Here is a 50,314-nt window from a genome sequence, read left to right as displayed (position 1 = left end):
GCCGCTTGGCGTGCTTCTTGTGGACCGCCTGGCGGGTGACGCCGAGCGCCTCGGCCACCTGCGGCCAGCTCCAGCCCGCCCGCATCGCCTGCTCCACGGCGGCGTCCTCCAGCTGGTCGGCCAGGCGGCGCAGCGCGACCACGGCCGCGAGCGCGTCCGCGGGCTCCTTGACTGACATTCCAGCCACCCTAGGCGTCCGGCCCCGGAACAGGCAATTCAGGTTGCTTGGCGGGGAGCCGAGGCGTCATGCCGGGAGCCATCGGGTAGGGCCAGGGATGTCATGAGCACGATCGAGAACGCCGGGGCGGCCGCCTACCGCATCCCCACCGACCAGCCCGAAGGCGACGGCACGCTGGCCTGGCGGTCCACCACCATGGTCGTCGTCACCCTGACCGCCGCGGGCGTCACCGGCACCGGCTGGACCTACGCCCCGGCCGCCGCCGCCTCGGTCGTCACCGAGCTGCTGGCCGGCCTCCTGACCGGCGCGGACGCCGCCGACATCCCCGCCCTGCACGCCGCGATGCTCCGGCAGGTGCGCAACGCGGGCCGTCCCGGCGTCGCCGGCTACGCCGTCTCGGCCGCCGACGTGGCGCTGTGGGACCTCAAGGCGCGCCTGCTCGGCCTGCCGCTGACCCGCCTGTTCGGCGCCGCCCGGCCCGAGGTCCCCCTGTACGGCTCGGGCGGCTTCACCACCTACGACGACGAGGCCACCACCGCCCAGCTCGCCCGCTGGGTCCACGAGCAGGGCATCGGCCGCGTCAAGATCAAGATCGGCGAGTCGTCCGGCAGCCGCCCCGACCGCGACCTGCACCGCGTGGCCCTGGCCCGCCGCGTCATCGGCGACCGGGCCGAGCTGTACGTCGACGCCAACGGCGGCTACACCGCCAAGCAGGCCGTCCGCCTGGCCGCGCGCATGGGCGAGCACGACGTGACCTGGTTCGAGGAGCCCGTGTCCTCCGACGACCTGCCGGGCCTGCGGCTCGTCCGCGAGCGGGCCGCCCCCGACGTCACCGCCGGCGAGTACGGCTGCGACCCCGCCTACTTCACCCGCATGTGCCGGGCCCAGGCCGTCGACTGCCTCCAGGTCGACGCCACCCGCTGCGGCGGCTACACCGGCTGGTTCGCCGCCGCCGCGATCGCCACGGGCCACAACCTGCAGGTGTCCGCCCACTGCGCGCCCAACCTGCACCTCCCGGCCGCCGCGAGCACCGCCAACCTGCGCCACGTCGAGTGGTTCCACGACCACCAGCGCATCGAGGCCGAGCTGTTCGACGGCGCCGCCGACCCCTCCGGCGGCTCGGCCCGCCCCCGGCCCGACGCCCCCGGCCACGGGCTGGAGCTGCGCGCCGCCGCCGCCGAACCCCACCGCGTGGCCTGACGGAAGGAGCCGGCGCCGATGCGGATCGAGGACTACGCCCTGATCGGCGACATGCACACCGCCGCGCTCGTCGGCCGCGACGGCTCGATCGACTGGTTGTGCCTGCCCCGCTTCGACTCGCCCGCCTGCTTCGCCGCGCTGCTCGACGGCCCGTCCGCCGGACGCTGGCTGCTGGCCCCCGCGGGCGGCGGCCGGGCCACCTCCCGCCGCTACCGCCAGGGCACCCTCATCCTGGAGACCACCTGGGACGGCCCCGGCGGCAGCGTCCGGGTGGTGGACTTCATGCCGCCCCGCGGCGAGGCCCCCGACGTGGTGCGGATCGTCGAGGGCGTGCGCGGCCGGGTCGAGATGACCATGGAACTGGTGCTGCGCTTCGACTACGGCCACGACGTCCCCTGGCTGCGCTACGAGCCCGGCGTGCTGGCCGCGGTCGCCGGCGGCGACGCCACCTGGCTGCGCACCCCCGTCGAGCTGTGCCCGGACGCCGACCGGCACCGCACCACCGCCTCCTTCACGGTGGGGGAGGGGCAGCGGGTGCCGTTCGCGCTGACCTGGCAGCAGTCGTGGCTGCCGCGCCCGGAACCGGTCGACCCGCCCGAGGCCCTGGCCGACACCGAACGGCTGTGGCGCGAGTGGGCCGGCCGGTGCGGCTACCAGGGCGACTACGACGAAGCCGTCCGCACGAGCCTGCTCACCCTCAAGGCCCTCACCTACGCCCCCACCGGCGGGCTCGTCGCCGCCGCCACCACCTCGCTGCCCGAGCAGCTGGGCGGCTCGCGCAACTGGGACTACCGCTACTGCTGGCTGCGCGACGCCAGCTTCACCCTGCAGGCCATGATGACCGCCGGCTACGACGCCGAGGCGCGCGCCTGGCGCGAATGGCTGCTGCGGGCCGTCGCCGGGCACCCCGCCGACCTGCAGATCATGTACACCGTCGAGGGCGGCCGGCGCATCCCCGAATGGACCGCCGACTGGTTGTCGGGCTACGAGGCGTCCCAGCCCGTACGCGTCGGCAACGCCGCCTCCGGCCAGCTCCAGCTCGACGTCTACGGCGAGACCCTCGACTGCCTGCACCTGGCCCGCCGGTCCGGCCTGGCCGTCGACGACGAGGCCTGGGACCTGCAGAACGCCCTGATGAACTACCTCGAAGGCATCTGGGACCAGCCAGACAACGGGCTGTGGGAGACCCGGGGGCCGCGCCGCCCGTTCGTGCACTCCAAGGTGCTGGCCTGGGTCGCGGCCGACCGCATGATCCAGGCTGTCGAGACGTTCGGCCGCGACGGCCCGGCGGGCCGCTGGCGCGCCCTGCGCGAACGCATCCACCAGGACGTCTGCGCCCACGGCTACGACGCCGAACGCAACACCTTCACCCAGTACTACGGCTCGACCGGCCTGGACGCGGCCCTGCTGCTCATCCCGCGCCTCGGCTTCCTGCCGCCCGGCGATCCGCGCGTCGTCGGCACCGTGGACGCGATCGCCCGCGACCTCGTCCACGACGGTCTCGTCCTGCGCTACCAGGCCGAGGAGGAGAACATCGACGGCCTGCCCGGCGGCGAGGGCACCTTCCTGGCCTGCTCCTTCTGGCTGGCCGACGCCCTGGCCGCGACCGGCCGCCGGCGCCGGGCCACCGAGCTGTTCGAGCGGCTGCTCGGCCTGCGCAACGACGTCGGCCTGCTGGCGGAGGAGTACGACACCGTGCACCACCGGCAGGTCGGCAACTTCCCGCAGGCCTACAGCCACGTCTCGGTGATCAACAGCGCCACCGTCCTGTCGGGCAGGTTCAGGCCTGGGCGCCCTCGGCATCAAGACGGGTGAAGGTGGCCCCGTGCAGCACGGCGCGGGCGCCGAGCACGTGCCCGTCGCACATCCTGGTCACCGTCCCGGCCTGGTCGGTCACCTTCCACCGGACCAGCTCCTGGCAGGGCCGGCCGGCCCGGTCCTGCGGCCAGGTGCGGTGGCAGACCCGGCACTCGGTGATGTTCGCCCGGTAGGACAGGGTGTTGCCGTGCTCGGGGCAGACGCCCCACGGCATGCCGCAGACCTGCTCACGCTGCGCCCGCAGCCGGGCCAGGTCGCCGGCCGCCCGTTGCAGGTCCTCGCCGCCCCGGTCCAGCCAGTCGGCGGCGTGCCGCGCGGCCCGGAGCTGGTCGCCCTCGGGGGATCCGGCGGGCTCGCCGTCGCACAGCGAGCGCACCTCGGCGGCGAGGTCCTGAGCGCGGCGCGCGAGGTCGCGCAGCTGGGCGGGGGTGACAGTCATGAGGGCTCTCATCTCGTCAGGGCCGGGCGGCAACGGTGGGCGACGGTCACGCGACGGGAACGGCCGGGCGGCCGCTCCCGCCCTCCAGTCTCCTCAGCCCGGCGCGCTCGTGGCGCGCTCGCGGCCCACGAGTTCGCGCGCCCGACGGCCGAGGGGCGTCAGGACGTGGGGACGCCGCTGTAGGCGGGCCCGAAGAACACCAGCGTCACCAGGTCCTCGGTGACGTCGTGGAAGCGGTGCTCCTCGCGGGCCGGGACGAACAGGGTGGTGCCGGGGCCGACCTCGGTGGTGACGCCGCCCGCGGTGAAGGAGGCGCGTCCGCTGGTGACGACGTAGATCTCGTCCTCGGCGTGCGGCGACTGGCCGTCGACGGCGCCGGCCGGGATGGAGTACGTGCCGAAGCTGAGCGCGGGCACGCTCAGGTGCTCGGCGAAGTTGGCGGAACCGTCCGGGGCGGGCTCGAACCGGCCGCTGTCGATGATCTCCATGGCCGGTGATCCTCTCATGCCGCCGCGAGCCGCGCCGTCGGCGGGGAGATGCTTGCGGCATGCCCTAAATGTGAGTAAATGTCACGTCATGTGGAGTGGCTGGAGTGGCCGGATGTCCGCGGCCGTCAAGCGTGAGCTGGCGTACGTGCGCGGGCAGGCCGCCGGGCTGGCCAAGCCGGGGTCGTACCAGCGGTTGCAGGCGCTGCAGATCGCCAAGGCGACGCTGGCGGCGGTGCTGGCCTGGCTGACGGCCAGCCGGCTGCTGGCGCTCGGCGCCACCTGGATCGCCCCCGCCACCGCGGTGATCATGGTGCACGCCACCGTGTACCGCACCCTCACCAACGGCCTGCGCCGGGTCGCCGCGGTCGGCGCCGGGGTCATCCTGGCCGGCAGCATCGGGCACCTGCTCGGCCTGGGCGTGCTCAGCCTGGTCCTGGTCGTGCCGCCCGCGCTGATCGCCGCCCGCTGGCACCGCATGGGCAACCACGGCTCCGACGTCGCCACCACCGCCGTGCTGCTGCTCTCCTTCGCCGCCGCCTCCCAGGAGCGCTACCTGCTGGCGTACGTGCTGGCCACGGCCATCGGCGCGGTGAGCGGCGCGGTGGTCAACAGCGTGTTGTGGCCGCCGCTGTACCGCGACCGGCCCGACGCGGCCGTCCGCCGCCTGGCCCGCGAGACGGCCGCGCTGCTGACCTCCGTCGCCGAGGGCTTACGGGACGAGTGGAACCTCTCGGCGCTGCCCGACTGGGAACGCCAGGCCGTCCGGCTGGACGAGCACCTGGCCGACGCGGCCGCCGCCGTGGCCGACGGCGCCGAGAGCCGCCGCTACAACCTGCGCCACAGCCTCCACCCGGTCACGGCCGCGCAGGACCACGAGCAGGTGCTGCGCCGGCTGACCACGCTGGCCGCGCACGTGCACACGATCGTGCACGCCCTGGCGCACCTGGAACACCACGACGGGCCCTCGACCGACGTCAGCCCCGACTACGCCCGCGACTACGCCGACCTGCTGGACCTGCTGGGCGACGCCTTGACCGCCACCGTACGGCGCGACCCGGACGCCGGAAAGGCCCGCACCCTGCTCGGCCGGGCGGAGGCGCAGGCGAGCCGCATTCACGACCAGATGACGACGGAGATCCAGAAGGGCGAGGTCGCCCACCCGGCCGGCTGGGCGCTGAGCGGCAGCCTGCTCACCGACGCCGAACGCATCCTGGCGGTCCTGACCGACATCCTGGCGGCCACGCCCGCCGGCCAGGACGACGACAACCGCCCCTCATCACCCGCCGGCCAGGACGACGACAACCGCCCCTCCTCGCCCGCCACCCACCCCTGACCCGCCGACCGGCCCCCGTTTGCGCCGGGGGGCCGTCGCGCGGCACACTCGGGAGCCATGCTCATCAGGTCGTTCCCCGAGCCGGACGTGCCCACGGCCCTGCTGGCCCAGGTGCGCGACCTGCAACGGGAGGCCTGGCCGGGCCACGACTTCCCCGCGCCCGACGGCGGCGGCCCCGCGCACGACCCCACCCTCGCCCCCCGGACCATGATCCTCCTCGACGAGGGCACGGTCCTGGCCGCCCTGGACATCCTGTCCAAGACCCTCACCCACGCCGGCCACCGGTTCCGCGCCGCGGGCCTGAGCACCGTGGTGACCAGGAAGGCCGCCCGCGGCCGGGGGCACGGCCGCCGCCTGGTGGGCGCCGCGCGCGCGGCCGTCGCCGAGGCGGGCTTCGACGTCGCCCTGTTCACCTGCGACCGGCCGCTCCAGGGCTTCTACGAGAGCGCCGGCTGGTCGGCCGTCCCCGGCGCGGTGCTGGTCGGCGGCACGCCGCAGGCGCCCTTCCCCAGCGACCGGCCCGGGTTCGACAAGGTCACGATGGGCGACTTCCCCTCGGCCCACGGCCGGGCGCACCGGCTGTCGTTCCACCACGCGCGCGTCGAGCTCCACCCCGGGGAGATCGACCGGCTCTGGTGAGCCTGCCTCAGGCGTCCCGGCCTCGCCGGACCAGCGGCAGGAAGACCTCGTCCACGATCTCCACCAGGACGTCGTCCGGGGCGCTGGGCGCACCCCGCACCACGAACTCGTTGCGCAGCAGCACGATGGCCACCGTGGCGACCCTCGGGCGCAGCGACTCGGGGTCGGCCTCGCCGCGGGCCACCGCCCGTTCCAGGACGGCCAGCCAGGGCGCGGCCACCGCGTCGTCCGACTGCTCCTGGAGCTGGGCCAGCAGCTCGGCGGCGCCGCCGGCGGCGGCGATCAGGTCGCGCAGGATCGCGCCGAGGGGCGAGCTCCAGTAGCGGTTGGCCCGGCGCAGCAGCTCCAGGGCGTCGCCGCGCAGCTCGCCGGTGTCGGGCGGCGAGACCGTCGTGGCCAGCCGCTTGTAGGCGGCGACGCCGAGGGCCAGGCGGCCCGGCCAGCGGCGGTAGATGGCGTTCTTGTTGGTGCCGGCGCGGGCCGCGACCTTGTCCATCGTGAGCCCGGCGAACCCGGACTCGGTGAGCTCGTCGGCCGCCGCGCTCAGGATCGCCTCCTCCAGCGCGGCCCCGCGCCGCCGTGTCCGCCCGCCTGCCTCGGCCATCGCCACCCTCCTCGGTCTGAGGGTACCGACCGTACCTCACATAGGCTAAGGTACGGGCAGTACCGTAAATCTGAAGGGAACAGCCATGCGTGCCAAAGGCATCAGCTACGACACCGGTTTCGTCGTCAACGGGACGATCGGCCACCCCGGGTTCGACCCCGACGTGGTGGCGCGCGAGATGCGCGTCATCCGGGACGACCTGCACTGCACGGCCGTCCGCGTCATGGGCGGCGACCCCGAACGCCTGGAGATCGCCGCCCGCCACGCCGCCGACCTCGGGCTGGAGGTCTGGTTCTCGCCCTATCCGCTGGAGCTGACCGAGGAGGAGATGCTGGCGCTGTTCGCCGACTGCGCCGAGCGCGCCGAACGGCTCAGGCGGCGCGGCGCCGAGGTGGTCTTCGTCACCGGCGCCGAGCTGTGCCTGATGAGCAAGGGCTTCCTGCCCGGGGACGACATCGACGAGCGGGTCGCCCTGCTGAGCCGTCCGGAACGGGTGCGCGAGCTGGTCGGCGGCGTCCGCACGCGGGTCAACGACTTCCTCGGGCGGGCGGTGGCCGTCGTGCGCGAGCGGTTCGGCGGCCGGGTGACCTACGCCTCCGTGCCGCTCGAAGGCGTCGACTGGACGCCGTTCGACCTGGTCTCCGTGGACCTCTACCGGTCGGCCGAGATCGTGGACGTCTTCGAGCAGGGCGTGCGCGGCCTCGTCGCGGAGGGCAGGCCGGTCGCGATCACCGAGTTCGGCTCGGCGACCTACCGCGGCGCGGGCGACCGCGGCGCGCTCGGCCTGGAGATCGTCGAGTACGCCCCGGGCACCCGCGAGCCGCTCCGGCTGACCGGCGAGCACGTCCGCGACGAGGAGGGCCAGGCCGCGTACGTGCGCGAGCTGCTGGAGATCTTCGACGCCGCCGGCGTGGACAGCGCCTTCGTGTTCACCTTCGCGCTGCGCGACCACCCGCACCGCCCCGACGGCGACCCCCGCGACGACCTGGACCTGGCCAGCTACGGCGTCGTCAAGGTCTACGAGGACCGCTCCGGCACCGCCTACCCCGGCCTGCCCTGGGACCCCAAGGCCGCCTTCGCCGCCGTCGCCGGCCACTACGCGAAGCACTGACGTGACCCTGCCCACCGCCACCCTCGGCCGCATCGGCCTGCGCGTCAGCCGCCTCGGCTACGGCGCCATGGAACTGCGCGGCCCCCGCGCCTGGGGCCCGCCGGTGTCCGACGACGCGGCCCGCGCCGTGCTGAACGAGGCCCTCGACGCCGGGGTGAACCTCATCGACACCGCACCCGACTACGGCGACGCCGAGGAGCACATCGGCCGCTGGATCGCGCACCGCCGCGACGAGTTCGTCCTGGCGGGCAAGTGCGGCTGCTCCCTCACGGACGGCGACCCCGCGCACGACTACACGAGGGCGAACGTGCGCGCGGGCGTCGAGCGCAGCCTGCGCCGGATGCGCACCGGCCATCTCGACGTGCTGATGGTGCACCTCAGCCCGAGCGTCTCGGTGATGGCGGCCGAGGACACCGTCGCCGGGATGCGGGCACTCCAGGACGAGGGCCTGATCCGCTTCACCGGCATGTCGGGGGAGCTGCCGCACCTTCCCGACCACATCGCGACGGGCGCGTTCGACGTGTTCCTGCTGCCCTACTCGGCGCTCGACCGCTCCCACGAACGGCTCGCCGGGGCCGCAGCGGCGAGCGGGGCGGGCACGATCGCCCGCGGGGCGGTGGCCCGCTCGCTCGCGCCGCCGCCCGAGGCCGTGCCCGAGCCGGTGCGCCGGCCGCTGGCGCAGCGCCACGCCCGGCTCGCCGCCGCCCGCCTGGAGGAGCTGGCCGACGGCGCGCCGGTGACCGAACTGCTGCTCCGGTTCATCCTCGGCCATCCGGAGCTGCACTCGGTGATCGTCGGCTCGGCCCGGCCGGAACACCTGCGGGCCAACGTCGCCGCCGCCCGCAAGGGCCCGCTGCCGCCCGACGTGGACGCGGCCGTCCGCGCCCGCCTGGGCCCGGCGTAGGGCAGGCGGGTCACTGGTCGTCGAGGAAGGTGAGCACGGCCATGACCCGGCGGTGGCCGCCGTCCGAGACGGCCAGGCCGAGCTTGGCGAAGATGCTGCCGATGTGCTTGTGCACCGCGTTGTCGGTGATCGTCAGCCGCTCGCCGATCTCGGTGTTGCTCAGGCCCTGGGCCATCCAGGACAACACCTCCCGCTCCCGGCCGGTGAGGCTGTCCAGGCCGTGGCCCCGCCCGACCATGAGCTGGGCGATGACCTCGGGGTCCATGACCGTGCCGCCCGCGGCGACCCGGCGGACGTCCTCGACGAACTGGCTCACCCGGCTGACCCGGTCCTTCAGCAGGTAGCCGACGCCGCCCGAGCCGTGCGCCAGCAGTTCGCGGGCGTAGATGCGCTCGACGTACTGGGACAGGACCAGGATGGGCAGGGCCGGGTCGGCGCGCCGGAGGGCGACGGCGGCCCTGATGCCCTCGTCGCGGAACGACGGCGGCAGCCGCACGTCGGCGATCACCAGGTCGGGCCGGTGCTCGGTGACGGCGTCCAGCAGGGCGCCGGCGTCCGTCACGACCGCGGCCACCTCGATGTCCTTGCTGGTCAGGAGCAGTTCCAGCCCCGTGGACAGCAGGACGTTGTCCTCGGCGATCACGACGCGCACGGCAGCTCCACGACGAGACGGGTGGGCCCTCCGGGAGGGCTGTCGATGGACAAGGTACCGTCGAGCGCGGCGGCCCTCCTGCGGATGCCGGTGACGCCGGTGCCGCGGCTCTCGTCGACGCCGCCCCTGCCGTCGTCGCAGACCTCGATGCGCAGCACGCGGCCGGACGCCAGCCGTACGGTGACGTGGCCGGCGCCGCTGTGCTTGGTGGCGTTCGTGACCGCCTCGGCCACGATGAAGTAGGCCGCCGTCTCGACCGCGGCGGGCACCGCGCCGAGGCCGCTGACGTCCGTCTCGACGGGCAGGCCGGCCTTGGCCGTCACGGCGGCCACCGCGCCGGCCAGGCCCCTGTCGGCCAGGACGGGCGGGTACATCGTCCGGATCACCTGCCGCAACTCGGTCATCGCCTCCTCGGTGCCCTCGTGCGCGTCCTTCAGCAGCCGGCCGACGGGCCCGCCGTCGTCGTCGAGCGCCTCGCGGGCCATGGCCAGCCGCATCGCGATGGCGACCAGCCGGGCCTGGGTGCCGTCGTGCAGGTCGCGCTCGATGCGGCGCAGCTCGGCGGCGTGCGCGTCGAGGACGTTCGACCTGCTCTCGGTCAGCTCGCCGACCCGCTCGGCCAGCCGGTCGGCCTCGGAGGGGGCGAGCGCGGCCAGGCAGGCGCGGGCGTGCAGCCGGGCCAGCCGCGGCAGCGCCCACCAGGCCAGCGGCGCGGCCAGGACGACCTGCGCGACGCCCATGCCGATCGCCTGCTCCCATCCGGTGACCGGGAGGGCCACCAGCAGCCGCAGCGGTTCGTCCGCGGGGAACAGCCACCACAGCGGGGCCTCCAGCACGGGGTTCACCAGCAGCCCGGCCACCCCGAGGGCGGCCAGCGCGGCGGGCAGGCCCACGACGACGTGCAGCGCCGTCCAGCGCAGATCACGCCTGGCCCGCGTGCCCGTGAGGAGCTGCCGCCACTGGTCGCGCACCCCGGTCCTGGCCGGCGGCGCCGGGCGCGCCGGCACGTCGACCCCCAGCACCGCGCCGGCCTGCACGCGCTGCCACTCGGTCCACCGGTGGAGCACCGCCATCATGCGCGGCACCAGGACGAGCCCCACCCCGCCCACCGGGACGAGCGCGACGCCCACGGCCAGCACCGCCAGCGAGACCATCGCCGCCACGGCCGACGCGAACACCGTCAAGTGATACCGAACGAACCGCCACAGAGCTTTCACGTCACGTCATGATCTTCCGGGCGGGTAGCTCCATGGCGAGGGACACAATCGTCATCACTGCCAGGATAGAGGCCGGGACCAGCCACAACGGCCCGGCAGGCAGCGGGCGGGCCAGGAAGCCCACGCTCAGCAGCACCAGCGGCACCGCCGACAGCACCAGCCCCGACACCGACGCACCGGCGCCCACGAGCAGCGCCTCCCAGCGCACCACGCGCCTGAGCTGACGCGGGGTCAGGCCGATCGCGCGCAGCCCGGCGAACTCCTCCCGGCGCGCGGTCGTCGTCGCCACCAGCCGGTTGGCGACCGCCACCAGCACGTAGCCCAGCAGCACGGCCAGCACGGCCACGTTCACCAGCGTCTGGGCCGAGGCCATGGCGGCCTGCGGTCCGGCGGCCTGGTGGTCGAAGCGCAGCTCGGGGCGGCGCGCGAGGTCGCCGAAGTCGGCCGGACGGGCCAGCACCGCGCTGTCCAGGCCGGTCGTCGTGTGCGCGGCGGCCAGGTCGCGGGAGACCACGATCGGGCCGAACCCGAGGCCGCGCCGGTAGGTGGCGGCCACCCGCGCCCGCACCCGCGCGCCGTCGCCCATGATCAGGTCCATGCTCCCGCCGACCCGGCCCAGGCCCTCCTCCACCGCGACGGCCGCGCCCTTGAGGCCGGACAGGCCGCCGTCGGCGAGGTCCAGGTCGACCAGGCCCTCGGCGTCCGGGCCGAGCGCCATGGCGGGCGTGGCCATCAGGGCGGGGCTGTCGCCGGTCAGCATCGGCTCGGTCACCACGGTCGTCATCGCCATGCCCGCCGCCTTCGTTCGCGAGCGTACGTCGGCCAGCAGGCCGCGCGGGACGCCGCCGAGGTCAGGAGCGGTGATCGTGACGAGGCCGCGCAGGCCCACGGCGACCTCGTCGGCGCGCGCCTTGGCCATCGTGGTCTGGCTGAGCACCACGCTGAGGCCGAGCGTGACGACCATGCCGAGCGCGGCCACGGCCCCGGCGGTGCGCAGCGCGTACCCGTGGGAGTTGTGCACCGCCAGCCACAGCGGGCCGGGCAGCCGCGTCATGAGCCGCGACCCGGCCACCGCCCTGGCCGCCCCCTGCACCAGCCGCGGACCGGCCAGCGCCAGGCCGATCACCGCGACGATCGACGCGATGCCCGGACCGATCATGCCCGCCTCGCTCCGCATGAACAGCGGCGTCACGGACAGCGCCAGCGCGGCGAGCATGAGCAGCAGCCCCGCCCGGGTCCGCGCCGGCGACGGCATGCGCGGCTCGGGCAGCCCGGAGACCACCGGCATGCGCGACACCCGCAACGACCCCGCCCACGCGGCCACCCGCGTGACGCCGAGCAGCAGCAGCGTCGCGGCCAGGGCCGGCAGCGGCCCGTACACCAGCGGCTGGTCGGCGCGCACCAGCCCGATCCCGGCCAGCAGCTCGCCGAAGCGGGCGGCCAGGAAGTAGCCGAGCGCGGCCCCGAACGGCACGGCCGGCAGCGCCGCCGCCGCGGCCTGGACGGCCACCAGCCTGCGCACCTGACGCGGGGTCGCGCCGGCCGCGCGCAGCAGGGCGAGGTCGCGACGCTGCCGGTTGACCGACAGCGCCAGGCCGCCGCCCACCACGAACCCGACCACCAGCAGGCTGATCCCGCCGATCGAGGAGGGCAGGATCAGCAGCAGCCCGCGGCCGGCCGCCGCGCCAGGCGACTCCGCGTCGGCCCGGTCCCGGCCCGTGGCGTACGCGTAGCCGTCGCCCAGGCGGGCCTTCAGCCGGGCGGCCAGCGTCTCGGGGGAGACGCCGGGCGCCGCGCGGACCGCGACGAGGTCCACCGTCCGCGGCCGGCCCGCCGTCCGGGCGGCCAGGGCGGTGGCGACGGCGTCGGTGAAGTACACGCCGGGGGCGTCCACCACGGCGCTCACCCGGTAGGTGCCCGGCGTGCCGGCCGCCGTCAGCCGCAGCCGGTCGCCGACCCGCCCGCCGCTCACCGCGATCTCGTCGGCGGCGCGCGGCGCCCGTCCGGCGGTGATCCGGCCGCTCAGCGCGAGGGACGACCAGCCGTGCCCGGCGGTGGCCGGGTCGGCGGTCCGCCCGGCCGTCCCGGACCCGACGGCGGCGGGAAAGGCGAGGTCGCCGGCCGCGGCCGCCACGCCGGGCACCCGTGACGCCGCGGCGACCAGCGAGCCGGGGATCCTGGCGCGTTCGGGCAGCGCGAGGTCCGGCTCCTCCTTCAGCGGGATCGTCTGCCGGGCCGAGACCAGCACGTCCGCGCCCGACAGCCGCAGGGGCGGCTGCGCGCGGAAGGCCGAGTCCACCAGCACCCCGGTCCCGGTCACCAGCGCCATCCCGCCCAGCACCGCGGCGAACACCACGGCCAGCCCGCCCGCCTTGGCGAGCGCCAGCGCGAGCCTGATCATGCCACCCGCTCCTCGCTCAGCCGGGCCAGCCGCACGGCCAGGTCCTCGGCGGTCGGGGCGGGCAGGATGTCGAGGACCCGCCCGTCGGCCATGACGACGGTGTCGTGCGCGCGGGCCGCGGCGGCCGGGTCGTGGGTGACCATGACGACGGTCTGGCCCAGGTCGTCGACCAGCTCGCGCAGCAGGTCCAGCACGTGGGCGGCGCTGCGCAGGTCGAGGGCGCCGGTGGGCTCGTCGGCGAACACCACGTCCGGGCGCGCGGCCAGGGCGCGGACGATCGCCGCCCGCTGCTGCTGGCCGCCCGACAACTCCGTGGGCAGGTGCCGCATGCGGTCGCGCAGGCCCATCCGGTCGACCAGCTCGCCGAGCCAGGCCCGGTCCGGCCGCACCCCGGCCATCCGCAACGGCAACGTGACGTTGTCCTCGACGGTCACGGTGGGCAGCAGGTTGTAGGACTGGAACACGTAGCCCAGGTGCTTCCTGCGCCACTCCGTGCGCCGGGTCTCCGACATGCGGGTGACCTCGACGCCGCAGATGGTGATCTCGCCGGACGTCGGCGGCTCCAGGGCCGCGGCGGCCTGCAGGAGGGTGCTCTTCCCCGAGCCCGACGGCCCCATCACGGCCACGAACCGGCCGCGCGGGAAGGCCAGCGAGACGTCGTCGAGGGCGACCACGCCACCGTAGGTCTTGCTCACCCGCTCCAGCGTGACGACCGCCTCCATCGCGGGCCTCGCGACGGCGCTCACGACCGGCCTCCGGCGTAGCGCAGGATCAGCAGCCCGGCGATGCCCGCCACGCCCACCACGCCCGACGCCAGCCCGACGGGGTTCAGATCGCCCCGCGTGACGATGCCGGCCGCCACGTTCACCGAGACCCCGACCACCGCCGTGATCCACAGCAGGGCGCGCAACGCCGGTCGCCGCGGCTGGGTTCGCGGCCGGGTCCGCGGGCTGTGCGCCGCCCGCTCATATGTGTCAATTCTGTACGGATCGCTCATGGGGACAACGCTATGGACGCCGGTCTCCGCGCTGAATCCCGCCAGCATCCGAAGTGACGGTACAGACTGCTGTAGTACGTACGGGCACGGATCGGGAGGAAGACGTGGTGCAGCGGATCGGGGGCATCGGGGTGGGCGAGATCGGCCGGGCCTTGGTGACGGGCCTGTGCGAGGGCCCTGGCGAGCGTCCCGAGGTGTTCCTCTCCCCGCGGAGCGCCCGGGGCGGCGTGCTCGCGGCCGAGGACGAGGCGGCCTTCAACGTCTTCTCTGCGCTGACCGCCACGCTCACCACCCACCTGTCCTACCTGGCCACGCTCAGCACGTGGGCCGCCGGGCACGGCGTGCCGCCCGAGGTGGCCGAGGGCTACGTCCGCGGCCTGTTCCAGGGGCTCGGCCGGGCCCTGGGCGAGGAGAGCCGTTCGCTGGCGCGGCTCGCGGCCGACCACGAGACCCCGAACGGCAGCAACGAACGCGTCCGCACCACCTGGTTCACCCCGGCCAGCTCGCAGGCCCTGGCCGAGACGCTCGACGACCTGCTCGACCGCCTCACCTGACCGCGGCCTCCCGGCCGGGCGGTCACCGGCAGTCCTTCCTCCCCGGCGCGCAGAACCGCACCTCCGGGTAGCGCGCCGACGGCCCGTCCAGCAACGGTTGCGGCCTGCCGCGCAGGTGCAGGTCGAGGAAGGCCAGGACGTACGCGCGGACGATCTGCGTGGGCCGGGCCGCGCCCAGGGAGCCCGGCGCGCCCAGGCCGAGCGCCCCGGCCAGCAGCGGCACGTCGGTGAAGGACTGGTGGTCCGCGCCGGGCAGGGTCAGCCACCGCTTCCAGCCGGACAGCAGCCTCCAGTCGCGGTCCCAGGAGGTGTCGCGCCCGCCCGGCCGGTGGTCCGCCGACCCCAGGAACAGGAACGGCCGCGACAACCCGCCCTCGGGGATCCGGGCGTACGTGGTGCCGTCCATGTCGAGGCCGGCGCGGATCCGGCGGTCCTTCAGCATGGCCGCCACCGCCGCGGCCCCGCCGATCGAGTGGCCCGCCATCGCGATCCTGCTCCGGTCGATCAGCCGCGAGCCCGGCCACGCCGGGTCCGGGCCGGTCAGCCGGTCGAGCACGAAGGAGACGTCGGCCGCCCGCACATCGGTCACCCTCGGCCCGAACCCCGGGTCGGTGTCGCTGTCGCAGGCCACGCACGCGGCGACGCGCCCGCCGGGGAAGGTCGTGGCATAGTTCTCGTAGGCGTGGTCGACGCCGGCGACGACGTACCCGTGGGAGGCCAGGTCCTCGGCGAGGGCGGTCAGCGTGCCGCGCGGCAGGGTGAACCCGGGGGAGAGCACCACCAGGGGCAGGCCGCCCGTCCGCCCGTCCGGTTCCGCGCCGGTGCGGGCGTTGGTCCGCACCTTGCTCAGCACGTCGGAGGGCGCGCCGGTCACCCGCTTGCCCCGCAGCGTCAGCTCGGACTCCTTGGCCGACATGTAGGGCGCGGGCGTCCCGGTCCCCGTCCGCGCCGGGTACCACAGGGTGACCATCAGCTCCCTGGCCTTGGCCTCGGGCACCCACGGGTCGGCGCGGGAGGCGTCCTTCAGGTACAGGACGGTCGCGCCGACCGCCCGGCCGCCGGTCGGCGGGGGCAGCGCCGGGGGAGCGGCGGGCGCGGCGGGCGCGGTGGTCGCGGCCGACGGGCGGGCGGCGGCCCTCGGCGGCGCGGGCGAGGCGCACGCCGACAGCAGGCACGACACGGTCAGGGCGGTCAAGACGGTCGACACGGCGTGGGAGATCGGCTTCGGTACGACGGCATGGCTCATGGGATGGTCCGTCCTCGTCGGCGCGGGGGATCGTCAGGGGTGCAGCAGGTTCAGCGCCGCGACCGACTCGATGACGTCGCCGGGGCGCACCCCCGCGGCCTTGGCCGGTCCGCCCGGCACGGCGGTCACGAACAGCGGGGGCAGCAGGGCGGGCAGGAGTGGGGGCAGCGGTGGCGGCGGGGCCGTCGCGGGGTCGCCGGACGGGCCGGCGCCGATCCTGAGGCCCAGGCCGTACTGGTCGCCGTCGTAGGCGTCGGGCGGGCGGCGCGTCCCGTGCGTCCAGCGGGCGTGGTCGTCGCCGGTCAGCGCCGACATCGTGGCCTCGGGCAGGTCGTGGCCGGCGCGGTTGAGTTCCCGGACGAAGGCGGCGAACCCGGCGGTGAGCAGCGTCCGGCCGTCCAGCGCGGCGGCGCCGTAGTAGCGGGCGAGGAGGCACCGGTACGCCTGCGCCACCACGTCGATCGTCGTCGGCCGTTCCGCGCCGGGAGGAGCGCCGCCCTGCGGCGGCGCGCACACGGCCGGACCGGCCGCGGCCGCGTTGCCCGGCCGGGCGCGCGGCGGCGTCGGCGCGGCGCAGGCCGTCGCCAGGACCAGGACGAGCCCCGCGGCCAGCGTCGTGCCCCTCATGACAGCCTCCTTCCGAGCCGGTGGAAGCAGAACGCGGTCAGGCCGAGGGCGAGCAGGACGTAGAGCCCGGTCTCGATCCACTGGAACGGCCAGAAACGCTCGAAGGGCTGGTACACCGCCCGCTGCCGCGCCATCGCCGGCAGCGTGCGGCGGACCAGCATGCCCACGGTCACGCCCAGGACGAACGCGAAGGCCGCGTACCCCATCGGGACGACGCCGCGCGCCCCGAACACCAGCGGGTCCATCAGCCCGAACCCCGGCGCGGCCGACCTGTCCAGCGGGGCGGACCACCAGGTCACCGCGAGGCTGCACAGCCCGGCGGCGGCCACCGCGGCCAGCCCGACGATCCCGATCTTGACGGCCAGCCACCGGGTGCGGGTGATGCTCTGGTTCCACACCAGCAGGTGGGTGCCGCTCTCCAGCTCGCGGGTGATCAGCGGCGCCCCCCAGAAGAGCCCGACCAGGGCCGGCAGGACCAGCACGACGAGCGTGACGGCCAGGAAGGAGGTCTGGTGCTCGTCGAAGAACCGGTCGAAGAAGCGCCCGCAGTCGCCGTCCGCGGCGCAGCCGGCCGAGTAGTCGCCGGCCAGCCGCGGCCCGGTCACGGCAAGGACAGCGGCGAGCACGGCGAGCGCGGCCGCCGTCATCGCGGCGGCGGCGCGGAACTGGCGCCAGGTCAGCCAGATCATCGCTGGGCCTCCAGGGCGAGCGGACGGGCGGCGGCGGGCCGCTCCATGTAGGCCAGCACCAGGTCCTCCAGGCTGAGCGGGGTGACCGTCCAGGCGGGGTCGTGGATCGGCGCGTCCGTGCGGACGATCAGGGTGCTCTGCCGGTCGGTGTGGCGTGCGGAGATCACCTGCTGCTCGCCGGGGAGCCGGCCGGGGCCGCGGCGCGGCCCGGTGAGCCGGTGGTGGGTGGCCAGCAGCTCCTCGACCTCGCCGGCGACCTGCACCCGCGAGTCGACCAGCACGACCACGTGGTCGCAGGTGCGTTCGAGGTCAGCGACCAGGTGGGAGGAGAGCACCACGCTGAGCTCCTGCTCGGCGACGGCCTCCATCAGGCCCTGGAGGAACTCGCGGCGGGCCAGCGGGTCGAGCGCGGCGACCGGCTCGTCCAGGAGCAGCAGTTCGGGCCGTTTGGCCAGGCCCATGGTGAGCGCGAGCTGGGCGCGCTGGCCGCCGGACAGCCTGCCCGCCCGGTGCCGCGGGTCCAGGCCCAGCCGCCGGACGCGGTCGTGGGCGAGCGCGGCGTCCCAGCCGGGGTTGAGCCGCGCGCCGAGGCGTAAGTGGTCGGCCACGCTCAGCCCGGCGTAGACCGGGGCGTCCTGGGCGACGAACCCGATCCTGGCCCGCTGCCCCGGCGCGTCCGGCGGGTTCCCGCCGAGCACGGCGATGCTGCCCTCGGACGGGCTGAGCTGCCCGGCGGCCAGCTTCAGCAGCGTGGTCTTGCCGACCCCGTTGGGGCCGACCAGCCCGACGACGTGACCGGCCGGCACGTCGAGCGAGCAGTCGCGCAGGGCCCAGCGCCGGCCGTACCTTCTGCCCAGCCCCTGGGCGGTCAGGACGCCGTTCATGCCGTGTCCCGGCGCGCGGCGGCCCGGAAGGTGCTCATGAACAGCGCCTCGATGCTCTCGTCGTCGAGCCCGGCCAGGCGGGCCTTGGCCAGCCAGCGGCGCAGGTCCTGGCGGAGCGGTCCGTGCGCGGCCAGGGAGGCGTCGGCCAGCGTCCTGGTCACGAACGTGCCGACGCCCGGCCGGGCCGCCGCCAGCCCCTCGTGCTCCAGCTCGCGGTAGGCCTTCAGCACGGTGTTGGGGTTGATCGCCAGCGCGGCGACGACCTCCTTGACCGTGGGCAGCCGGTCGCCCTCGCGCAGCAGGCCCAGCCGCAGCGCGTGCCGTACCTGCTGCACCAGCTGCAGGTACGGCGACACGCCGGACCGGGCGTCCAGATAGAAGTCGATCAACCCTTCTTCCATTTATCTAGGCTCCTAGTACTATGAACCTTTGGAGATCAAGGGCGTGTAAGGAAACTCAGCCGGGCCGGTGGGCGACGGTCAGCAGGTGTCCGCTGGCGCCCAGGAGCGAGGGCTCCGACTCCATCGAGCGCTGGGCGTCCAGGAGCAGGGCCCGGCGGTGCGGGTCGTCGAGCCAGTCGTCGACGTCGCCGTGCAGCCAGAAGGTGCCCTCCAGGCCGTACCGGGCGGCGCCGGGCAGCCCGGCCTCGGCGAACTCGGCGGCCACCTCGTCCGGGTGGTGGAAGTAGGCGGTGAATCCGCGCCTGGGGGAGAGCATGACGCCGTCCGCCGCGGCGGCACGGGCCGCCTCCCGCTGCCGTTCCTCCAGGTAGGTGCCGAGGTTGACGGTGTCGAGCACGGCCGCGTACCGGTTGTTGGTGGCCGCGGCCACCACCCCGCCGGGCCGTACGGCGCGCCGGGCCTCGCCCAGGGCCCGCAGCCGGTCGGCCCGGTCGGCCAGGTGGTAGAGCGGGCCCAGCAGCAGGACGGCGTCCGCGCCGCCGTCCGGCACGGGAAGCCGCCGCGCGTCGCCGACCCGGGCGCGCAGCCCCGGGACCGTCGCCGCCCGCTCCACGTGCAGCGGCACGGGATCCAGCAGCTCCACCTCGTAGCCGTCGGCCAGCAGCCATTCGGCATGTACGCCGGTGCCGCCGCCCACGTCGAGGACCCGGGCGGGGGCCGGCGGCAGCGTGCGGCGCAGCACGTCCTGGGTGCGCCAGAACTCCAGGCGGCCGCGCCCCTCGCGCAGCCGGTCGTGCTCCAGATCCTGTGCGTAGTAGGCGAGCACCTCGCGTGTCACGGTCATGATCGATCGTGGCCGGGCCGCCGGGCGGGCGGCAACGGATTTTCCCTCGGCGGATCTCGCACACTTAGTTATCCGGGCGTATAAATTTATCCTCATGGATAACAATCAGGTCTGGCGGCTCGTCCGGATCCTCTTCGCCGCCGTGCTGCTGCTGTCGATCGCCACGCTCGGCGTGGCCGCCGTCGTCGGCGGCAACTGGGTGGTGTGGCTGCGCGCCGCCGCCGTGGCCGCCGCCTCCGCCTGGCTCGTCTCCCTCGCCGGGCAGGCCGCCCGCGGCAGACGGGCCGCCTACGTGCGCATCCGCTTCGTCTCCGTCGCCGCGCCCATCGGCGTCGTGCTCATCCTCCTCGCGCCGGACAGCGGCTACCCGCTGTGGATGAAGGCCGAGCAGGCCGTGGTCGGCGTCCTGGTCGCCGCCGTCGCGGTCGTCATCAACCGCCGGGCCGTGCGTGCGGCGTTCCCGAAGCGTGGCAAGCTGGGCTGACATGGAGAGCTCCGGAACCCGTCAGGCGGCCACCGAGGCCCGCAAGGCCCAGATCGCCTCGGCCGCGATCGCCGTGCTCGCCGAGCGGGGATACCCGGAGACCACGTTCGAGGCCATCTGCCACCATGCCGGGCTCAGCAGCAAGAGGCTGATCTCCTACCACTTCTCCACCAAGGAGCAGCTCTTCGAGGCCGTCGTCCGGCAGGTCGTCTCCGACGCGGCCGCCTTCATGCGGCCGGCGATCGAGGCCGCGTCCGGGGCGCGGGCCCAGCTGGAGGCGTTCATCAGGGCGAACATCGCCTTCATCGCCGCCCATCCGGCCCACGTGCGCGCGGTCCAGCAGATCGCGTTCAACCGCGCGCCCGTGGGCGGCGGCGAGCGGGACGCCGCCATCGCCAGGCTGGTCGCCCTGTTCGAGGACGGCCAGCGCAGCGGCGCGTTCCGGACGTTCGACAGCGTCCTGATGGCCACGTCCCTGCGCGCCGGCATCGACGCGGTGGCCGACCGGGTCGCCGGCGGCCTCGACCCCGACCACTGCGCCGACGAGCTCGCCGAACTCTTCGACCGCGCCACCGCGCCGACACCCCGCCCGTCCTGACCGGCCGTCGGGCATGATGGTCGGCATGCTGGCCCTCGTCGACCCCACGCCCGGGTTGCGCACGTCGTTCCTGGAGGCGGTGGCCGAGTTCCGGGCCGACCGTGACTTCCCGCTCCCGTGGTTCGTCCAGGACGCCGATCCCGCGGCGCTGACCGATCCGGCGGCCTTCGCGGCCTACGTCCGGCGGCTGCTGGCCGAACGCACCCAGGCGGGCGTGCGCGCGGGGTTCGTGCCGATGACCACGCTGTGGTGGGCCGACGGCGACCGGTTCCTCGGCCGGCTGGCCGTCCGCCACCGGCTCACCCCGGAGCTGGAGCGGCTCGGCGGCCACATCGGCTACGACGTGCGCCCGAGCGCCCGCCGGCAGGGCCACGCCACGGCGATGCTGGCCGCGGCGCTGCCGATCGCCCGGCGGCTGGGCGTCGATCCCGCCCTGGTCATGTGCGACCGCACGAACACCGCCTCCCGGCGGGTCATCGAGGCCAACGGCGGCCGGCTCCTCGACCTCACCGACCGCAAACGCCGCTACCTGGTGCCCACCGTTCCCGGGTAGCGGCCCGCGGTCACGGGCGTTCGCCGCGCTGCGCGGCCCGCAGGTCGAGCCAGCCGATCAGCTTGACGTCCTCGGCGTCCAGAACCTCCCGGACGTCGGGGTCGGTGAACAGGGCCAGCTCCCAGCCGCGCTTGGCCGCGCCCGGCATGATGGCGCGCAGCTCGTCGGTGTCCTCGAAGGGATGGATGTAGATCTCCGTCACGCCCGGCCGCAGCGAGCGCAGCAGCCCGATCATGTCCTTCTTGAGCGAGTCGTAGTCCTCGCCGTCGGCCTGCTGGAAGGGCAGCGACCACAGGTGGTCGAGGATGACCACCCCGGCCTCGTCGGCCATCTCGGCCAGGGCCCGCGCCACCGGCTCCAGCTCCTCCGGCGCGCCGGTGCCGGCCAGCGAGCGGGGCAGGCGGAACGGCAGGCCGAACTCCGCGCACACCGGCAGCACGACGTCCAGGAAGTGGCGGCCGGTGGCCAGGCCGTACAGGCTGCCCATGTGGTTGTCGGCGTGCGAGGGGTCCAGGCCGAGCGCGACGGCCCTGCGGATCTGGTTGACGATCTCGGCGCGGACCTCGTCGGGGTCGGCGGACCGTTCGAAGGATGCGCAGTCGCGGAAGAAGTAGCCGGTCTCGTCCACCAGCGTGGGGACGGGCCTGTCGCGGGTGACCGGACCCCAGCGGTACCCCTCCCACTCGCTGGTCAGCGTCAGGTGCACCCCGACGTCGAAGCCCGCGGCCTCGGCGGCGGCCTGCGGCGCCCACGGGCAGGGCGTCATCACCGTGGCCGAGCTGATCGCCCCGGCCCGCAGGAGGGCGGTGATGCCGAGGTTGGCCGACCGGCTCATGCCGTAGTCGTCGGCGTTGACGATGAGCAGCCGGTCGTCGGGGGCGTGGCCGAGCCGGGAGGCGAGCGTCATCAGGCAACCCTTCGTAGGCGGCGGCCGGCGGACGACCCCGCGCGACCGATCGTGCAGCACGCGACGACCTTCGTCAATCACCGCCCGGCGATCAGTGCTCCAGCGGCGTGAGGTCGAGCGCGGCCAGCCGGTCGGGGGACCGCGCCGATGGGCGAGCGGCGGAAGGCCGCGGCCTGCCCGGCCACCTTCGCCGCGCCTCGGACGACCTTCATGCCGCCGGTGAGCCGGCCGCCACCGGCGTGCGCTCCACGATGGGCGCGATCTGCTCGAACGGCATCCCGAACATGTCGTGCAGCACGAACGCCAGCCGCTCGGCCGGCGACAACGACTCCAGCACGACCAGCAGCGCCAGGCCCACCGAGTCGGCCAGCAGCACCTCCTGCTCGGGGCCCGCGGCCGGGTCGGCGGCCTCGGCCCGTCCGACCACCGGGTCAGGCAGCCGCGCCGCCAGCGGCTCCTCCCGCAGGGCCTTGCGGGCGCGCAGGACGTCCAGGCAGACCCGGCTCACCACGGTGGTCAGCCAGGCGCCCAGGTTGGCGATGTCACCCGCGTCCGAACGCGCCAGCCGCAGCCACGCCTCCTGGACCGCGTCCTCGGCCTCGGTCAGCGAGCCGAGCATGCGGTAGGCGACCGCCTACAGATGGGGACGATGCCCCTCGAACCGGTCGGCCAGCAGGTCATGGGGACTCATGTCGATATTTCCTCTCAAAGTGGCGTCCTCATTCTGCCGACGCGTCGGACGGGAGAAAGGTGACCGCGGCCGGTCCGGGGACTGCGCGACGTCCTCGAGGAGCTCGGCGACGCGCGGCACTTGCCGGGCAGGCGCGCACGCGAGACCGTGGCCGGATGCGTGACATCCCCGGCCCTCCTCCCGCGGCGGACGGCGGGCTGAGCGCCGTCGCGGCCGCCGGCGGCCTGCACACCTACCAGCTGCGGCTGCACGAGCGGTACGGCCCGCTGGTGCGCTTCCAGCTCCCCGGCGCGCCGGTCGCGATCTCGGTGGCCGACCCCGTGCTGCTGGAGGCCACGGCTGCCATCGACGAACGCCCCGACGAGCTCTTCGCGTTCCTGGCCCCCCTGTGCGAGGCCGGCAACCTGCAGACGCTCCCCGCCGACGAGCACGGCCCCTTCCGCCGGGTCCTGCTGTCGGTGCTCGCCGGCCGCCGCTCGCACGAGGCGCACTTCGCCGGCTTCGTCACCCTGGCCACCGAGCTGGCCGACCGCTGGGAGCGCGCCGCCGCCGACGGCCCGGTGGCGCTCCAGCAGGACCTGAGCGAGCTGTCCCTGCGCATGATCGCTCGGTACGCCCTGGGCGGCGGCCTCGCCGACCCGGCGCGGGTGGTGAACGCGTTCGAGACCGTGCTGACCGTCCACCTCGGCCGCCGGCCCGAGCGCGACGACGACCTCGCCCGCGCCGACCGGGCGCTGGCGTACCTGCGCGAGGTCGTGGACGGGGTGCTGGCCCGCGGCGGCAGCGAGCTGGTCACCGCCCTGGCACGGGCCGACATGTCGCCCGCCCGGATCAGGGACACCGTGCTCATGATCATGCTCGCCGCCCACCACACCACCGGCGTGGCCGTCTCCTGGACCCTGCACCTGCTCGCGCGCAACCCCGGCCCCGCCGCGCGGGTGGCCGCCGAGCTGGACGACGTGCTGGGCGACCGCGCCGCCCCCGGCTACGCCGACCTGCGCCGCCTGCCGTACCTGGAGATGGCGCTCAAGGAGTCGATGCGGCTCTACCCGCCCGGCCCGTACGGCGCCCGCCAGACCACCGAGGACCTCACCCTGGACGGCCACCACGTCCCGGCGGGCACCACGATCTTCTACCCCTTCTGGGCCGTGCACCTCGACCCCCGCCACTGGCCGGACCCGCACGCCTTCCGGCCCGACCGCTTCACTCCCGAGGAGCAGGCCGCCCGCCACCGCTACGCCTACCTCCCCTTCGGCCTCGGGCCGCGCGGCTGCGAGGGCGCGAGCCTGGCCATGGTGGAGGCCGAGCTGGTGCTCGCCGTGCTGCTCAGGCGGTTCGCCTTCGAGCCGGTCGAGGACCATCCGGTGACGCCCGTCGAACGTTTCGTGTTGTGGGCCGAGCACGACATCCGCATGCGCCTGACCCGCCGCTTCCCCCGCTGACCACCCGGACGGATGTGGCGGGGCTTGCCTCGGCGTGCCCGCTGGCATATGAGTGATGCACGCTCGTTCGGACGCCGCCGGCATGCACGGGGAGAGTCGATGAACATCCGCGGGAAGGCGACGGCCGCTGTGGCGGCCGGCGTCCTGGTCACGATCACCACCCTCGCCGCGGGCGGCCCGCCCGCCTCGGCCTCGGCGCCGGGGGTGACGCACGAGGACAACCCCCGGGTCCCCGCGGGCGCCGCGTGGACGGAGGCGTACTTCCCCTCCTCCGACGGCAGCGGCGTCGAGCTGCACGCCGACGTGCTCCGCCCGGCGCACCTGCCGGCCGGCGCGCGGACGCCGGTCATCGTCTCGGTCGGCCCCTACTTCGCCCACGCCGGGCAGACCGGCCCGGAGGGATGGGACCAGGTCGGGCCCTCGGCGCGCTTCCGGGACTTCGTGGACGGCGCCGGGCTGATGGCCCGCGGCTACACCTTCGTGATGGTCGACCTGCGCGGCTTCGGCGGCAGCACCGGCTGCCTCGACTGGGTCGGGCCGGGCGAGCAGGCCGACGTGCGGGCCGCCGTCGAGTGGTCGGCGGCCCAGCCCTGGTCCACCGGCAAGGTCGGCATGTACGGCAAGTCGTACGACGCGGTCACCGGCCTGGTCGGCAACAACCTCAGGCTGCCGAGCCTGAAGGCGGTCGTCGCCCAGGAGCCGGTCTGGAACATGTACAACTACCTGTTCAGCAACAAGGTCCCGCGGCCCAACGTCACGGGCACGCCGGAGGCGTACAACTCGATCGCGACGATGCCGCCGATGGCCGGCGACAGCGACCGGTACAAGGCGAACGCCCAGTACGAGACCGCCCACCCCGCCTGCCTGACCGACAACATCACCAACAACAACAATCCCGACCTGCGCTCGGCGTACTGGCGGGCCCGCAACCTGGCCGACCGGGCGGCCGGCACCAGCACGCCGCTGCTGGTCACCCAGGGCTTCATCGAGCCCAACACCAAGCCCGAGGACATGGAGGTCTACCTGGACAACCACCGCGGGCGCGAACGCGGCTGGCTCGGCCAGTGGGAGCACGTGCGCGGCAACGACACCGACGCCCAGGGCCGGCTGCTGCAGGGACGGGCCGGCTGGTTCGACGAGGTGATGCGGTTCTACGACCAGTACCTGCGCGGCGTGCGCCCCTCGGTGGACGACCCGGCGTACGCGATCGAGGACAGCCTCGGCGCCTGGCGCGCCCAGCCGGCCTGGCCGGTGGTCACGACGTCGTACGAGGCCCGGCTGTCGGCCGGCGCGTACCTCGACGACGGCGGCGGCGCCGCGGCGACGGCGACCACGGCCCCCTCCGGCCGCTGGGACATGGAGCACGCGCCGCCGCTCGAACCGCTCTCCACCGCCGAGAAGAGCTCGGCCAGGCAGAGCGCGGCCGCTTCGGGCAGCTTCTGGACCTGGTCCACGCCCGCCGCCGAGCGGCTCAGGCTCACCGGCACGCCGCGGATCAGGCTCGACGCGAGCACGACCGGCAACGTCATGGTCCGCCTGTGGGACGTCGCCCCCGACGGCAGGGCGACGATGTTCGACGAGAACGTGGCTCTGCTGGAGCGCCGCGGCCCGATCGCGTTCGACCTGAAGTCGGCCGACTGGACCTTCGAACCGGGCCACCGGCTGGGCGTGCAGATCGGCACCATCGAGTCCAACGGCTGGCTGGACGTGCCCTCGGGCAACACGATCAAGGTATCCGGCGCGCGGCTGAGCCTGGACCTGCTGTCCACGCGGCACGACGTGCCCACCCAGGGGGACCGCTCGCCGTACCTGGACCGGTACCTGGCGGCCTACACCACCACGCTCGGCGGCGTCGGCCCCGGCACCTTCCCGCTGCGGCTGTCCCGCCGCTGACCCGGCCGTCCCCGGCCCGGCGCGCGCCCGACGGACGGGCCGGGGAACGTCAGAGTGCCTCGCTCCGGGCGCGCAGGAACCCGGCCATCGCCTCGACGCCGACAGCGATCGCGCGCTCGTCCGCCACGAAGTCCGGGTCGTGCGGCGCGCCCCGCTCGCCCACGCCGAAGAAGAACATCGCCCCCGGCGCCCGCTCCAGGAACAGCCCGAAATCCTCCCCGTTGAACGGATAGGACGCGTGCAGCAGCAGGGCGTCCAGATGACGGGCGCCGGCTAGAGCCTGCTCCGGCGAGTTGACCGACGACGGATGACGGCCGACGAACCGCACGCGTGACCCGGCCTCGGCGCGCAGCAACGAGCGGATGCCGGCGTACCGGCTGTCCGGCCAGGCCCGGACCCACCCCTGCACGGCGTCCGGCTCGCGGTGGGCCTGGGCGTACACGAAGGTCGCCAGGGGGCCGTCCGGGATCTGCAGGTCGGCCGCCAGTTGTGCCATCTCCTGCGGGGTGGCCGGCGGCGTCACCGTCGACAGGCCCTCGACCAGCGCCTCGAAGCGCCGCGCCTCCTCCGGCGACAGGCCCTCGATGCGGAAGACGTCCTGGCCGGGGTGCCCGAAGCCCGGGGCCACCGCGAACGTGCCCGTGGGCAGGGGCGCGCAGTGCAGGGCGTACACCTCGCGCGGCGGGACCGGGTCCATGGCCCCGTCGCCGATCATAGCGCGGGCGCCCTCGCAGGTCTCCTCGGCGGGCTGGAAGAAGAAGACCGTCCGCCCCGGGCTTCGCTCGCGGGCCAGGGCGCGCGCGACGCCCACGCCGATCGCGGTGTGCACGTCGTGCCCGCACAGGTGGCCGGCGCCGCCGGGCACGGCGACCGCGTCCATGTCGGCCCGGTAGCCGATCGCGGGGCCGTCGCCGGCGTCCAGGACCGCGACCACGCCGTGGCCGCCGACGCCGGTCCGGACCTCCAGGCCCGTCTCCCGCAGCGCCGCCGCCACCAGGGCCGCGGTGCGCCGTTCCTGGCCGGCCGGCTCGGGGTGGCGGTGGATCTCGCGGCGTAACTCGATCAGGTCGTCGTCGCTCATGGCCGAATGCTGGCACATCATCCGGGACCCCAACTGCCGGGAAAGGGGTGGATTTGGGGTGACGCCGGTGTCAAGGTTGCATACTTCCCCGCATGATCTTCACGCAGGCAGAGCTCGACTACCTGGCCGGACAGCACCTCGGCCGGCTGGCCACCGTCTCCCCCTCCGGAGACGTGCAGAACAACCCCGTCGGCTTCTTCGTGGACGCGGCCACGGGCACGATCACCATCGGCGGGCACGCGATGGGCGCCTCCAAGAAGTTCAGGAACGTCCAGCGGGGCAGCACCGCCGCGCTCGTCGTGGACGACCTGGCCTCGGTCGACCCGTGGGTGGTGCGCGGCATCGAGATCCGGGGCACGGCGGTGGCGCTGGCCGACCACGAGCCGCCGGTGCCGTACTTCTCGCGGGAGGTCATCGTGATCACCCCGGTCAGGATCGTGTCGTGGGGGATCGACGGCGGGCGGTCGTCCCGGACCGTCTGAGGGCGCGGGCCGGCGCCGGCTAGCGCGGCGGGCGCCAGCCGTGCGCGAGAAGGTCGAAGACCTGCTCGACGGCCCCGCGAAGGTCCTGCCGCCCCCGCGTGAGCGCCGGCGTCTCCAGGACGAACCGGGCGAGCGCGTGGCAGGCGACGTCGTCGGGGGCCACGCCCGCGTCCTCGGCGATGGCCGCGCCCAGGGCGGCGGCGTGCCGGGTCCACATCCGTTCGTAGTACGCCAGCAGCGCCGGCGTGGACTCCACCAGCTCGGTGAACCCTTCCCGCAGCGGATGGGCCGCGACCTGCGGCCAGGACGCCAGCACGTGCCCGCGCAGCGCCTCGACGACGCTCTGGCCCTCCGGACGCCCGCGCACCGCCGCGACCAGCTCCGCCTCCCGGTCGGCCTCCTCGTCGAAGACCAGCGCCTCCTTGCCCGGGAAGTGCTTGAACAGCGTGGTGGTGGACACGTCGGCCGCCTCGGCGACGTCCCTGACGCTCACCCGGTCGTAGCCGTGCTCCAGGAACAGGCGCAGGGCGGCGTCGGCGATGGCTCGGCGGGTGGCGGCCTTCTTGCGTTCGCGGCGGCCGGCGACGGGTGGCGTGTCCATGCCGCCCACCCTACCAAAAGGTGGCATAGGTAAATTAGTTGACCGGTTGCACTTTTGTACTCGTTCTGCTTCTCTGGAACGGCGGCGCTCGCCGTACCCACCCCTGATCACGAACGAGAGGTCCAGCCATGCGCTCACCCGCACCCGCCACCGCGCGCATCCACGTCGTCGGAGCGGGCCCCGGCGGGCTCACCTGCGCCCGCATCCTGCAACGGCACGGCATCCCCGTGACCGTCCACGACCGCGACGCCCATCCGCGCGCCCGCGACCAGGGCGGCACCCTCGACCTGCACGCCGACGACGGGCAGATCGCCCTGCGCGAAGCCGGCCTGCTCGACGACTTCCTCCGGCTGGCCCGCCCGGAAGGGCAGGAGATGCGGCTGCTCGACCCGTCCGGACGGCTCCTCGACCACCATGTCCCGGCCGAGGGCGAGCTCCACAAGCCGGAGATCGACCGCGGTGTGCTGCGCGACCTGCTGCTCGGCTCGTTGGAGCCCGGGACCGTCCGGTGGGGCTCGGCCGTCGAGCAGGTCACCGGGCCAGCCGGCGGCCCGCGCCGGGTGCACTTCCGCGACGGCACGTCCATCGAGGCGGACCTGGTCATCGGGGCCGACGGCGCGTTCTCCCGGGTGCGGCCCGCGGTCTCGTCCGCGGCGCCGCGCTACACGGGGGTCACCTTCCTGGAGGCGTGGTTCCACGACGTCGAGAACGCCCACCCCGGCCTCGCCGCGCTCGTCGGCCAGGGCGGCGCCACCGCGGCCGACGGCGACCGCGCCCTGTTCGCCCAGCGCAACGGCGGCGACCACATCCGCGTCTACGTCATCCAGCGCCTGCCCGCCGGGTGGATCGCCGCGAGCGGCCTGAGCGCCGGCGACACCGCCGGGATCCGCGCCCGGCTGCTCGACGCGTTCTCCGGCTGGTCGCCGGACCTGCTCCGGATGATCACCGGCAACGACGGGCCGTACGTCGATCGCCCGCTGTTCGCGCTGCCCGTCCCGCACGTGTGGGCGCGGTCGTCCAGCGTGACCCTGCTCGGCGACGCCGCCCACCTCATGCCGCCGCTCGGCGCCGGCGCCAACCTGGCCATGCTGGACGCCTGCGAGCTCGCCCTCGCGCTGGCCGGCTGCGCCACGGTGGCGGAGGCCGTGGCCGCGTACGAGAGCACCATGCTCCCGCGCGCGGCGGAGACGGCCCGCGCCCTTGAGCACGGCGCCGAGGCGCTGCTCGAACGGCACGAGAGCGGCGAGCTCGCCGCCTTCGCCCCGCCCCACCGCTGACCCGGCCCCCACCGCTGACCCGGCCCCCGCCCTGACCCGGCCCCCGCCCTGACCCCGGCCCGGCCCCGGGGGCCTAACGCGTGGCCGCGGTCACGAACAGCGGCAGGGCGAGGAACAGCCGTCCCGTCCGCCCCCGTTCCCGCTGCTCGGCGAGCCAGCCCTCGGCCTCTGCCGCGCCGACCGTCCCGGCCGCACGCGCCTTCCCCGCGAGCTCGGCCAGCACGGGCACCATCGTCGCGTCGGTCATGACGCTGGTGTGCACCTCGACGGTGACGTCGGAGAAACCGGCGTCCAGCAGCAGGTTGCGGGTGCCGCGGACGACGCGGGGCGACCTGACGAGGTCGGCGCGGGCGTGCACGATCCGGCGGGTGAGCGCGGCGTCGCCGGAGTCGATGACGATGGTGTCCCAGTCCTGCCCGATCAGTACGATCCGCCCCCCGGGCGCGAGCACGCGCCGCGCCTCGGCCACGGCGCGGGCCGGGTCGTCCAGGACGTGGTACACCTTCTCGGCCCGGTAGCCGCGCAGCTCGCCGTCGGCGAACGGCAGCGCGTACGCCTCCGCCACCCGGAACTCGGCGGCCGGCCACCGCCCGGCCGCCACGCCGATCATCCGCTCGTCGGGGTCGACGCCGATCGCCCGCGCGCCCAGCCCGGCCATCTCCGCCGCCGCGCGGCCGGATCCGCAGCCGACGTCGGCCACCGCCGCCCGCGGGGCGAGGCCGAGCAACTCGTAGGAACGCGCCCGCAGCGCGGCCGCCCCGGGCAGGTGGTCCGCGAGGTCGAGCAGGGCGATGAGCGCGTCGGTCTCCTGGCCGGTACGGCCGGTCGTCTGGTTCTTGGTCATGTGCGGGATCCTGCGGCTTCAAGTGTGCTTGAAGTCAAGCCGCTTCCTGGGATCGACGGTCCTGGGAAGAGCGGTCCGTTCCGCCGCGGGCGCGGGAGCGGCAGGGTGGGCTGCGGCCGCGCGAAGGGCCGGTCCGGACGAGGAGGGTGATCAGGCGATGAAGGCTGTGCGGTTCCACGAGTACGGCGGGATCGACGTCCTGCGGGTGGAGGAGGTCGAGCGTCCGAGGCCGGGGCCCGGTCAGGTGCTGGTCGAGGTGCGGGCGGCCGGGATCCAGCCCGGCGAGACGATGATCCGCCAGGGGGCGCGGCACGGGCGCTGGCCGGCGACGTTCCCGTCCGGGCAGGGCAGCGATCTGGCCGGCGTGGTGGTGGCGGCAGGTCCGGAGGTGCGCGGGTTCGCGGTGGGCGACGAGGTGCTCGGCTTCACCCACCGCCGGGCGAGCCACGCGGAGTTCGTCGTGGCCGACGACGTGGCGCTGACCCTGCGGCCGGCGGGGCTGCCCTGGGAGGTGGCCGGGTCGTTGAACGTGGCCGGCACGACGGCGTACGCCACGGTGTTCGCGGTCGATCCGGGGCCGGGGGAGACGGTGGTGGTGTCCGGGGCGGCGGGCGGCGTCGGGTCCATCGCCGTGCAGCTCGCGCGGCGGCGCGGCGCGACGGTGATCGGGCTGGCGAGCGAGGCCAACCACGCCTGGTTGCGGGGGCACGGCGTCGTGCCGGTCGCGTACGGGGAGGGCGTGGCCGCGCGGATCCGGTCGGCGACCGGCGGGAAGGTGCACGCGTTCGTCGACACCTACGGGGACGGCTACGTCGACCTGGCGGTAGAGCTGGGCGTGCGGCCCGAGCGGATCGACACGATCTGCGACTGGGCGGGCGCGGCCAGGGTCGGCGCGCGGACGTACGGGGAAGGGGCGGCCGCCTGCGCGGTCGTGGTCGGGGAGCTGGCCCGGCTCGCCGCGCGGGGGGAGCTGGAGGTGCCGATCGCCCGCGTGTATCCGCTGGAGCGGGTCCGGGACGCGTTCGGCGAGCTGGAACGGCGGCACACCCACGGCAAGATCGTCCTCAGGCCGTAGCCGCGGGCCACTGACCGGTGGCGCGGATGCAGAACAGCGCGTGCACCTTTGGCCGGGTGGTGCGGACGGGGAGCAGCGTGTGCGGCGGGTCGTCTTCGGCCTCCGTCCGGAACCTCCGCGCCGGGGATGGGCTACGGTGGGAACGTTTGTGATCTACGGCCAGGAGACCGGACATGGCAGGTGACGACGACATCTCCGGGTGACACCGGAGGGTGATCGGCCCCGGCGGGCGCGCGTGAGCGCCGCCGACGTGGGCCTTTTCGTCGTTCCCCGAAACCCTGTCCCCTTCACCGGGCGGCTTCGGCGCGCCCGCGTCCTCCTCCGAGGTTCACATGCTCTCCAACCCCTGCCCGCCCGTCAGTGACGCGCTGCTGGCCCACGATCTCGTCCGGACGCTGGGCACGCGGCGCGTGCTCGACGGCCTCTCGCTCACCGCCGCCCCCGGCCGCCGGATCGGGCTCATCGGCGAGAACGGCGTGGGCAAGTCCACGCTGCTGCGCCTGCTGGCCGGCGTGGACGAGCCCGACTCCGGGACCGTCGTCCGCCCCGCCGACCTGGGCTTCCTGCACCAGGAGCTGCCGTTCGCGGCCGGCGACACGCTCGCCGACGTGCTCGACGACGCCCTGCGCGAGGCGCGTATGGACCTGGCCGAGCTCGACCGGCTCACCCGCGAGCTGGCCGGGTCGCCGGACGACGCCGCGCTGCTCGAAGCGTACGGGGCCCGGCTCGATCAGGCGCAGCGGCACGAGTCCTGGGACGCCGACCGGCGGGCGGAGATCGTCCTCGACCGGCTGGGACTGGGCGGCGTGCCGGGGACGCGGGCGCTCGGGACGTTGTCCGGCGGGCAGCGCGGCCGGCTCGCCCTGGCCGCGCTGCTGATCAGACGGCCCGCCGCGCTCCTGCTCGACGAGCCCACCAACCACCTCGACGACGCCGCCGCCGTCTTCGTCGAGGAGGAACTGCGCGGCATGACCGGCGTGGTCGTCGTGGCCAGCCACGACCGGGCCTTCCTCGACGCGGTCTGCACGGACCTGCTCGACCTCGACCCCGCCGTGGACGGCCCCGTCCGGTACGGCGGCGGCTACAGCGCGTACCTGACCAGAAGGCGCGCCGAGCGCGAACGCTGGGAGCGGCGGCACGCGGCCGAGCAGGAGGAACTGGACGAGCTGCGCCGCGCCGTCGCGGTGACCGCGCGGCGGGTCGCGCAGGACGGCCTGCGCCGCGACAACGAGAAGATGGGCTACGGCCACCGCGCCGGGCGGGTGCAGCAGCAGATCTCCCGGCGGGTGCGCGACGCCGCCCGCCGGCTCGCCGAGCTGGAACGCGAGCAGGTCCCCGCCCCACCGCCCCCGCTCCGCCTGCACCCCCGCCTCACCGCCCCCCTCCCTCCCCCCGCAGGCCCGGAGGGAGACCGTGAGGACGCGGCCATCCCTCTCCCTGAAGGTCCGCAGGGGGACCGGGGCGACGTCGCCCTCCCTTCTCCCGAAGGTCTGGAGGGGGACCGGGGCGATGCGGTGGGGCAGGGCGGGGGGCCGTTGGTGTCGGTGCGGGACGTCCGGGTGGCGGGGCGGCTCGCGCTCGACCGGCTCGACCTGCTGGAGGGGGACCGGCTGCTGGTCACGGGACCGAACGGCGCGGGCAAGTCCACCCTCCTCGCGGTCCTGTCCGGCGACCTGGAGCCGGCCGGGCCGGTACGGCGGCGGCCGGGCCTGACCGTCGGTCTGCTGCCCCAGGACACGACGTTCGAGCACCCCGGCCGCACGGTGCGGGAGACCTACGAGCAGACCCTCGGGCCGGAGCGCGCCGAGGCCGTGCCGCTGCGTTCACTCGGCCTGATCCGCGCCCGCGACGCGAACCTGCGCGTGGGGGAGCTGTCGGTCGGCCAGCGCCGCCGTCTCGCGCTGGCGCTGCTGATCGCCGACCCTCCCGACGTGCTGCTGCTGGACGAGCCCACCAACCACCTGTCGCCGGGCCTGGCCGACGAACTGGAGGCCGCCATCGCCGCGGACGGCCCCGGCGCGATCGTGGTGGCCAGCCACGACCGCTGGCTGCGCGCCCGCTGGCGGGGCCGCCGTCTGCACCTGCGCGGGGAGGGCTGACGTGCGGCCCGCAGGACTTGGGGGAGGGCGGGACGTACGTCCCGTAGTACCTGGGAGCTACGCGGGAAGTGAGCTCCGCAGCGGGAGGCGCGCGGCCGGGGGCGATCCGTAGCGTCGGGGGAACCGTCCCCCCCCGTCGGAAGGGTTCCCATGGGCAACCGCGGCAGCCGCCTCCTGCTCGCCACGCTCGTCGCCGCCTCGGTGGCGGGCCCGGCGGCGTGCGTGTCGGGGGAGGTGCCGGCGCCCGTCCCCGCCGCGGCGCCGCCGTCCGGGCTCGCCGGGCGGTACGCCGCCGGTCGCGCGGCGATCCTGGCGGCCGAGCGCGACGCCGTCCGGCGCGGCCACCGGCGCCGGGCCGCCGCGCTGCGCGAGATGGCCGATCCCGCCCGCCGGTTCCTGTCCTTCGACGGCCGCGACGCCGGCCGGGCCGTGGAGGTGTTCGGCGACCTGGCCACCGCCGCCCGGATCGCCGTGCTGGTCCCGGGCGCGGGCATCACCCTCGACAAGTACGGCCTGCTGCGCGGCGGCTCGATGCGCCTGCGCGCCGCGCTGGGCGACCGGTCGGCCGTGATCGCCTGGCTCGGGTACGCCACCCCGAGCAGCGTGAGCCTCCAGGCGCTGACCCTCGGCCGCGCCGACCGGGCCGCCCCCGCCCTGCGCGCCTTCCTGGACGAGCTGCGCGCCCTCCGTCCCGGCGCGCGCATCTCGCTGCTGTGCCACTCCTACGGCTCGGCGGTGTGCGGCCGGGCCGCGCCGGGGCTGGACGTGGCCGCCCTCGTCCTGTTCGGCAGCCCGGGAGCGGGCGCGGCCGACGTCGCGGCGCTGCGCACCCGGACGCCGGTGTGGGCCGGGCGCACGGCCGGGGACTGGGTCGGCCGGCTGCCGCACGCGTCCGTCGAGCTGCCGTCCGGCACCCTGGGGCTGGGCGGGGACCCGGTCGCGCCCGGGTTCGGGGCGCGGGTGTTCGACGCGGGCCGCGGCGGCCACAGCGACTACCTGGCGGCCGGATCCACGGCGCTGGCGAACCTCGCGCGGATCGTGACCGGTTCACCCGTAAGCTGGACCAAGGGCACAAGCCAGGACACAACGAACGTGGGCGAGGGCGGATGAGCAGGCTGCGCAGGGCCCTCGCCAGGCTGGGCGCGGACCTGTGGACCATGGCCCCCGACCCCCTGCCCCGCATGGGCGGCCCGCGCGCCCTGTCCCGGCTCCCGCACGTCGCCGTCGCCCTGTACGCGCTGGTCATGGGCCTGTACCCGGGCGGGGAGGGCATCGACCCGACCGTCCCGCTGCTGGCCATGGCCATGGCGGCGGCTATGGTGCTGGCGATGTGGCGCCCGCTGGCCGCCTTCTGGGCGACGATCGTCCTCGTGGTCGCCGGGGCGCGGTCGGGAATGGTGTACGTGTCGCACCAGCTGAGCTTCCCCTGGACGGTGCACCCCGAGACGTACGAGCGGCTGCCCTTCCCGCCCGCCGACCCGTCCGCCTTCCCGTGGACGGGCTCGGGCGTCGCCCTGCAGGCCGGGGTGCTGTTCCTGCTGGCGCTGCGGGTACGCCCCGGCGTCGCCGTCAAAGCACTGGCGATCACCACGCTGACCGTGGTGGCGATCGCGGTGCTCATGCCGGAGGCCAACGGGGGCGGGCTGGGCGCCACCGCCATGCTGGCCGACGCGGTCGCGGTCGCCGTCGGGGCCGGGGTGCGCCAGCTCAGGACGACCCGTACCCGGCTGGAGGCCCAGGAGGAGCTGACGGCCGAGGAGCGGGCCCGCCGCACGCTGCTGGAGGAGCGCAGCAGGATCGCCCGCGAGCTGCACGACGTCGTCGCCCACCACATGTCGGTGATCTCCATCCAGGCCCAGGTCGCGCCGCACCTGGTGGACGACCCGCCGCAGGAGCTGAGGGAGAACCTGGCCGGCATCCGGGAGAACGCCGTCGAGGCGCTGACCGAGCTGCGCCGCGTCCTCGGGGTGCTGCGCGCGCAGGACCAGCCGGCCGACGCGCCGCAGCCCACGCTCGACCGGCTGGAGGAGCTGCTGGCCAACGTGCGCGGCGCGGGCGTCACGCTCACGGCCGAGATCACCGGGCAGGCGCGCCCGCTGTCGCCGGGAGTCGAGCTGTCGGCGTACCGGATCGTGCAGGAGGCGCTCAGCAACGCCATGCGGCACGCCCCCGGCGCGGCGGTGGCGGTCCGGCTGACGTACCGGCCCGGCGCCCTGGCGATCCGGGTCGTCAACGAGCCGCCGGCCAGGCCGGCGCGGCCCTCGCCCGGCGCCGGGCACGGGCTGCTCGGCATGCGCGAGCGCGCCGCCATGCTGGGCGGCGACCTCGTCGCCGGGCCCACGCCGGACGGCGGCTACGAGGTCAGCGTGTTCCTGCCGGTCGACTCGCGGAAAGGCGTGCAGGCCACCTCATGACGAGCATCCGCGTGCTCATCGCCGACGACCAGGTCATGGTCCGCCAGGGCTTCACCGTGCTGCTCAACGCCGAGCCCGGCATCGAGGTGGTGGGCCAGGCCGTCAACGGGCTCGACGCCGTGGACAAGGTCGCCGAGCTGGACCCCGACGTCGTCCTCATGGACGTGCGCATGCCCGAGCTCGGCGGCATCGAGGCCACCCGCCGGATCGCCGCCCGTCCGGACGCGTCGGCGAAGGTGCTCGTCCTGACCACGTTCGACCTCGACGACTACGTCTACGAGGCGCTGCGCGCCGGGGCGTCCGGCTTCCTGCTCAAGGACGCCTCGGCGGCCGAGCTGGCCCACGCGGTGAGGGTGGTGGCGACCGGCGACGCGCTGCTGGCCCCGAACGTCACCAAGCGCCTGATCGCCGAGTTCACCCGGGTGAGCCGCGCGCCGCAGGCGCCGCTGAAGGAGCGCGTGGGCGACCTGACCGAGCGCGAGACCGAGGTGCTGGCGCTGATCGCGCAGGGCCTGTCGAACGCCGAGATCGCCGAGCGCCTGGTGATCGCCGAGCAGACGGTCAAGACCCACGTGAGCCGGATCCTGGTCAAGCTCGGGCTGCGCGACCGCACCCAGGCGGCGGTCTTCGCCTACGAGACGGGGCTGGTGCGCCCCTCGGGCTACTGACCTCAGGCGGCGGCCAGCCGGACGATCTCGCGCGGCCGGGCGGCGCGCACCCTGGCCACCGAACGTTCGAGCACGGCCAGCAGCAGGCCCTCCTTGCCGCCGAAGTGCCACGGGATGGACCCGCGGCTGATGCCCGACCGGGCGGCCACGTCGTGGAACGTGGTGGCCTCGTCGCCGCCCCCGACGCCGGCGACGCCCCTGACGCCGGCGAGCCGGACTTCGGGCCGTTCGACCAGGGCGTCGGCGCGATGTTCGCCCTGCCGACCACCAAGCTGTTCGTCACCCTTCTGGTCGAGGCGCTGGAGCCCGGCTCGCCCATCCGCGACCGCTACGTCGAGATCCACGACACGCTGCGCGACCACTGCAGGCGCTGGCTCGAACGCCTGCCGCTGCCGCCGGGCCTGCCGGTGGAGCCGCTGGCCGTCGCGCTGATCGGCGCCGGCATCGGCATCCACCAGCAGTGGCTGGTCGCCCCCGAGCGCGTCGACGCCGGCGCGGCCCTGGCCGCCCTGCGGGCCCTGGTCGCCGGGGCGCTGCCGCCCGCGCACGACTGACCGCAGCCGCGGGCGCGGCCCGCCCTTCCGCCCCTCCGCCCCTCCGCCGTCCCCGCAGCCGCGGGCGCGGGCCACCTCCCGCCGCCCCCGGCCGTACGGACATGACAGGACATCGCCGGGTAATGGAGGTGTCACGACGGGTGCCGCCGGGCCGCCGGCTGGACATGACATCAGCCGGCGACCGGACGGCACACGAGGTGCCCCGGGCGATGAGAGGGAGGTCGTCATGAAGGTGGTCGTGATCGGCGGGACCGGCCTGATCGGGTCGAAGCTCGTGCGCAGGCTGGCCGGACAGGGGCACGAGGCGGTCGCCGCGTCCCCGAGGACCGGCGTCGACACCGTCACGGGGGAGGGGCTGGCCGAGGCTCTGGAGGGCGCGCAGGTCGTGGTGGACGTCTCCAACTCGCCGTCGTTCGAGCGCGGCGCGGTGCTGGAGTTCTTCGAGACCTCCACCCGCAACCTGCTGGCCGCCGAGGCGGCGGCGGGCGTCGGCCACCACGTCGCGCTGTCGGTCGTGGGCACCGAACGCATGCCCGACAACGGCTACTTCGCCGCGAAGATCGCCCAGGAGCGGCTGATCGAGAAGTCGGGCCTGCCGTACTCGCTGGTGCACGCGACGCAGTTCTTCGAGTTCGTGCGGAGCATCGCCGACGAGTCGGCCGCCGGCGGCGAGGTGCGCATCGCGCCCGTGCTGTTCCGGCCCGTCGCGGGCGACGACGTCGCGGCGGCGCTCGCCCGGGTCGCGCTCGGGGCGCCCCTGAACGGCCGGACCGAGGTCGCCGGCCCCGAGCAGTACCGGATGGACGAGTTCTTCCGCGACGCGCTGGCCGGCCTCGGCGACCCGCGCGAGGTGGTCGCCGACGAGCACGCCCGCTACTTCGGCAGCGAGCTGACCGAGCGTTCGCTGGTGCCCGGCGACGACGCCGCGCTGGGCCGGACCACGTACCAGGAGTGGGCGGCCGGCCAGTAGGGCGCCGTCAGAACCAGGCGGCCAGAGCCTCCTCCAGTGCGGCGTCCGGCGCGTCGCCCGCCCAGGCGACGACGCCGTCCGGCCGGACCAGCAGGCCGCCGAAGTCGCGGACGTCCACCGGCTTGGCCGCCAGCACCGGCACCCGCGGGTCGGCCGCCAGGCCGGCCCCGAGGTCCAGCAGCAGCCCGCGCCCCTCGTGCAGGTGGTCGCCGACCCGGGTGCCGTCGGCCAGCTCCAGGTCGGGGACGCTCCGGCCGACCAGCGGGTGGCCGCCGGGCAGCTCGTAGCGGTGCCAGACGCCGGAGAGCCGCTTGACGAAGTACGTGGTGCCCGCGGTGGTGCCGATCAGGTCGGACACGACGGCCCGCAGCGCCCGGGAGCCGGCCTCGGGCCGCATGAGCTGCACCTGGGCGCGGGTCCAGTCGAGCACCCACGCGCCGATGGGGTGGCGCTCGGCGGTGTAGGTGTCCAGCAGCGCCTCGGGCGAGCGGCCCCGGACGACGGCGGCGAGCTTCCAGCCGAGGTTGACGGCGTCGCCGATGCCCAGGTTGAGCCCCTGACCGCCGAAGGGCGAGTGGACGTGCGCCGCGTCGCCGGCCAGCAGGACCCGGCCGAGCCGGTAGGTGGTGGCCTGGCGGGCGTTGTCGGTGAAGCGGGTGGCCGTCTTGACGCCGGTGACGGTGACGTCCACGCCGGAGACGGCCCGCAGGCTGGCCTGCAGCTCCTCGGCGGTGACCGGCGTGGTGCGGTCCTCCGGCGGCCCGTCGAACTCGACGGTCAGGATGCGGCCGGGGGTCGGCCCGTTGGCGTAGGTGCCGGTGGCGGTGTGCGTCCAGCCGGTGCCGAGCCCCTCGTCGCCCTCCATCGTCACGACGGCCTGGTGGCCGGTGATCTGCGGGGGCGTGCCGGGGAAGTCGAAGCCGGCCAGGCGGCGCACGGTGCTGCGGCCGCCGTCGCAGCCCACCAGCCAGCCGCAGCGGAACTCCCGTTCGCCCGCCCGCACCACGACCCCGTCGGCGGAGGGCTCGAAGCCGGTCAGCTCCACGCCGCGCAGCACGTCCGCGCCGAGCTCGGCGGCCCGTTCGCCGAGCACGCGCTCGATGTCCTGCTGCCGGATGCCGCTCAGGCGGGCGGCCGGCCCGCGGTCGGCGAAGTCGGGGTCGCTCTCGTCCACCAGGTCGGTCAGCAGCCACAGTCCGGCGAAATGCCCGGCGAAGGCGGACATCTTGGGCTGCCCGGCCGGCGCCGCGCCGCCCCGCTGGGCCATGAACGCCTGGAACGCCTTCATGGTCTCGGCCTGGGCCTCCTCCAGCACCGGGAGCAGCCCGCGCCGGTAGAAGGCCTCGGCGGTGGGCGTGTTGACCGAGCCGGCCTTGACCGTCTGGTCGATGTCGGTCAGCCGCTCCAGCACCGCCACGCGCACGTCGTGCAGCCGCAGCTCGCAGGCGAGCATCAGGCCCACGGGGCCGCCACCAGAGATGATCACGTCGTAGTCCATGGCGAAAACTATACCCGACTAAATTTTAAGTGCGATACACTTTTCTCGTGAAAGAGACTCCATCGCTGCGCGAACGCAAGAAGGCCGAGACCCGCAGGCGCATCTCCGACCACGGCTCGATGTTGTTCTACGAACGCGGCTTCGACGAGGTGACCATCGGCGAGATCGCCGAGGCGGCGGACGTCTCCAAGGTGACGGTGTTCAACTACTTCCCCCGCAAGGAGGACATCTTCTTCGACCGCGTCCCCGAGCTGGTCGAGCTGGTCACCGACACCGTCCGGGGCCGCCGGGCGGGCGAGCCGGTGTTGTCCGCGCTGCGGGACATGCTCGTCCGGCACGCGCGCGAGGGCCATCCGCTCGGCGGGGTCGACGACCGGTTCGTGCACTTCTTCCGGGTGGTGGCCGGCTCCGCGGCGCTGCGGGCGCGCGCCAGGGAGATCGCCGACGAGCTGGAGGCCGTGCTCGCGGCGCTGATCGACGAGTCCGGCGAGGAGCTGCCCGGCCGGCTGACCGCGGCGCTGCTCGTCGGCGCCTTCCGCGCGGCCTTCCTGGCCACCGCGGCCCGGCAGCTGGCCGGGGAACGGGCCGCCGACGTGCTGCCCGACCACGTCGCGGCGCTCGACCTGGCGTTCGACGTGCTGGCGCGGGGGCTGGCGCCCGTCCGGTCAGGATCGGAGAAGCACCCACCCCGCGACCCGCGTTAACGTGAGGCCTACCCTCGTGGCCGGCCGGATCCGGCCCGGCGACGCCTACGGGGGCCCGCGCGAGAAGATGGAGAGACGATGAGCACGCACACGCCGCCCGAGCGGCAGATCGCCGACAGCCACGATCTGATCCGCGTCCACGGCGCGCGCGAGAACAACCTCAAGGACATCAGCGTCGAGATCCCCAAGCGCCGGCTGACGGTGTTCACCGGCGTGTCCGGCTCGGGCAAGAGCTCGCTGGTGTTCGCCACCATCGCCGCCGAGTCGCAGCGGCTGATCAACGAGACCTACAGCACGTTCGTCCAGGGGTTCATGCCGACGCTGGCCCGGCCCGAGGTCGACGTCCTGGAGGGGCTGACCACCGCGATCATCGTCGACCAGCAGCGGATGGGCGCCGACCCCCGCTCCACCGTCGGCACCGCCACCGACGCCAACGCCATGCTGCGCATCCTGTTCAGCCGGCTCGGCCGGCCGCACATCGGCTCGCCCAACGCCTACTCCTTCAACGTGCCCTCCGTCCGCGCCAGCGGCGCGATCACCGTCGAGCGCGGCTCCAGCAAGACGGTCCGGCAGAGCTTCACCCGCCTGGGCGGCATGTGCCCCCGCTGCGAGGGCCGCGGCACGGTCTCCGACATCGACCTCACCCAGCTCTACGACGACTCCAAGTCGCTGGCCGACGGCGCCTTCACCATCCCCGGCTGGAAGTCCGACAGCTTCTGGACCGTGCGCGTCTACGCCGAGTCGGGCCTGCTCGACCCCCACAAGCCGATCCGCGACTTCACCGAGCAGGAGATGCGGGACTTCCTCTACCGGGAGCCGACCAAGGTCAAGGTCGAGGGCGTCAACCTCACCTACGAGGGCCTGATCCCGAAGATCCAGAAGTCGTTCCTGTCGAAGGACAAGGAGGGCATGCAGCCGCACATCCGCGCCTTCGTCGAACGGGCGGTCACCTTCACCACCTGCCCCGAGTGCGACGGCACCCGGCTCAGCCCGGAGGCCCGGTCCTCGAAGATCGACGGCGTCAGCATCGCCGACGCGTGCCGGATGCAGATCACCGACCTGGCCGAGTGGATCCGCGGCCTCGACCAGCCGTCCGTGGCGCCGCTGCTGGCCACCCTGGGCCGTACGCTCGACTCCTTCGTCGAGATCGGGCTCGGCTACCTGTCCCTCGACCGGCCGGCCGGCACGCTGTCGGGCGGCGAGGCGCAGCGCGTCAAGATGATCCGCCACCTCGGCTCCTCCCTCACCGACACCACCTACGTCTTCGACGAGCCCACCATCGGCCTGCACCCCCACGACATCCAGCGGATGAACGGCCTGCTGGTCAGGCTGCGCGACAAGGGCAACACCGTGCTCGTCGTCGAGCACAAGCCGGAGGCCATCGCCATCGCCGACCACGTCGTCGACCTCGGCCCCGGCGCCGGCACGGAGGGCGGCACCGTCTGCTTCGAGGGCACCGTCGAGGGGCTGCGGGCCAGCGGCACCGTCACCGGCCGCCACCTCGACGACCGGGCCCGCCTGAAGGACGAGGTGCGCAAGCCCACCGGCGCCCTGGAGATCCGCGGGGCCAACAAGCACAACCTGCGCGACGTCGACGTCGACATCCCGCTCGGGGTGCTGGTCGTCGTCACCGGCGTGGCCGGCTCCGGCAAGAGCTCGCTCGTGCACGGCTCCATACCGGCCGGCGCGGGCGTGGTGTCGATCGACCAGAGCCCGATCCGCGGCTCGCGGCGGAGCAACCCGGCGACCTACACCGGCCTGCTCGACCCGATCCGCAAGGCGTTCGCCAAGGCCAACGGCGTCAAGCCGGCCCTGTTCAGCGCCAACTCCGAGGGCGCCTGCCCCAACTGCAACGGCGCCGGCGTCCTCTACACCGACCTGGGCGTGATGGCCGGCGTCGCCACCGTGTGCGACGAGTGCGAGGGCAGGCGCTTCCAGGCCGAGGTGCTGGAGTACCGCCTGGGCGGCCGGAACATCAGCGAGGTGCTGGCGATGCCGGTGACCGAGGCCGAGGAGTTCTTCGGCGCGGGCGAGGCGCGCACCCCGGCCGCGCACGCCATCCTCGGCCGGCTCGCCGACGTCGGGCTCGGTTACCTCAGCCTCGGCCAGCCCCTCACCACGCTGTCCGGCGGCGAGCGGCAGCGGCTCAAGCTGGCCACCCAGATGGCCGAGAAGAGCGGCGACGTCTACGTGCTCGACGAGCCCACCACCGGCCTGCACCTCGCCGACGTCGAGCAGCTGCTCGGCCTGCTCGACCGGCTCGTCGACGGCGGCAAGTCGGTGATCGTCATCGAGCACCACCAGGCGGTCATGGCGCACGCCGACTGGATCGTCGACCTCGGCCCCGGAGCCGGTCACGACGGCGGCCGGGTCGTCTTCGAGGGCACCCCCGCCGACCTCGTCGCCGCCCGCTCCACCCTGACCGGGGAGCACCTGGCGGCCTACGTCGGCGGCACGTCCGCGTGAGGCTGCTCGTCGTCGGCGGCAGCGGCTTCCTGGGCGCCGAACTCGTCCGGCAGGGCGCGGCGGCCGGGCACGAGGTGACCGCGACCTGCCACACCCGTCCGGGGGAGGCGGCCGGCGTCGCCTGGGCGCCGCTCGACGTGCGCCGGCGCGCCGACGTCGAGGCGCTGGTCGCCGCGGTCCGGCCGGCGGCGGTCGTCAACGCCGCCTTCCGGCAGCGCGACTGGGCGACCACGGCCACCGGGGCCGCGCACGTCGCCCTGGCCGCCGGCACGACGCAGGGCGTGCTGTTCACCGACGACGTGCGCTGCCCGGTGCACGTCGCCGACCTCGCCACGGCCCTGCTGGAGCTGGCCGCCGCCGGCCCGCCGGGCGTCCGTCACGTCGCCGGGGCCGACGCGGTCAGCCGGTACGAGCTGGGCCTGCTCGTCGCCCGCCGCGACGGGCTCGACCCGGACCTGCTCCCGGCGGGCCGGCGCGCGGACTCGGGCGTGCCCGGCCCGCTCGACGTGCGCCTCGACTGCGCCGCCACCCAGCGGCTGTTGCGGACCAGGCTGCGCGGCGCGCGCCGGTTCCTCGACCCCGGCCGCCCCTGACCTCGCCGTCTCAGAGCCGCTGGTTGATGCGGATCAGGTTGCCCGCCGGGTCCCGCACGGCGCAGTCGCGCACCCCGTACGGCTGCTCGGCCGGCTCCTGGACGATCTCCGCGCCGTTCGCCGCCAGCCGGTCGAAGACGGCGTCGAGGTCGTCGGTCGACAGGTTGATGCCGGCGAAGGTGCCCTTGGCCATCATCTCGACGATGGTGCGGCGCTCGTCCTCGGTGATGCCGCAGCCGTCGGGGACCGGGGGCTGCAGCACGATCGACGTGTCGGGCTGGCCGGCGGGGCCGACCGTGATCCAGCGTTTCCCGTCGTAGCCGACGTCGCCGCGCACCTCGAAGCCGAGGGCGTCGCGGTAGAAGGCGAGGGAGGCGTCCGGGTCGTCGTGGGGGAGGTAGCTGGAGTGGATGGTGATGTCCATGCCGGTCACGCTAGTTCCGCCGCCCCGGACGACGCTTCTCGATTCCTGACCGCCGTCCGTCCGCGTTTCCGGGGGCCTCAGCTGTGGCCCGGGACGGGGGTGCCGGAGCCCCGCTCCAGCGGCAGCACCGGGATGCGCAGGGTGGTCGTGCCGGTGGTCAGGCGGAAGGTGACGTCGATCGGCGTGGCCCCGAGCGGGCGGTCGATGTCGAGGATCTCCAGGTGCGGACGGCTCTGCCCCTCCTGCAGCGAGACGGTCGAGCGAGCCGGGACGGTCACGTTGACCTCCTCCTGCGCCGCCGCCGGCCCCGCGCGGTAGACGACCTTCCTGGCGTGCACGGTGCTGACGCCGTCGAGCTTCTGGGGCTGGTCGCTCTCGTTGACCAGCGTCAGGTAGAGGCCGAGGTCGTCGCCCGCCTTCTGCTGTTCCATGGACGGGGCCAGGATGTGCACGTGCAACAGCCGCATCGCCCCCACCTGCCCGTCGACCAGCCCCTCGCGGCCGGTGCCCTGCGGGAGGGGCGACTCCCGCTGCCCCGGGTTGCAGGCCGGCAGCAGCGCCAGTACGCACAGGGCCGACAGGAAGGGCAGCAGCAGCGCTCGCGGGCCCCGTGGTGATGTCCTCATGTTCGTGCCTTCGTGTGGTGTGAGGCCGGTGACGAGGCCACAGCGCGGGCCCGCTCGCGCGAGCGCCGCCTGCGGGGGGTGACCGCAACCACGATGTACCCCCTTGCCCGGGCGCCATGCCGGCCCGCCTACCCGCCGGATTCTCGGTAGAAGCTCAGACCGGCATGCTCGGGGTCGGTGTAGACCTTCACCGTCCCGTCCGGGTACGCGGCGAACGGCAGGACGACGCCGTCCGGGCACGGGTGCAGGAACATCAACGTCGGGCCCACGACGACGAACGAGCGGGCCTTCGGCGTGGCGTGCTCGGTGCCGTGCTCGGCCCGCCACCGGGCCACCCGGTCGGCCGCGCCCGGCTGCCTGGCGACGTCCTCCACCTTCCCGATCAGGTCCTCGATGGCGACCTGGTCGAGGATCTCGACCTGCACCTGCTGCGGTTCCCCCATGCCGTTCTTCCTTGGCTCGTGTCCTGCCCGGCCCCCGCGACGGGGGCACCGGCCGGCCGATGAGCCCGCCGGCCCCGGGATGAGCGGCCTACCCCCAGCCGGGTACGGCGAAACGGCGCAGGTCAGCGGCTTGATCACCAGGCGGCGGCCCCGTCCGGACCACGAGGGGCGGCGGCGACGGTAGACCGCGCTGCGGCCGGGCAGAGAAGGGGGTTTCTCAGGTTCAGGAGCCCCCATGTCTGGTGATCAGTTCACTTCCGCCGCCCTGCCGGGCGAACCCGGCGCGGCGTCCGCGGCCGCCCGCGACGGCCACGCCTCCGGCTCCCGGCCGGAGACGACGGCGCTGCCCTTCGGCAGGCCCGGACGGCCGTTCGGCAGCACGCCCTTCGTCTTCGGGTTCACCGCCGCGCTCGGCGTGCTGACCGCCTGGCTGCTGGTCCAGGCGCTCACCGCCAGCGCCTCGATGCTGCTGCTGATCGTCGTGTCGTTGTTCCTGGCCGTCGGCCTGGATCCCGCCGTGCGCTGGCTGGAGGAGCACGGCCTGCCGCGCTGGGCGGCGATCACCGCGGTGTTCACGGCGGTGATCGTGCTGTTCGCCGGGTTCGCCATGGCGATCATCCCGGCGCTGTCGGAGCAGGCGGGACAGTTCGCCGAGCAGTTGCCCACCTACATCCAGCAGTTGCAGGACAACCCCCAGATCCGCGACCTGGACCAGCGCTACCAGCTGCTGGAGCGGCTGCAGGCGTACCTGACCAGCGGCGACCTCGGCCGGCAGGTGTTCGGCGGGCTGCTCGGCATCGCCTCGATCGTGGTCAGCGCCGTGTTCTCCACGCTGACCGTGCTCATCCTCACCCTGTACTTCCTGGGCGCGCTGCGCTCCATCACGCGCACCGGCTACCGGCTGATCCCGAGGAGCCGCAGGGACCGGGCCCGCCTGCTCGGCGACGAGATCCTCAACCGGGTCGGCGGCTACGTGGCCGGCAACCTGATCATCTCGCTGATCGCGGGCGTGACCACGTTCGTCTTCCTGTCGATCGCGGGGGTGCCGTACGCGCTGGCCCTGGCGATCATCGTGGCGGTCACCGACCTCATCCCGCTCATCGGCGCGTTCATCGGCGCGGGCATCGCCACGCTGGTCGCGCTGTTCGCCTCGCTCCCGGTGGCCATCGCCACCCTGATCTTCTTCGTCGTCTACCAGCAGATCGAGAACTACCTGATCGCGCCCAAGGTGATGAAGTCGTCCGTGGACGTGCCGGCCGCCGCCACCATCGTGGCCGCCCTCATCGGCGGCGCCCTGCTCGGCGTGGTGGGCGCCCTGCTGGCCATCCCGGTCGCCGCCGCCATCCAGGTGATCGTCAACCACGTCGTGCTGCCCCGTCAGGAACGTCACTGAGGACGCCGGGTGTGAGCGCCTGACCTCGGGGTACGTGGGGCGGACCCGACGCCCGGCATCCCTCGTCGCCGCCGGGCGTCCCGACCCCAGGGAGGCCGTCCATGGACGCGATCGTGCTGCTCAAAGAGGACCACAAGACCGTGGAGAAGCTGTTCAAGGAGTTCGAGAAGGCGGGCAAGGACGCCCACAAGACCAAGCAGAAGATCGTCGCGCAGGTCATCGAGGAGCTGACCGCGCACACCTACATCGAGGAGAAGATCTTCTACCCGGCCGCCCGCTCCGGCACCCCCGACACCACCGACCACATCCTGGAGAGCGTCGAGGAGCACCACGTCGTCGTCTGGATGTTGTCGGAGCTGAAGGACCTCGACCCGGCCGACGAGCGCTACGACGCCAAGATGACGGTGCTCATGGAGAACGTCCGCCACCACGTCGAGGAGGAGGAGAAGGAGTGGTTCCCGCAGGTGCGCGAGTCCATGGGGCGCAACCGGCTGCAGGAACTGGGGGAGCAGATGGCCAAGGCCAAGGCCGAGGCCCCGCGCGACCCCCTGAAGATCCCCAGCGCCTCCTCCTAGCGGACAACGCGGGACGGAACGCCTTGTGGCGGCCACGGTCACCGTGAGTTGCGAGGACGCCGCGCGGTAGGGCGACGCGGCAGGGCGGCGCGCCGGACAGCAGGGACATGTCCGGCGCGTTTTACCGTCGTCCGACGTGGGGTTGATCTGGCACTAAGGTGTGCCGCATGAAGATAACTACGGAGAGTAGCGTCATGCGTACTCTCAGACACGATGTGCCGGCATCGCTGGTGGTGTTCCTCGTCGCGGTGCCCCTCTCGCTCGGCGTCGCCCTGGCCGCGGGCGCGCCGCTGGCCGCCGGGCTCGTCGCCGCCGCGGTCGGCGGCATCGTCGCCGGGCGGCTGGGCGGCTCGGTGGTGCAGGTCAGCGGTCCGACCGCGAGCCTGACGGTGGTGATCGCCGGTCTCGTGCAGACCTACGGCTGGCGCGCCACCTGCCTGATCACGATCCTGGCCGGCGGCCTGCAGGTGCTGCTCGGCGCGTTCAAGGCGGCCCGGGCCGCCCTCGCGGTCTCGCCCGCGGTCGTCCACGGCATGCTGGCCGGCGTCGGCATCATCATCGCGCTCGCCCAGCTGCACGTCGTCCTCGGCGGCAGCCCCGAGCAGTCGCCGTGGGCCAACCTGGCCGAGCTGCCCAGCCAGATCATGGACCTGCACGGCCACAAGGTCATGGTCGGCATCCTCACCATCACGGTCCTGCTGGCCTGGAGCCGGATGCCCAAGCACGTCCGGGCGATCCCCGCGCCGCTGGCCGCGCTGCTCGCCGCCGCCGTCACCGCCGCGGTGTTCGGCTGGAACGTCACCCGCATCGACCTGTCCGGCGCGATCACCGCGTGGGCGCCCCCGGTGCTGCCGGCCGGCGACTGGCAGCACATCGCCATGGGCGTGCTGCTGGTGGCGCTGGTGGCCGGGGCGGAGTCGCTGCTGTGCTGCGTGGCCACCGACAGCATGCACACCGGCCCCCGCTCCGACCTCGACCGCGAGCTGACCGGCCAGGGCGTGGCCAACATGGTGAGCGGCGTGCTCGGCGGGCTCCCGGTCGCCGGCGTGATCGTGCGCAGCACGACCAACATCCAGGCGGGCGCCCGCACCCGCTGGTCGGCGACCCTGCACGGCGTCTGGGTGCTGCTGTTCGCCCTCTGCCTGGGCTGGACGATCAAGCTGATCCCGATGGAGGCGCTGGCCGCGCTGCTGGTCTTCATCGGCATCAAGACCATCAGCCTCGGCCACCTCAGGAAGGTCCACGGCCACAACGAGGTGCCCGTCTACGTCATGACCATGTCCGGCGTGATCCTGGTCGGGCTGGCCGAGGGCGTCCTGGCCGGGCTGGCGCTGGCCGCGCTGCTGGCGCTGCGGCGGCTGACCCGGGTCACCGTGGACAAACGGCAGGAACCCGGCGGGGTCATGCACGCGACGGTCTCCGGCTCGCTCACCTTCCTGGGCGTGCCCCGGCTGACCCAGGAGCTGCGCGCCATCCCGCCGGGCGTCGCCGTCGACCTCGACCTGAACATCGACTTCATGGACAACGCCGCCTTCGACGCGATCCACTCCTGGCGGCTGGACCACGAGCGGCTGGGCGGCACCGTCACCATCGACGAGCTGCACGACGAGTGGTACACGATGGCGGCCAGCGGCGGCCGCATGTTCCCGGCCAAGAGCCCGCCGAAGGCGCCCGGCCGCTGGTGGCTGCCGTGGACCCACCGCGGCCGCCCGCTGTCGGCCACGGCGGCGATCGAGTGCCGCCTGGCCCAGGGCGCGGACGAGTTCCACAAGCGCACGGCCCCGCTGCTGCGGCCCATCTTCACCCAGCTCGCCACCCAGCAGCGTCCCTCGCACCTGTTCATCACCTGCGCCGACTCGCGGATCGTGCCCAGCCTGATCACCTCCAGCGGACCCGGCGACCTGTTCACGGTCCGCAACATCGGCAACCTGGTGCCGTGCGCCGGCTCCGAGCCGCACGACGACTCGGTGGCCGCCGCCATCGAGTACGCCACCGGCGTGCTGAGCGTGCACACCATCACCGTCTGCGGCCACTCCGGCTGCGGCGCGATGGCGGCGCTGCTGAAGGGCCCGGCGACCACCGAGGGCCTGCCGCAGCTCAGCCGCTGGCTGCGGCACGGCCGTGCCAGCCTCGACCGGCTCGGCGAGGGCGGCCACGACCCCTCCGCCGAGGACGCCGCCCTCGACGCGCTGTGCCGGCTCAACATCCAGCAGCAGCTGGAGAACCTGCGGACCTACCGCAAGGTCGACGAGCAGGTCAGAGCCGGGCGGCTGACGCTGGTGGGGCTGTACTTCGACATCGGCTCGGCGCGGGTGCACCATGTGCCGCCGCGCGCGTCCGCCGCCCCCGAGCCGGACGGCCCGCTGCCGACCGAGCCCACCCCCACCTAGTCGCCTCCCCGCCGCGCCGGTCCGCCGGCGCGGCGGGGTCACACCACGTGGTTCCGCAGGCCCAGCTCCTCCGGGTAGGGGGAGAAGTACGTCTGGTCCTGGACGTAGGTGGCCGCCTCGCCGCGGGCGTGGTGGCGCAGCAACGTCAGCGGGACGCTCAGCGCCACCCGGTGCGCCGCGTACGAGCCGATGACCTCGACCAGGTCGGCCCGGCGCACCGGGTCGAGCTCGTCGCCGAGCATGCCGAGGCAGTGCTGCAGCACGTTGACGTTGCGCCCGATCGACGCCTTGACCGCCATCGCCCGCCGGAACGCCGTGCCGTACTCCTCGGCCAGCTCCTCCCGCGGCCGGACGCCCGCGGCGGCGACCAGGCGGCCGGTCTCGCGGTAGCCCTCGGTCGAGTGGGCCAGCAGCTGCATCTTGTGCCGGGCCTGGAAGGCGACCAGGTCGCGCGGCCGCCAGTCGCTCTCCAGCAGCTCCCGCAGCCGCGCGTGGGCGAAGATGCGCTCGACGAACGCCTCCCGCAGGACGGCGTCGTTGAGCCGCCCCTCGTCCTCGACGGGCAGCAGCGGGTGGCCCTCGATCACCGCGCCGGCGAACAGGCCCCGGTTGTCGCGGGTCACCGCGTGGTCACCGGCGTAGAGCGGGATGCCGTGGATGCCGCAGCTCGGGCTCTTGGCCTTGAACACGTAACCGTCGGCCGCCAGGCTCGGGGAACGTTCGGCGGCCAGCTCGTCCATGGCGGAGGTGAGGTCGCGGCGGCTCTGCCGGGTCATCAGGCGGGGACCGGCGGGCGAGCGCTCCAGGCGCAGCGTCTCGCGGGGCGCGCCGAGGCCGATCTCCATCTCGGGGCAGATCGGCACCCAGTCCACGAACGGCGCCAGCTCCTGCGTCAGGAAACGGGCGCGGCTGTGCCCGCCGTTGTGCCGTACCGGCTCGCCGAGCAGACAGCTCGACACCGCCACCCGCGGCCTGCCCCAATCCTGCGCCTGCGCCATGTCCTGACAGATGCCCAGCTCGTGCGTCCGCACGCCACCGAGATTTGTCGCAACCAGGGCGTAGCGTTCAGGCATGACGAATGCGCACATTCCGCTTGATGGCGAGCAGTGGCAGCCTGGGGACCTCGTCGTCGACGCCGACGGCGGCCTGTTCACGCGCGCGAGTGCGCAGGACGAGGCCGACGGCCTGCCCTGGGGGCGTCCCCGGCACGCCGCGCGGCACGCCGACGGGAGCGTCCACGTGCCGGCGGGCGAGGCGGGGGAGCAGGTGCCCGCCCGTCCGCTGACGTTGCTGCTGCGCGACGGGCGGCCGGCGCTGCCCGCCGTGCCGGCCGACGCGGCGAC

General features: G+C 74.5%; 52 protein-coding genes and 1 pseudogene. 28 read left to right on the top strand and 25 right to left on the bottom strand.

Features of this window, described 5'->3' with window-relative positions; all coding sequences use genetic code 11:
* Positions 1-280 precede the first annotated feature (280 nt).
* Positions 281-1,378, top strand: a complete 1,098-nt coding sequence (locus AB0J71_RS44430; RefSeq protein ID WP_364420228.1) for an enolase C-terminal domain-like protein — start codon at positions 281-283, stop codon at positions 1,376-1,378.
* Between the two features lie 18 nt (positions 1,379-1,396).
* The gene (locus tag AB0J71_RS44425) at positions 1,397-3,193 is read left to right on the top strand and encodes a glycoside hydrolase family 15 protein (protein WP_352324432.1); all 1,797 of its coding nucleotides are present in this window, start codon (positions 1,397-1,399) and stop codon (positions 3,191-3,193) included.
* On the opposite strand, the gene AB0J71_RS44420 is transcribed toward AB0J71_RS44425, so the two are convergent.
* Positions 3,159-3,635 carry a hypothetical protein gene (locus tag AB0J71_RS44420; RefSeq protein WP_352324431.1) on the bottom strand — a complete coding sequence of 159 codons (477 nt, stop codon included), beginning with the start codon at positions 3,633-3,635 and terminating at the stop codon, positions 3,159-3,161. The genes AB0J71_RS44425 and AB0J71_RS44420 overlap by 35 nt on opposite strands.
* Before the next feature lie 158 nt (positions 3,636-3,793).
* A complete protein-coding gene (locus tag AB0J71_RS44415) occupies positions 3,794-4,123 on the bottom strand; it encodes a cupin domain-containing protein (RefSeq protein ID WP_352324430.1) in 330 nt (109 codons plus the stop codon).
* Positions 4,124-4,235: 112 nt separating this feature from the next.
* Here AB0J71_RS44415 and AB0J71_RS44410 point away from each other — a divergent pair, with 112 nt between their 5' ends.
* Both AB0J71_RS44410 and AB0J71_RS44405 read left to right on the top strand, forming a co-directional pair.
* Positions 4,236-5,456 carry an aromatic acid exporter family protein gene (locus AB0J71_RS44410; protein ID WP_364420226.1) on the top strand — a complete coding sequence of 407 codons (1,221 nt, stop codon included), beginning with the start codon at positions 4,236-4,238 and terminating at the stop codon, positions 5,454-5,456.
* A 57-nt stretch (positions 5,457-5,513) separates the two neighbouring features.
* The gene (locus tag AB0J71_RS44405) at positions 5,514-6,095 is read left to right on the top strand and encodes a GNAT family N-acetyltransferase (RefSeq protein ID WP_364420224.1); all 582 of its coding nucleotides are present in this window, start codon (positions 5,514-5,516) and stop codon (positions 6,093-6,095) included.
* 7 nt (positions 6,096-6,102) lie between these two features.
* On the opposite strand, the gene AB0J71_RS44400 is transcribed toward AB0J71_RS44405, so the two are convergent.
* On the bottom strand, positions 6,103-6,699 hold the full coding sequence (locus AB0J71_RS44400; protein ID WP_352324427.1) for a TetR/AcrR family transcriptional regulator: 597 nt from the start codon (positions 6,697-6,699) through the stop codon (positions 6,103-6,105).
* Between the two features lie 85 nt (positions 6,700-6,784).
* Between AB0J71_RS44400 and AB0J71_RS44395 the strand changes: the two genes are divergently transcribed.
* Complete coding sequence (locus tag AB0J71_RS44395; protein WP_364420222.1) at positions 6,785-7,810, top strand: hypothetical protein; 1,026 nt, start codon at positions 6,785-6,787, stop codon at positions 7,808-7,810.
* A 1-nt stretch (position 7,811) separates the two neighbouring features.
* Positions 7,812-8,714: an aldo/keto reductase gene (locus AB0J71_RS44390; protein WP_364420220.1), complete on the top strand. Its 903-nt coding sequence runs from the start codon at positions 7,812-7,814 to the stop codon at positions 8,712-8,714.
* A gap of 10 nt (positions 8,715-8,724) precedes the next feature.
* On the opposite strand, the gene AB0J71_RS44385 is transcribed toward AB0J71_RS44390, so the two are convergent.
* From AB0J71_RS44385 to AB0J71_RS44365, 5 genes are read right to left on the bottom strand one after another with little or no spacing between them, the layout of a single operon-like run.
* Positions 8,725-9,366, bottom strand: a complete 642-nt coding sequence (locus tag AB0J71_RS44385) for a response regulator transcription factor (protein ID WP_364420218.1) — start codon at positions 9,364-9,366, stop codon at positions 8,725-8,727.
* Positions 9,354-10,544, bottom strand: a complete 1,191-nt coding sequence (locus tag AB0J71_RS44380) for a sensor domain-containing protein (RefSeq protein WP_352324423.1) — start codon at positions 10,542-10,544, stop codon at positions 9,354-9,356. The genes AB0J71_RS44385 and AB0J71_RS44380 overlap by 13 nt, the downstream gene beginning before the upstream one ends.
* A 40-nt stretch (positions 10,545-10,584) precedes the next feature.
* A complete protein-coding gene (locus AB0J71_RS44375) occupies positions 10,585-12,984 on the bottom strand; it encodes an ABC transporter permease (protein WP_352324422.1) in 2,400 nt (799 codons plus the stop codon).
* Positions 12,981-13,706 (bottom strand): ABC transporter ATP-binding protein, encoded by a 726-nt coding sequence (locus AB0J71_RS44370; protein ID WP_352324445.1) that lies wholly within the window; start codon positions 13,704-13,706, stop codon positions 12,981-12,983. The genes AB0J71_RS44375 and AB0J71_RS44370 overlap by 4 nt, the downstream gene beginning before the upstream one ends.
* Before the next feature lie 20 nt (positions 13,707-13,726).
* Positions 13,727-13,981 carry a hypothetical protein gene (locus AB0J71_RS44365; RefSeq protein ID WP_364420216.1) on the bottom strand — a complete coding sequence of 85 codons (255 nt, stop codon included), beginning with the start codon at positions 13,979-13,981 and terminating at the stop codon, positions 13,727-13,729.
* Between the two features lie 104 nt (positions 13,982-14,085).
* Here AB0J71_RS44365 and AB0J71_RS44360 point away from each other — a divergent pair, with 104 nt between their 5' ends.
* On the top strand, positions 14,086-14,535 hold the full coding sequence (locus tag AB0J71_RS44360) for a hypothetical protein (RefSeq protein ID WP_364420214.1): 450 nt from the start codon (positions 14,086-14,088) through the stop codon (positions 14,533-14,535).
* A 22-nt stretch (positions 14,536-14,557) separates the two neighbouring features.
* Here the strand turns inward: AB0J71_RS44360 and AB0J71_RS44355 are convergent, their stop codons facing one another.
* The 6 genes from AB0J71_RS44355 to AB0J71_RS44330 are packed head-to-tail and all read right to left on the bottom strand — an operon-like array spanning position 14,558 to position 19,226.
* Positions 14,558-15,781, bottom strand: a complete 1,224-nt coding sequence (locus AB0J71_RS44355) for an alpha/beta hydrolase (RefSeq protein WP_364420212.1) — start codon at positions 15,779-15,781, stop codon at positions 14,558-14,560.
* Between the two features lie 33 nt (positions 15,782-15,814).
* Positions 15,815-16,408 (bottom strand): hypothetical protein, encoded by a 594-nt coding sequence (locus AB0J71_RS44350; protein WP_364420210.1) that lies wholly within the window; start codon positions 16,406-16,408, stop codon positions 15,815-15,817.
* A complete protein-coding gene (locus tag AB0J71_RS44345; protein WP_364420208.1) occupies positions 16,405-17,097 on the bottom strand; it encodes a hypothetical protein in 693 nt (230 codons plus the stop codon). Before AB0J71_RS44345 ends, AB0J71_RS44350 begins: the two co-directional genes overlap by 4 nt.
* Positions 17,094-17,981, bottom strand: coding sequence for an ABC transporter ATP-binding protein (locus AB0J71_RS44340; protein ID WP_364420206.1), 888 nt, complete (start codon positions 17,979-17,981; stop codon positions 17,094-17,096). The genes AB0J71_RS44345 and AB0J71_RS44340 overlap by 4 nt, the downstream gene beginning before the upstream one ends.
* Entirely contained in the window at positions 17,978-18,382 is a 405-nt protein-coding gene (locus AB0J71_RS44335) for a GntR family transcriptional regulator (RefSeq protein ID WP_352324416.1), read from the bottom strand. The genes AB0J71_RS44340 and AB0J71_RS44335 overlap by 4 nt, the downstream gene beginning before the upstream one ends.
* A 55-nt stretch (positions 18,383-18,437) precedes the next feature.
* Positions 18,438-19,226, bottom strand: coding sequence for a methyltransferase domain-containing protein (locus AB0J71_RS44330; RefSeq protein WP_364420204.1), 789 nt, complete (start codon positions 19,224-19,226; stop codon positions 18,438-18,440).
* Positions 19,227-19,320: 94 nt separating this feature from the next.
* Here AB0J71_RS44330 and AB0J71_RS44325 point away from each other — a divergent pair, with 94 nt between their 5' ends.
* From AB0J71_RS44325 to AB0J71_RS44315, 3 genes are read left to right on the top strand one after another with little or no spacing between them, the layout of a single operon-like run.
* A complete protein-coding gene (locus tag AB0J71_RS44325; RefSeq protein ID WP_364420202.1) occupies positions 19,321-19,710 on the top strand; it encodes a hypothetical protein in 390 nt (129 codons plus the stop codon).
* Position 19,711: 1 nt separating this feature from the next.
* Positions 19,712-20,308 carry a TetR/AcrR family transcriptional regulator gene (locus AB0J71_RS44320; protein ID WP_352330756.1) on the top strand — a complete coding sequence of 199 codons (597 nt, stop codon included), beginning with the start codon at positions 19,712-19,714 and terminating at the stop codon, positions 20,306-20,308.
* Between the two features lie 25 nt (positions 20,309-20,333).
* A complete protein-coding gene (locus tag AB0J71_RS44315) occupies positions 20,334-20,861 on the top strand; it encodes a GNAT family N-acetyltransferase (protein ID WP_352330757.1) in 528 nt (175 codons plus the stop codon).
* A 10-nt stretch (positions 20,862-20,871) separates the two neighbouring features.
* On the opposite strand, the gene AB0J71_RS44310 is transcribed toward AB0J71_RS44315, so the two are convergent.
* On the bottom strand, positions 20,872-21,768 hold the full coding sequence (locus AB0J71_RS44310) for a polysaccharide deacetylase family protein (protein ID WP_352330759.1): 897 nt from the start codon (positions 21,766-21,768) through the stop codon (positions 20,872-20,874).
* 226 nt (positions 21,769-21,994) lie between these two features.
* A pseudogene (locus AB0J71_RS44305) lies at positions 21,995-22,459 on the bottom strand (sigma-70 family RNA polymerase sigma factor); the annotation flags it as partial.
* A 155-nt stretch (positions 22,460-22,614) separates the two neighbouring features.
* Between AB0J71_RS44305 and AB0J71_RS44300 the strand changes: the two are divergent.
* Entirely contained in the window at positions 22,615-23,901 is a 1,287-nt protein-coding gene (locus tag AB0J71_RS44300; RefSeq protein ID WP_352326426.1) for a cytochrome P450, read from the top strand.
* 99 nt (positions 23,902-24,000) lie between these two features.
* Positions 24,001-25,794 (top strand): CocE/NonD family hydrolase, encoded by a 1,794-nt coding sequence (locus tag AB0J71_RS44295; RefSeq protein WP_352326424.1) that lies wholly within the window; start codon positions 24,001-24,003, stop codon positions 25,792-25,794.
* A 49-nt stretch (positions 25,795-25,843) separates the two neighbouring features.
* Here AB0J71_RS44295 and AB0J71_RS44290 read toward each other — a convergent pair whose 3' ends face one another.
* Positions 25,844-26,875 carry a M20/M25/M40 family metallo-hydrolase gene (locus AB0J71_RS44290; protein ID WP_364420200.1) on the bottom strand — a complete coding sequence of 344 codons (1,032 nt, stop codon included), beginning with the start codon at positions 26,873-26,875 and terminating at the stop codon, positions 25,844-25,846.
* 92 nt (positions 26,876-26,967) lie between these two features.
* On the opposite strand from AB0J71_RS44290, the gene AB0J71_RS44285 reads away from it, so the two are divergent.
* The gene (locus tag AB0J71_RS44285) at positions 26,968-27,357 is read left to right on the top strand and encodes a PPOX class F420-dependent oxidoreductase (protein WP_352326421.1); all 390 of its coding nucleotides are present in this window, start codon (positions 26,968-26,970) and stop codon (positions 27,355-27,357) included.
* 19 nt (positions 27,358-27,376) lie between these two features.
* On the opposite strand, the gene AB0J71_RS44280 is transcribed toward AB0J71_RS44285, so the two are convergent.
* Positions 27,377-27,958: a helix-turn-helix domain-containing protein gene (locus AB0J71_RS44280; protein WP_352326420.1), complete on the bottom strand. Its 582-nt coding sequence runs from the start codon at positions 27,956-27,958 to the stop codon at positions 27,377-27,379.
* 128 nt (positions 27,959-28,086) lie between these two features.
* On the opposite strand from AB0J71_RS44280, the gene AB0J71_RS44275 reads away from it, so the two are divergent.
* Positions 28,087-29,235, top strand: a complete 1,149-nt coding sequence (locus AB0J71_RS44275) for an NAD(P)/FAD-dependent oxidoreductase (RefSeq protein ID WP_364420198.1) — start codon at positions 28,087-28,089, stop codon at positions 29,233-29,235.
* 73 nt (positions 29,236-29,308) lie between these two features.
* On the opposite strand, the gene AB0J71_RS44270 is transcribed toward AB0J71_RS44275, so the two are convergent.
* Positions 29,309-30,079 carry a methyltransferase domain-containing protein gene (locus AB0J71_RS44270; RefSeq protein WP_352326417.1) on the bottom strand — a complete coding sequence of 257 codons (771 nt, stop codon included), beginning with the start codon at positions 30,077-30,079 and terminating at the stop codon, positions 29,309-29,311.
* Between the two features lie 157 nt (positions 30,080-30,236).
* Here AB0J71_RS44270 and AB0J71_RS44265 point away from each other — a divergent pair, with 157 nt between their 5' ends.
* The 5 genes from AB0J71_RS44265 to AB0J71_RS44245 all read left to right on the top strand — a co-directional run bounded on the left by AB0J71_RS44265 (position 30,237) and on the right by AB0J71_RS44245 (position 36,335).
* A complete protein-coding gene (locus tag AB0J71_RS44265; RefSeq protein WP_364420196.1) occupies positions 30,237-31,154 on the top strand; it encodes an NADP-dependent oxidoreductase in 918 nt (305 codons plus the stop codon).
* A gap of 332 nt (positions 31,155-31,486) precedes the next feature.
* Positions 31,487-33,253, top strand: coding sequence for an ABC-F family ATP-binding cassette domain-containing protein (locus AB0J71_RS44260; protein ID WP_364420194.1), 1,767 nt, complete (start codon positions 31,487-31,489; stop codon positions 33,251-33,253).
* 150 nt (positions 33,254-33,403) lie between these two features.
* Positions 33,404-34,363, top strand: a complete 960-nt coding sequence (locus tag AB0J71_RS44255; RefSeq protein WP_364420192.1) for an alpha/beta hydrolase — start codon at positions 33,404-33,406, stop codon at positions 34,361-34,363.
* Positions 34,360-35,667: a sensor histidine kinase gene (locus AB0J71_RS44250; protein ID WP_364420190.1), complete on the top strand. Its 1,308-nt coding sequence runs from the start codon at positions 34,360-34,362 to the stop codon at positions 35,665-35,667. The genes AB0J71_RS44255 and AB0J71_RS44250 overlap by 4 nt, the downstream gene beginning before the upstream one ends.
* The gene (locus AB0J71_RS44245) at positions 35,664-36,335 is read left to right on the top strand and encodes a response regulator transcription factor (RefSeq protein ID WP_364420188.1); all 672 of its coding nucleotides are present in this window, start codon (positions 35,664-35,666) and stop codon (positions 36,333-36,335) included. The genes AB0J71_RS44250 and AB0J71_RS44245 overlap by 4 nt, the downstream gene beginning before the upstream one ends.
* A 2-nt stretch (positions 36,336-36,337) precedes the next feature.
* On the opposite strand, the gene AB0J71_RS44240 is transcribed toward AB0J71_RS44245, so the two are convergent.
* Entirely contained in the window at positions 36,338-36,484 is a 147-nt protein-coding gene (locus AB0J71_RS44240) for a TetR family transcriptional regulator (protein ID WP_352326410.1), read from the bottom strand.
* Positions 36,485-36,487: 3 nt separating this feature from the next.
* On the opposite strand from AB0J71_RS44240, the gene AB0J71_RS44235 reads away from it, so the two are divergent.
* Both AB0J71_RS44235 and AB0J71_RS44230 read left to right on the top strand, forming a co-directional pair.
* A complete protein-coding gene (locus AB0J71_RS44235; RefSeq protein ID WP_364420186.1) occupies positions 36,488-36,889 on the top strand; it encodes a hypothetical protein in 402 nt (133 codons plus the stop codon).
* A gap of 226 nt (positions 36,890-37,115) precedes the next feature.
* Positions 37,116-37,859 carry an SDR family oxidoreductase gene (locus tag AB0J71_RS44230; RefSeq protein WP_352326406.1) on the top strand — a complete coding sequence of 248 codons (744 nt, stop codon included), beginning with the start codon at positions 37,116-37,118 and terminating at the stop codon, positions 37,857-37,859.
* Between the two features lie 7 nt (positions 37,860-37,866).
* Here AB0J71_RS44230 and AB0J71_RS44225 read toward each other — a convergent pair whose 3' ends face one another.
* Positions 37,867-39,357, bottom strand: a complete 1,491-nt coding sequence (locus AB0J71_RS44225; RefSeq protein WP_364391767.1) for an FAD-dependent oxidoreductase — start codon at positions 39,355-39,357, stop codon at positions 37,867-37,869.
* 47 nt (positions 39,358-39,404) lie between these two features.
* Here AB0J71_RS44225 and AB0J71_RS44220 point away from each other — a divergent pair, with 47 nt between their 5' ends.
* The 3 genes from AB0J71_RS44220 to AB0J71_RS44210 all read left to right on the top strand — a co-directional run bounded on the left by AB0J71_RS44220 (position 39,405) and on the right by AB0J71_RS44210 (position 43,120).
* On the top strand, positions 39,405-40,061 hold the full coding sequence (locus AB0J71_RS44220) for a TetR family transcriptional regulator (protein WP_364420184.1): 657 nt from the start codon (positions 39,405-39,407) through the stop codon (positions 40,059-40,061).
* Between the two features lie 78 nt (positions 40,062-40,139).
* Positions 40,140-42,527, top strand: coding sequence for an excinuclease ABC subunit UvrA (locus AB0J71_RS44215; RefSeq protein ID WP_364420182.1), 2,388 nt, complete (start codon positions 40,140-40,142; stop codon positions 42,525-42,527).
* The gene (locus AB0J71_RS44210) at positions 42,524-43,120 is read left to right on the top strand and encodes a sugar nucleotide-binding protein (protein ID WP_364420180.1); all 597 of its coding nucleotides are present in this window, start codon (positions 42,524-42,526) and stop codon (positions 43,118-43,120) included. Before AB0J71_RS44215 ends, AB0J71_RS44210 begins: the two co-directional genes overlap by 4 nt.
* A 10-nt stretch (positions 43,121-43,130) precedes the next feature.
* On the opposite strand, the gene AB0J71_RS44205 is transcribed toward AB0J71_RS44210, so the two are convergent.
* The 3 genes from AB0J71_RS44205 to AB0J71_RS44195 all read right to left on the bottom strand — a co-directional run bounded on the left by AB0J71_RS44205 (position 43,131) and on the right by AB0J71_RS44195 (position 44,613).
* Positions 43,131-43,544, bottom strand: coding sequence for a VOC family protein (locus tag AB0J71_RS44205; RefSeq protein ID WP_352329591.1), 414 nt, complete (start codon positions 43,542-43,544; stop codon positions 43,131-43,133).
* Positions 43,545-43,621: 77 nt separating this feature from the next.
* The gene (locus AB0J71_RS44200; RefSeq protein ID WP_352329593.1) at positions 43,622-44,170 is read right to left on the bottom strand and encodes a copper chaperone PCu(A)C; all 549 of its coding nucleotides are present in this window, start codon (positions 44,168-44,170) and stop codon (positions 43,622-43,624) included.
* Between the two features lie 128 nt (positions 44,171-44,298).
* Positions 44,299-44,613, bottom strand: a complete 315-nt coding sequence (locus tag AB0J71_RS44195; RefSeq protein ID WP_352329595.1) for a hypothetical protein — start codon at positions 44,611-44,613, stop codon at positions 44,299-44,301.
* A gap of 235 nt (positions 44,614-44,848) precedes the next feature.
* Between AB0J71_RS44195 and AB0J71_RS44190 the strand changes: the two genes are divergently transcribed.
* From AB0J71_RS44190 to AB0J71_RS44180, 3 genes are all read left to right on the top strand, one after another.
* On the top strand, positions 44,849-46,006 hold the full coding sequence (locus AB0J71_RS44190; protein WP_352329596.1) for an AI-2E family transporter: 1,158 nt from the start codon (positions 44,849-44,851) through the stop codon (positions 46,004-46,006).
* A gap of 101 nt (positions 46,007-46,107) precedes the next feature.
* Positions 46,108-46,581: a hemerythrin domain-containing protein gene (locus AB0J71_RS44185; protein ID WP_352329598.1), complete on the top strand. Its 474-nt coding sequence runs from the start codon at positions 46,108-46,110 to the stop codon at positions 46,579-46,581.
* A 194-nt stretch (positions 46,582-46,775) separates the two neighbouring features.
* Entirely contained in the window at positions 46,776-48,971 is a 2,196-nt protein-coding gene (locus AB0J71_RS44180; protein WP_352329599.1) for a SulP family inorganic anion transporter, read from the top strand.
* A gap of 38 nt (positions 48,972-49,009) precedes the next feature.
* Here AB0J71_RS44180 and AB0J71_RS44175 read toward each other — a convergent pair whose 3' ends face one another.
* A complete protein-coding gene (locus AB0J71_RS44175; RefSeq protein ID WP_352330386.1) occupies positions 49,010-49,969 on the bottom strand; it encodes a DUF523 and DUF1722 domain-containing protein in 960 nt (319 codons plus the stop codon).
* A 73-nt stretch (positions 49,970-50,042) separates the two neighbouring features.
* On the opposite strand from AB0J71_RS44175, the gene AB0J71_RS44170 reads away from it, so the two are divergent.
* Positions 50,043-50,314 (top strand): hypothetical protein (locus AB0J71_RS44170; RefSeq protein WP_364420178.1); only part of this gene is annotated, 272 nt, incomplete at its 3' end.

The sequence above is a fragment of the Nonomuraea sp. NPDC049637 genome (genome assembly GCF_040675235.1).
Lineage (GTDB): Bacteria > Actinomycetota > Actinomycetes > Streptosporangiales > Streptosporangiaceae > Nonomuraea.
This window is presented reverse-complemented; position numbering and strand designations above follow the sequence as displayed.

Bases quoted from the DNA above. Each gene is read 5' to 3' on its own strand.
- AB0J71_RS44195 (WP_352329595.1), bottom strand. From the start codon at position 44,613: ATGGGGGAACCGCAGCAGGTGCAGGTCGAGATCCTCGACCAGGTCGCC.
- AB0J71_RS44345 (WP_364420208.1), bottom strand. From the start codon at position 17,097: ATGATCTGGCTGACCTGGCGCCAGTTCCGCGCCGCCGCCGCGATGACG.
- AB0J71_RS44325 (WP_364420202.1), top strand. From the start codon at position 19,321: ATGGATAACAATCAGGTCTGGCGGCTCGTCCGGATCCTCTTCGCCGCC.
- AB0J71_RS44255 (WP_364420192.1), top strand. From the start codon at position 33,404: ATGGGCAACCGCGGCAGCCGCCTCCTGCTCGCCACGCTCGTCGCCGCC.
- AB0J71_RS44175 (WP_352330386.1), bottom strand. From the start codon at position 49,969: ATGGCGCAGGCGCAGGATTGGGGCAGGCCGCGGGTGGCGGTGTCGAGC.
- AB0J71_RS44180 (WP_352329599.1), top strand. From the start codon at position 46,776: ATGCGTACTCTCAGACACGATGTGCCGGCATCGCTGGTGGTGTTCCTC.
- AB0J71_RS44410 (WP_364420226.1), top strand. From the start codon at position 4,236: ATGTCCGCGGCCGTCAAGCGTGAGCTGGCGTACGTGCGCGGGCAGGCC.
- AB0J71_RS44275 (WP_364420198.1), top strand. From the start codon at position 28,087: ATGCGCTCACCCGCACCCGCCACCGCGCGCATCCACGTCGTCGGAGCG.
- AB0J71_RS44300 (WP_352326426.1), top strand. From the start codon at position 22,615: ATGCGTGACATCCCCGGCCCTCCTCCCGCGGCGGACGGCGGGCTGAGC.
- AB0J71_RS44265 (WP_364420196.1), top strand. From the start codon at position 30,237: ATGAAGGCTGTGCGGTTCCACGAGTACGGCGGGATCGACGTCCTGCGG.
- AB0J71_RS44315 (WP_352330757.1), top strand. From the start codon at position 20,334: ATGCTGGCCCTCGTCGACCCCACGCCCGGGTTGCGCACGTCGTTCCTG.
- AB0J71_RS44335 (WP_352324416.1), bottom strand. From the start codon at position 18,382: ATGGAAGAAGGGTTGATCGACTTCTATCTGGACGCCCGGTCCGGCGTG.
- AB0J71_RS44375 (WP_352324422.1), bottom strand. From the start codon at position 12,984: ATGATCAGGCTCGCGCTGGCGCTCGCCAAGGCGGGCGGGCTGGCCGTG.
- AB0J71_RS44295 (WP_352326424.1), top strand. From the start codon at position 24,001: ATGAACATCCGCGGGAAGGCGACGGCCGCTGTGGCGGCCGGCGTCCTG.
- AB0J71_RS44370 (WP_352324445.1), bottom strand. From the start codon at position 13,706: ATGGAGGCGGTCGTCACGCTGGAGCGGGTGAGCAAGACCTACGGTGGC.
- AB0J71_RS44270 (WP_352326417.1), bottom strand. From the start codon at position 30,079: ATGACCAAGAACCAGACGACCGGCCGTACCGGCCAGGAGACCGACGCG.
- AB0J71_RS44280 (WP_352326420.1), bottom strand. From the start codon at position 27,958: ATGGACACGCCACCCGTCGCCGGCCGCCGCGAACGCAAGAAGGCCGCC.
- AB0J71_RS44425 (WP_352324432.1), top strand. From the start codon at position 1,397: ATGCGGATCGAGGACTACGCCCTGATCGGCGACATGCACACCGCCGCG.
- AB0J71_RS44430 (WP_364420228.1), top strand. From the start codon at position 281: ATGAGCACGATCGAGAACGCCGGGGCGGCCGCCTACCGCATCCCCACC.
- AB0J71_RS44415 (WP_352324430.1), bottom strand. From the start codon at position 4,123: ATGGAGATCATCGACAGCGGCCGGTTCGAGCCCGCCCCGGACGGTTCC.
- AB0J71_RS44355 (WP_364420212.1), bottom strand. From the start codon at position 15,781: ATGAGCCATGCCGTCGTACCGAAGCCGATCTCCCACGCCGTGTCGACC.
- AB0J71_RS44330 (WP_364420204.1), bottom strand. From the start codon at position 19,226: ATGACCGTGACACGCGAGGTGCTCGCCTACTACGCACAGGATCTGGAG.
- AB0J71_RS44250 (WP_364420190.1), top strand. From the start codon at position 34,360: ATGAGCAGGCTGCGCAGGGCCCTCGCCAGGCTGGGCGCGGACCTGTGG.
- AB0J71_RS44365 (WP_364420216.1), bottom strand. From the start codon at position 13,981: ATGAGCGATCCGTACAGAATTGACACATATGAGCGGGCGGCGCACAGC.
- AB0J71_RS44190 (WP_352329596.1), top strand. From the start codon at position 44,849: ATGTCTGGTGATCAGTTCACTTCCGCCGCCCTGCCGGGCGAACCCGGC.
- AB0J71_RS44215 (WP_364420182.1), top strand. From the start codon at position 40,140: ATGAGCACGCACACGCCGCCCGAGCGGCAGATCGCCGACAGCCACGAT.
- AB0J71_RS44260 (WP_364420194.1), top strand. From the start codon at position 31,487: ATGCTCTCCAACCCCTGCCCGCCCGTCAGTGACGCGCTGCTGGCCCAC.
- AB0J71_RS44350 (WP_364420210.1), bottom strand. From the start codon at position 16,408: ATGAGGGGCACGACGCTGGCCGCGGGGCTCGTCCTGGTCCTGGCGACG.
- AB0J71_RS44400 (WP_352324427.1), bottom strand. From the start codon at position 6,699: ATGGCCGAGGCAGGCGGGCGGACACGGCGGCGCGGGGCCGCGCTGGAG.
- AB0J71_RS44185 (WP_352329598.1), top strand. From the start codon at position 46,108: ATGGACGCGATCGTGCTGCTCAAAGAGGACCACAAGACCGTGGAGAAG.
- AB0J71_RS44285 (WP_352326421.1), top strand. From the start codon at position 26,968: ATGATCTTCACGCAGGCAGAGCTCGACTACCTGGCCGGACAGCACCTC.
- AB0J71_RS44405 (WP_364420224.1), top strand. From the start codon at position 5,514: ATGCTCATCAGGTCGTTCCCCGAGCCGGACGTGCCCACGGCCCTGCTG.
- AB0J71_RS44420 (WP_352324431.1), bottom strand. From the start codon at position 3,635: ATGACTGTCACCCCCGCCCAGCTGCGCGACCTCGCGCGCCGCGCTCAG.
- AB0J71_RS44340 (WP_364420206.1), bottom strand. From the start codon at position 17,981: ATGAACGGCGTCCTGACCGCCCAGGGGCTGGGCAGAAGGTACGGCCGG.
- AB0J71_RS44200 (WP_352329593.1), bottom strand. From the start codon at position 44,170: ATGAGGACATCACCACGGGGCCCGCGAGCGCTGCTGCTGCCCTTCCTG.
- AB0J71_RS44230 (WP_352326406.1), top strand. From the start codon at position 37,116: ATGAAGGTGGTCGTGATCGGCGGGACCGGCCTGATCGGGTCGAAGCTC.
- AB0J71_RS44205 (WP_352329591.1), bottom strand. From the start codon at position 43,544: ATGGACATCACCATCCACTCCAGCTACCTCCCCCACGACGACCCGGAC.
- AB0J71_RS44310 (WP_352330759.1), bottom strand. From the start codon at position 21,768: ATGACGCTCGCCTCCCGGCTCGGCCACGCCCCCGACGACCGGCTGCTC.
- AB0J71_RS44225 (WP_364391767.1), bottom strand. From the start codon at position 39,357: ATGGACTACGACGTGATCATCTCTGGTGGCGGCCCCGTGGGCCTGATG.
- AB0J71_RS44320 (WP_352330756.1), top strand. From the start codon at position 19,712: ATGGAGAGCTCCGGAACCCGTCAGGCGGCCACCGAGGCCCGCAAGGCC.
- AB0J71_RS44395 (WP_364420222.1), top strand. From the start codon at position 6,785: ATGCGTGCCAAAGGCATCAGCTACGACACCGGTTTCGTCGTCAACGGG.
- AB0J71_RS44245 (WP_364420188.1), top strand. From the start codon at position 35,664: ATGACGAGCATCCGCGTGCTCATCGCCGACGACCAGGTCATGGTCCGC.
- AB0J71_RS44290 (WP_364420200.1), bottom strand. From the start codon at position 26,875: ATGAGCGACGACGACCTGATCGAGTTACGCCGCGAGATCCACCGCCAC.